The sequence below is a fragment of the Plantibacter sp. H53 genome (assembly GCF_001650455.1).
In the GTDB taxonomy this organism is placed as follows: Bacteria; Actinomycetota; Actinomycetes; order Actinomycetales; family Microbacteriaceae; genus Plantibacter; species Plantibacter flavus_A.
Map to the genome: position 1 here is coordinate 230,687 of NZ_LWCT01000001.1, position 57,671 is coordinate 288,357.

The 57,671-nt window shown below is 69.2% G+C and carries 51 protein-coding genes, 7 tRNA genes and 2 pseudogenes (2 of these 60 running past the window's edge); 45 read left to right on the forward strand and 15 right to left on the reverse strand.

Annotated elements, in window-relative coordinates; genetic code table 11:
• The 4 genes from A4X17_RS01025 to A4X17_RS01040 all read right to left on the reverse strand — a co-directional run.
• On the reverse strand, positions 1–127 hold the beginning of the coding sequence (locus A4X17_RS01025) for a hypothetical protein (RefSeq protein ID WP_064293797.1). Its footprint begins 197 nt before the window's first position; only the first 127 of its 324 coding nucleotides appear in the window; it begins with the start codon at positions 125–127; its stop codon lies beyond the left edge, outside the window.
• Positions 128–198: 71 nt separating this feature from the next.
• Positions 199–3,579, reverse strand: a complete 3,381-nt coding sequence (locus A4X17_RS01030) for an ATP-binding protein (RefSeq protein ID WP_064293798.1) — start codon at positions 3,577–3,579, stop codon at positions 199–201.
• Entirely contained in the window at positions 3,576–4,421 is an 846-nt protein-coding gene (locus A4X17_RS01035) for a DUF4194 domain-containing protein (RefSeq protein WP_064293799.1), read from the reverse strand. The genes A4X17_RS01030 and A4X17_RS01035 overlap by 4 nt, the downstream gene beginning before the upstream one ends.
• 1 nt (position 4,422) lies before the next feature.
• On the reverse strand, positions 4,423–5,970 hold the full coding sequence (locus A4X17_RS01040) for a DUF3375 domain-containing protein (protein WP_064293800.1): 1,548 nt from the start codon (positions 5,968–5,970) through the stop codon (positions 4,423–4,425).
• Positions 5,971–6,217: 247 nt separating this feature from the next.
• Here A4X17_RS01040 and A4X17_RS01045 point away from each other — a divergent pair, with 247 nt between their 5' ends.
• The gene (locus A4X17_RS01045) at positions 6,218–6,898 is read left to right on the forward strand and encodes a triacylglycerol lipase (RefSeq protein ID WP_064293881.1); all 681 of its coding nucleotides are present in this window, start codon (positions 6,218–6,220) and stop codon (positions 6,896–6,898) included.
• Entirely contained in the window at positions 6,895–7,695 is an 801-nt protein-coding gene (locus A4X17_RS01050; protein WP_064293801.1) for a glycosyltransferase family A protein, read from the forward strand. Before A4X17_RS01045 ends, A4X17_RS01050 begins: the two co-directional genes overlap by 4 nt.
• Before the next feature lie 50 nt (positions 7,696–7,745).
• Here A4X17_RS01050 and A4X17_RS01055 read toward each other — a convergent pair whose 3' ends face one another.
• The 4 genes from A4X17_RS01055 to A4X17_RS01070 are packed head-to-tail and all read right to left on the reverse strand — an operon-like array spanning position 7,746 to position 11,906.
• Positions 7,746–8,606, reverse strand: a complete 861-nt coding sequence (locus A4X17_RS01055; RefSeq protein WP_064293802.1) for a glycosyltransferase family 2 protein — start codon at positions 8,604–8,606, stop codon at positions 7,746–7,748.
• Entirely contained in the window at positions 8,603–9,589 is a 987-nt protein-coding gene (locus A4X17_RS01060) for a glycosyltransferase (protein ID WP_231884255.1), read from the reverse strand. The genes A4X17_RS01055 and A4X17_RS01060 overlap by 4 nt, the downstream gene beginning before the upstream one ends.
• A gap of 44 nt (positions 9,590–9,633) precedes the next feature.
• A complete protein-coding gene (locus A4X17_RS01065; RefSeq protein ID WP_064293804.1) occupies positions 9,634–10,776 on the reverse strand; it encodes a glycosyltransferase in 1,143 nt (380 codons plus the stop codon).
• A complete protein-coding gene (locus A4X17_RS01070) occupies positions 10,773–11,906 on the reverse strand; it encodes a hypothetical protein (RefSeq protein WP_064293805.1) in 1,134 nt (377 codons plus the stop codon). Before A4X17_RS01070 ends, A4X17_RS01065 begins: the two co-directional genes overlap by 4 nt.
• Before the next feature lie 142 nt (positions 11,907–12,048).
• On the opposite strand from A4X17_RS01070, the gene A4X17_RS01075 reads away from it, so the two are divergent.
• Both A4X17_RS01075 and A4X17_RS01080 read left to right on the forward strand, forming a co-directional pair.
• Positions 12,049–13,131, forward strand: coding sequence for a hypothetical protein (locus A4X17_RS01075; protein WP_064293882.1), 1,083 nt, complete (start codon positions 12,049–12,051; stop codon positions 13,129–13,131).
• 62 nt (positions 13,132–13,193) lie between these two features.
• Positions 13,194–15,620 carry a phosphoketolase gene (locus A4X17_RS01080; RefSeq protein WP_064293883.1) on the forward strand — a complete coding sequence of 809 codons (2,427 nt, stop codon included), beginning with the start codon at positions 13,194–13,196 and terminating at the stop codon, positions 15,618–15,620.
• On the opposite strand, the gene A4X17_RS01085 is transcribed toward A4X17_RS01080, so the two are convergent.
• A complete protein-coding gene (locus A4X17_RS01085) occupies positions 15,617–16,498 on the reverse strand; it encodes an ADP/ATP-dependent (S)-NAD(P)H-hydrate dehydratase (RefSeq protein WP_082915824.1) in 882 nt (293 codons plus the stop codon). The genes A4X17_RS01080 and A4X17_RS01085 overlap by 4 nt on opposite strands.
• Positions 16,485–17,225 carry a histidine phosphatase family protein gene (locus tag A4X17_RS01090; protein ID WP_064293807.1) on the reverse strand — a complete coding sequence of 247 codons (741 nt, stop codon included), beginning with the start codon at positions 17,223–17,225 and terminating at the stop codon, positions 16,485–16,487. The genes A4X17_RS01085 and A4X17_RS01090 overlap by 14 nt, the downstream gene beginning before the upstream one ends.
• A 165-nt stretch (positions 17,226–17,390) precedes the next feature.
• Between A4X17_RS01090 and A4X17_RS19590 the strand changes: the two genes are divergently transcribed.
• Positions 17,391–17,576 carry an MFS transporter gene (locus A4X17_RS19590; RefSeq protein ID WP_231884256.1) on the forward strand — a complete coding sequence of 62 codons (186 nt, stop codon included), beginning with the start codon at positions 17,391–17,393 and terminating at the stop codon, positions 17,574–17,576.
• A 73-nt stretch (positions 17,577–17,649) separates the two neighbouring features.
• Positions 17,650–17,907, forward strand: a complete 258-nt coding sequence (locus A4X17_RS19595) for an MFS transporter (RefSeq protein ID WP_064293808.1) — start codon at positions 17,650–17,652, stop codon at positions 17,905–17,907.
• Positions 17,908–17,953: 46 nt separating this feature from the next.
• On the opposite strand, the gene A4X17_RS01100 is transcribed toward A4X17_RS19595, so the two are convergent.
• Positions 17,954–18,026, reverse strand: a tRNA-Val gene (locus A4X17_RS01100).
• A gap of 168 nt (positions 18,027–18,194) precedes the next feature.
• Between A4X17_RS01100 and A4X17_RS01105 the strand changes: the two genes are divergently transcribed.
• The 7 genes and pseudogenes from A4X17_RS01105 (at position 18,195) to A4X17_RS01135 (ending at position 20,663) form a co-directional block, all read left to right on the forward strand.
• Positions 18,195–18,266: transfer RNA gene (locus tag A4X17_RS01105), tRNA-Gly, on the forward strand.
• Between the two features lie 60 nt (positions 18,267–18,326).
• A tRNA-Cys gene (locus A4X17_RS01110) sits at positions 18,327–18,397 on the forward strand.
• A gap of 58 nt (positions 18,398–18,455) precedes the next feature.
• Positions 18,456–18,530 (forward strand) — tRNA-Val (locus tag A4X17_RS01115).
• A 465-nt stretch (positions 18,531–18,995) separates the two neighbouring features.
• Positions 18,996–20,067 (forward strand): annotated as a pseudogene (locus A4X17_RS19805) (DUF222 domain-containing protein).
• A 304-nt stretch (positions 20,068–20,371) separates the two neighbouring features.
• Positions 20,372–20,443 (forward strand) — tRNA-Gly (locus A4X17_RS01125).
• A gap of 56 nt (positions 20,444–20,499) precedes the next feature.
• Positions 20,500–20,570 (forward strand) — tRNA-Cys (locus tag A4X17_RS01130).
• A 21-nt stretch (positions 20,571–20,591) separates the two neighbouring features.
• Positions 20,592–20,663: transfer RNA gene (locus tag A4X17_RS01135), tRNA-Val, on the forward strand.
• A gap of 96 nt (positions 20,664–20,759) precedes the next feature.
• On the opposite strand, the gene A4X17_RS01140 is transcribed toward A4X17_RS01135, so the two are convergent.
• A complete protein-coding gene (locus A4X17_RS01140; RefSeq protein WP_064293884.1) occupies positions 20,760–21,443 on the reverse strand; it encodes a lysoplasmalogenase in 684 nt (227 codons plus the stop codon).
• A gap of 193 nt (positions 21,444–21,636) precedes the next feature.
• Here A4X17_RS01140 and thrS point away from each other — a divergent pair, with 193 nt between their 5' ends.
• From thrS to A4X17_RS01200, 12 genes are all read left to right on the forward strand, one after another.
• Positions 21,637–23,559 carry a threonine--tRNA ligase gene (gene thrS / locus A4X17_RS01145; RefSeq protein WP_199862131.1) on the forward strand — a complete coding sequence of 641 codons (1,923 nt, stop codon included), beginning with the start codon at positions 21,637–21,639 and terminating at the stop codon, positions 23,557–23,559.
• Positions 23,556–24,116 (forward strand): HIT domain-containing protein, encoded by a 561-nt coding sequence (locus A4X17_RS01150; RefSeq protein ID WP_064293811.1) that lies wholly within the window; start codon positions 23,556–23,558, stop codon positions 24,114–24,116. The genes thrS and A4X17_RS01150 overlap by 4 nt, the downstream gene beginning before the upstream one ends.
• Before the next feature lie 98 nt (positions 24,117–24,214).
• The gene (gene pdxS, locus A4X17_RS01155) at positions 24,215–25,120 is read left to right on the forward strand and encodes a pyridoxal 5'-phosphate synthase lyase subunit PdxS (protein WP_064293812.1); all 906 of its coding nucleotides are present in this window, start codon (positions 24,215–24,217) and stop codon (positions 25,118–25,120) included.
• Between the two features lie 30 nt (positions 25,121–25,150).
• Positions 25,151–25,747 (forward strand): pyridoxal 5'-phosphate synthase glutaminase subunit PdxT, encoded by a 597-nt coding sequence (gene pdxT / locus A4X17_RS01160; protein ID WP_064293813.1) that lies wholly within the window; start codon positions 25,151–25,153, stop codon positions 25,745–25,747.
• A 99-nt stretch (positions 25,748–25,846) separates the two neighbouring features.
• Positions 25,847–26,608 (forward strand): YebC/PmpR family DNA-binding transcriptional regulator, encoded by a 762-nt coding sequence (locus A4X17_RS01165; RefSeq protein WP_064293814.1) that lies wholly within the window; start codon positions 25,847–25,849, stop codon positions 26,606–26,608.
• Between the two features lie 96 nt (positions 26,609–26,704).
• Positions 26,705–27,337 (forward strand): crossover junction endodeoxyribonuclease RuvC, encoded by a 633-nt coding sequence (gene ruvC / locus A4X17_RS01170; protein WP_064293815.1) that lies wholly within the window; start codon positions 26,705–26,707, stop codon positions 27,335–27,337.
• Positions 27,334–27,960 (forward strand): Holliday junction branch migration protein RuvA, encoded by a 627-nt coding sequence (gene ruvA / locus A4X17_RS01175; protein ID WP_064293816.1) that lies wholly within the window; start codon positions 27,334–27,336, stop codon positions 27,958–27,960. The genes ruvC and ruvA overlap by 4 nt, the downstream gene beginning before the upstream one ends.
• The gene (gene ruvB / locus A4X17_RS01180) at positions 27,957–28,988 is read left to right on the forward strand and encodes a Holliday junction branch migration DNA helicase RuvB (RefSeq protein WP_064293817.1); all 1,032 of its coding nucleotides are present in this window, start codon (positions 27,957–27,959) and stop codon (positions 28,986–28,988) included. Before ruvA ends, ruvB begins: the two co-directional genes overlap by 4 nt.
• Before the next feature lie 72 nt (positions 28,989–29,060).
• A complete protein-coding gene (yajC, locus tag A4X17_RS01185; protein WP_064293818.1) occupies positions 29,061–29,444 on the forward strand; it encodes a preprotein translocase subunit YajC in 384 nt (127 codons plus the stop codon).
• A 64-nt stretch (positions 29,445–29,508) separates the two neighbouring features.
• Entirely contained in the window at positions 29,509–31,260 is a 1,752-nt protein-coding gene (gene secD / locus A4X17_RS01190; protein ID WP_064293819.1) for a protein translocase subunit SecD, read from the forward strand.
• Positions 31,260–32,300: a protein translocase subunit SecF gene (gene secF / locus A4X17_RS01195; protein WP_064293820.1), complete on the forward strand. Its 1,041-nt coding sequence runs from the start codon at positions 31,260–31,262 to the stop codon at positions 32,298–32,300. Before secD ends, secF begins: the two co-directional genes overlap by 1 nt.
• Before the next feature lie 48 nt (positions 32,301–32,348).
• On the forward strand, positions 32,349–34,604 hold the full coding sequence (locus tag A4X17_RS01200) for a bifunctional (p)ppGpp synthetase/guanosine-3',5'-bis(diphosphate) 3'-pyrophosphohydrolase (protein WP_064293821.1): 2,256 nt from the start codon (positions 32,349–32,351) through the stop codon (positions 34,602–34,604).
• Here A4X17_RS01200 and A4X17_RS19090 read toward each other — a convergent pair.
• From A4X17_RS19090 to A4X17_RS01215, 3 genes are all read right to left on the reverse strand, one after another.
• Positions 34,591–35,268 carry a hypothetical protein gene (locus A4X17_RS19090; protein WP_064293822.1) on the reverse strand — a complete coding sequence of 226 codons (678 nt, stop codon included), beginning with the start codon at positions 35,266–35,268 and terminating at the stop codon, positions 34,591–34,593. The two genes, A4X17_RS01200 and A4X17_RS19090, sit on opposite strands and share 14 nt — an antisense overlap.
• A 94-nt stretch (positions 35,269–35,362) precedes the next feature.
• Positions 35,363–36,592: a DUF349 domain-containing protein gene (locus tag A4X17_RS01210; protein ID WP_369808437.1), complete on the reverse strand. Its 1,230-nt coding sequence runs from the start codon at positions 36,590–36,592 to the stop codon at positions 35,363–35,365.
• A 133-nt stretch (positions 36,593–36,725) separates the two neighbouring features.
• Complete coding sequence (locus tag A4X17_RS01215; protein WP_064293824.1) at positions 36,726–37,532, reverse strand: peptidylprolyl isomerase; 807 nt, start codon at positions 37,530–37,532, stop codon at positions 36,726–36,728.
• 184 nt (positions 37,533–37,716) lie between these two features.
• Here A4X17_RS01215 and A4X17_RS01220 point away from each other — a divergent pair, with 184 nt between their 5' ends.
• The 20 genes and pseudogenes from A4X17_RS01220 to carB form a co-directional block, all read left to right on the forward strand.
• Positions 37,717–39,168 carry a replication-associated recombination protein A gene (locus A4X17_RS01220; protein ID WP_082915828.1) on the forward strand — a complete coding sequence of 484 codons (1,452 nt, stop codon included), beginning with the start codon at positions 37,717–37,719 and terminating at the stop codon, positions 39,166–39,168.
• A 222-nt stretch (positions 39,169–39,390) separates the two neighbouring features.
• The gene (gene rpsD / locus A4X17_RS01225) at positions 39,391–40,020 is read left to right on the forward strand and encodes a 30S ribosomal protein S4 (RefSeq protein WP_064293825.1); all 630 of its coding nucleotides are present in this window, start codon (positions 39,391–39,393) and stop codon (positions 40,018–40,020) included.
• 160 nt (positions 40,021–40,180) lie between these two features.
• Positions 40,181–40,414: a hypothetical protein gene (locus A4X17_RS01230; RefSeq protein ID WP_064293826.1), complete on the forward strand. Its 234-nt coding sequence runs from the start codon at positions 40,181–40,183 to the stop codon at positions 40,412–40,414.
• 69 nt (positions 40,415–40,483) lie between these two features.
• Complete coding sequence (gene alaS, locus A4X17_RS01235) at positions 40,484–43,138, forward strand: alanine--tRNA ligase (protein ID WP_064293827.1); 2,655 nt, start codon at positions 40,484–40,486, stop codon at positions 43,136–43,138.
• A 1-nt stretch (position 43,139) separates the two neighbouring features.
• Complete coding sequence (gene ruvX, locus A4X17_RS01240) at positions 43,140–43,610, forward strand: Holliday junction resolvase RuvX (protein WP_064293828.1); 471 nt, start codon at positions 43,140–43,142, stop codon at positions 43,608–43,610.
• A gap of 13 nt (positions 43,611–43,623) precedes the next feature.
• Complete coding sequence (gene mltG / locus A4X17_RS01245; protein WP_231884258.1) at positions 43,624–45,195, forward strand: endolytic transglycosylase MltG; 1,572 nt, start codon at positions 43,624–43,626, stop codon at positions 45,193–45,195.
• 16 nt (positions 45,196–45,211) lie between these two features.
• On the forward strand, positions 45,212–46,111 hold the full coding sequence (locus A4X17_RS01250) for a shikimate dehydrogenase (protein WP_064293829.1): 900 nt from the start codon (positions 45,212–45,214) through the stop codon (positions 46,109–46,111).
• 94 nt (positions 46,112–46,205) lie between these two features.
• A complete protein-coding gene (gene aroC, locus A4X17_RS01255) occupies positions 46,206–47,420 on the forward strand; it encodes a chorismate synthase (protein ID WP_064293830.1) in 1,215 nt (404 codons plus the stop codon).
• Complete coding sequence (locus A4X17_RS01260) at positions 47,413–47,931, forward strand: shikimate kinase (protein ID WP_064293831.1); 519 nt, start codon at positions 47,413–47,415, stop codon at positions 47,929–47,931. The genes aroC and A4X17_RS01260 overlap by 8 nt, the downstream gene beginning before the upstream one ends.
• On the forward strand, positions 47,928–49,025 hold the full coding sequence (gene aroB / locus A4X17_RS01265; RefSeq protein WP_064293832.1) for a 3-dehydroquinate synthase: 1,098 nt from the start codon (positions 47,928–47,930) through the stop codon (positions 49,023–49,025). The genes A4X17_RS01260 and aroB overlap by 4 nt, the downstream gene beginning before the upstream one ends.
• Positions 49,026–49,077: 52 nt before the next feature.
• Positions 49,078–49,521: a type II 3-dehydroquinate dehydratase gene (locus tag A4X17_RS01270; RefSeq protein ID WP_064293833.1), complete on the forward strand. Its 444-nt coding sequence runs from the start codon at positions 49,078–49,080 to the stop codon at positions 49,519–49,521.
• Between the two features lie 116 nt (positions 49,522–49,637).
• A complete protein-coding gene (gene efp, locus A4X17_RS01275; RefSeq protein ID WP_056005785.1) occupies positions 49,638–50,201 on the forward strand; it encodes an elongation factor P in 564 nt (187 codons plus the stop codon).
• A complete protein-coding gene (gene nusB, locus A4X17_RS01280) occupies positions 50,198–50,614 on the forward strand; it encodes a transcription antitermination factor NusB (RefSeq protein WP_064293834.1) in 417 nt (138 codons plus the stop codon). Before efp ends, nusB begins: the two co-directional genes overlap by 4 nt.
• 2 nt (positions 50,615–50,616) lie before the next feature.
• Positions 50,617–51,027, forward strand: coding sequence for a VOC family protein (locus A4X17_RS01285; RefSeq protein ID WP_064293835.1), 411 nt, complete (start codon positions 50,617–50,619; stop codon positions 51,025–51,027).
• 68 nt (positions 51,028–51,095) lie between these two features.
• Positions 51,096–51,641 (forward strand): annotated as a pseudogene (gene pyrR, locus A4X17_RS01290) (bifunctional pyr operon transcriptional regulator/uracil phosphoribosyltransferase PyrR); the annotation flags it as partial.
• Positions 51,638–52,597, forward strand: a complete 960-nt coding sequence (locus A4X17_RS01295) for an aspartate carbamoyltransferase catalytic subunit (protein WP_064293837.1) — start codon at positions 51,638–51,640, stop codon at positions 52,595–52,597. The pseudogene pyrR and the gene A4X17_RS01295, both read left to right, overlap by 4 nt.
• Positions 52,590–53,957 (forward strand): dihydroorotase, encoded by a 1,368-nt coding sequence (locus A4X17_RS01300; RefSeq protein ID WP_064293838.1) that lies wholly within the window; start codon positions 52,590–52,592, stop codon positions 53,955–53,957. The genes A4X17_RS01295 and A4X17_RS01300 overlap by 8 nt, the downstream gene beginning before the upstream one ends.
• Positions 53,957–54,544 (forward strand): hypothetical protein, encoded by a 588-nt coding sequence (locus tag A4X17_RS01305; RefSeq protein ID WP_064293839.1) that lies wholly within the window; start codon positions 53,957–53,959, stop codon positions 54,542–54,544. The genes A4X17_RS01300 and A4X17_RS01305 overlap by 1 nt, the downstream gene beginning before the upstream one ends.
• 2 nt (positions 54,545–54,546) lie before the next feature.
• Positions 54,547–55,713, forward strand: a complete 1,167-nt coding sequence (gene carA, locus A4X17_RS01310; protein ID WP_064293840.1) for a glutamine-hydrolyzing carbamoyl-phosphate synthase small subunit — start codon at positions 54,547–54,549, stop codon at positions 55,711–55,713.
• Positions 55,713–57,671 carry the 5' portion of a carbamoyl-phosphate synthase large subunit gene (carB, locus tag A4X17_RS01315; RefSeq protein ID WP_064293841.1) on the forward strand. 1,332 nt of this gene lie beyond the right edge of the window, so only the first 1,959 of its 3,291 coding nucleotides appear in the window; its start codon is at positions 55,713–55,715; the stop codon falls past the right edge of the window. Before carA ends, carB begins: the two co-directional genes overlap by 1 nt.

A 57,671-nucleotide genomic window follows, 5' to 3' on the forward strand; every position in this document is an offset into this window, starting at 1 on the left:
AGTAGGCCGGTGCGCCGCTCGGCGCGAAATACTTCACGAGACCGGCCGGCCGGTCGGGCACATCCCGCATCACGATCCACTCGGCCTCGCCGATGCGGATCGGCGGGGCGGCGGGCCGGTCGGACATGGTTCGAACATATGTTCGAACACACGTCGTGTCAAGTCATGCCGCGATCCATTGAGATCGGCGGAACAGCGCTATCCGACGCGTTCGAGCGGCTCGGCCGGGGCCGACCGCTCGATCTCGGCGACCCAGGCGTGTCGGGTCTCCGGATCCTTCCGGATCGACAGGAGCCGGTCCATGTAGGGCTCGAGCGCCGTCACCTTGTCGAGCGGCGCACCGATGACGAGCTGGAAGCCGAGCCGCAGCCAGGCGACCACCGCGCGGCCGGCGAACTCCGAGTCCGCCTTGATGAAGCCCTCGTCCAGCAACACCGGCGCGAACCTCGGACGCGGGCGGTCCTCGTCACCGAGCTGGTAGCGCAGGGCGGCGCCGACGATGAACGCGACGAGCTCCTGGGTCTCGCCCCCGCTCTTGTCGCCGAGCGAGGAGTAGACGCTGACGTCCTGCCCCGACGTGTCGTACCGTACGGCGGTGATCTCGACGTGACGGCGCACGTCGAGCACCTGGTCGCGGGTCGACTGGGCGCCGGCACCCGTGTCGCGCATCGACTCCATGAACCGGCGGAGCCGCTGGAACCGGGCCTCCAACTCGTCGTCGCCGAGGTTCGCGGTGACCTCGCTCGACAGAGCGCGCAGCTCGCGCCGGAAGGCGGAGGCCTCCTCGCGATGCACCCGGCGGAGGACGATCTTGAGACGATCGTGCGCCGGTCCGAACGGCAGGTCGCGCAGGATGTCGTTGACCGGGACCAGGCGGTCCTCGATCTCCTCGACGGCGCTGTCGAACGCGCTGCTGAGGGGGACCAGGTCCTCGCCGCTCCACTGGGACAGCCGGCGGCGCCACTCCTGGCGGCGCTCGGGGAGACCGGTGCCGAGGATGCCGTCGAGGATCGCCCGGTAGTCGCCGTAGGACTCGAGCGTCGTGCCGAGGTTGGGGTCGTGCCAGATCGACTGGTACTGCTCGAACACGTGCACCTGTGCGAGCGCGGCCTGCTCCGCCTGGCGGACGGCCGACGACAACTCGTCACCGAGCCGGGCGCGGAGCCGCTTCATCGCATCGCCGAACCCACCGAGTGACGGCACGCCGCCCACCGCTGCGAGGGCGGCTTCGATCCGCTCGACGTCGGCGGGGGAGACCTCCTCCACCTCGGAGCGCTCGAAGCGGTCGATGACCGTCGTCGCCGCGTCCTGCTGATCGACGAGCACCCCGTGCTCTTCGTCGAGGCGTCTGACACGGTCCTCGGCCGGGAACCGCTCCGCGTTGGCGGCGTCGAGTTCACGTTGGGCGGCCGCCACCGAGCCCTGGAGCTCCTGCAGGACGTCACTGGCGTCGAGCAGACGCTCCAGCTCGGCCGCGGCGGCGTCACGGAGCGCTGCTGCACCGGCGACGTCGATCCGGGCCCACTCGGTGTCGAGTCGGTACCGGTGGGCGGCCCGCTCGGCCTCACGACGCGACAGCCGCTGCTGGATCCCGGCCTGTCGACCGGCGATGACCTCGAGTCGCCCGCGGATCTCGGCCGTCTCCGCCTCGATCGACGCGATCCGCGCCTCATTGGTGAAGCCGAGGATCGGTGCGCCGCCCGTGTCGCCGTGAGAGCCGCGGCGGCCGTCACGCAGCTGGCCGTTCACGGTCACGCGGCGACCTCCGCCCGAGAGCTCCGACGGTGTCTCCACACACCGCGCGTCGATCCGGTCCGAGGTGACGCGCTGCTCGATCCACGTACTGAACGGGGAGGTGCGGTACGTGACGCGGCCGGAGATGAACGCGGGGTCGCCCGCGTCCGGGGAGGACGGCTCATGCAGCGGGACACCCTCGAACTGCAGGCGGACCGGGATCCGGACGGCGTCGATCGCGCGGCCGAACGCGTCGAGGTGTTCCTCGTCGACGAGGACGGTCCTCGCGAGACCGTGGAGGGTGACCTCGATCGCGGGACGCCAGGCGGCATAGGCGGGAGCGACGTCGATGAGCTCGGCCACGAACGGCAGCTGTTCGGGATCGAGTCCGGCCGCCTCGGCGAGGGCGAGCCTCGCCCGGTGGAGTCGATCGGGGACCGCGCCGTCACGGCCGCGAAGCGACTGCAGCTCACGGCGGAGCTCGGTGTTGCGCTCCTCGAGGGGGAACGCTTCGCGATGCAGCTGGGCGCGATCGGTCTCGATGGCGTCGAGCGCGGTGTCGTCGTCGGCGAGGAAGTCCTCACTGCGGCCCAGCGCACGCCGGAACGAGGCTTCATCCTCGATCGGATCGTCGAGGACCTCGGTGCGCTCGTCGAACAGCGACCTGGCTCGTGCCACCTCGGCGTGCGTCGCCTCCGCGGCCTCACGGCGTTCCTCGGCACGCCGCAGCGCGCTCCCGCCCTGCTCCGACACCTGACGCTCGAGCTCGCGGACGCGGACACCCGCGGCAGCAGCTCGTGCCCGCGCCGCTTCCAACATGGCCCCGGCCTCGAGCTTCTCCCGCCGGTTCCTGGAGACCGCTTCATCGAGCAATGCCTCGTGTGCGCGACTGCGCCAGACGGTGAACGGGGTCGTGCCGTCCTCGGTGAAGCCGAGGCGCTCGAGGTCGGCCGCCGCCCGGTGCCCGTCCTCGTAGTCGCGACGCAGCTCACCGAGCCGCTCGAGCACCCGAGCCTTACGGCTCTCGGTCTCCATCGCGAGGTACGCCTCGTCGAGCGCTTCGAAGTGCGACAGCGCCCGGTCGGCCGCGTCGTACGTGCTCGGACGCTCCAGCACCATCGACTTGTACAGGCCGTCGACCGTCGGCAGGTGCTGGCCCGCCTGGATCCTGGCCAGCAGACGCATCGCCCGTCCACCGTCGCCACCGGCACCGATGCCGAGACGAGTGTGCAGCGTGTAGGACAGCTCCGCGTAGGTGTCGCGGACGACGAATCCGGGGATGCGACCCTGGAGCTCACCGGCGTCGAACCGCTTCGGCACGAACGCTTCGAGATCCGTGAGCTCGAACGGCCCGTCGACGGTCGCCATGGTCATCGACAGGTCACCGGTGCGCAGCGCACGTCGCGGGACGAGGTAGGCGCGCACGACGGTGAAGCGACGGTCGTCGTCGTTGAGGAAGGTCACCGCCACGGCACCCCAGGTGAGCTGATCCGTGCCGCGCAGGTTGATGTCGCGCATCGCCCCGGTCTGCGGGTCCCGTGCCGAGTCGACCTTACCGCGGAGATACGTGAGCAGGTTGCGCTGGTCTGGATTCCGCGCCCGTCCGACCGCCGCGTCGTTGGAGGCTCCGTTGAACGGCACGTCCGACGGCATCATGACCGCGAGATACGCGTCCATGAGCGAGCTCTTCCCGGTTCCGGAGGCGCCGGAGATGAGCGTCGCGCGGGAGGCGAAGTCGACCGATCGGTACCCGTCGAACCCACCCCAGTTGATGACCTGCATCCGTTCGATGCGCCACTGCTCGACGAGGTCCAGCAGGGTGTCGGTGTCCGTGGAGCGGCTCATCGGTCGTCCTCTGCTGCTTGTGGCTGGGTCTGGTCGTCGGGGGAGTCCTGCGACTCGGCCACGGTGCCGTCGGGCTCGTCGTCCGCGTCCGCGTCGGCATCGGTTCGCGGCTGTTCGGAGGCCGGATCGACCGCTGCGGTCTGCGTCTCGAGCCACTCCAGGAGTTCCTGGAGGCGCTCGAGGGGGAGGAGCGTCTCCACCACCGACGCGATCCGGTGGCGGCGGGCGTCCTTGGTCCGCAGCAGGACGCGCGCGGTCAGCAGTTTGTCGATCGCGCGCTCGACGCGTCCGTCGTCGCGGGCGCGGTCGGTGGCGTGCTCGGGCCGGAAGCTCGCGACGAAGCCGAGGAGCTCGTCGTGTTCGACGATCGCGGCCCGTGCACCGTTGGCCAGTTCGGTCCGGAGACGCGTCCGCAGGTAGACGAGCAGGATCGTCTCCTCGCGGCTGTAGCTGGTGTCGTGCAGCAGGGTCGGGAAGGGACGCCGCCCGCTCTCCGAGCCCGCCTGACGCTTGAAGGCGACCTCGGCCGAGCGGTCCACTTCGAGCTCCAGGAACAGCTCGTTGAGGCGGGACCGCAGCAGCGACTCGGACTCGAGGACCGTCCGCCACTCGGCAGGCTGGAGCGCGGGGCTGACGTAGCGGTGCTTCAGCAGAGCGACCAGCGCACGACGTTGAGCGGCGTCGAGGCGTCCCTCGTCCCCTTCGAAGAGGGCGAACGAGTCGTCATCCGGGTCGGCGACCGGCGCGTCGGCGGGTGTGAAGGCGTCGAGTCCGTCCGTCGTCAGGTCGTCCGACGTCGAATCGGTCGTCGCCGTCACGGTGGGATCCGTCTCGGAGGTCATGTCATTCCGTTCCGCGCCCGGCCTGGTCGGCCGGAACAGTCGTCGTGGTCGTCGTGGCTCGCGTCAGCGCTGCGACACCGGCCTCACCCAGTGGGAAGGCCGGGAGTTCGAACGCGGTGGTCGTCCCGTCCGGACGGACCGTCTCGTAGCGACGGCGTGGTGCCTGCTCGTCGTACGTGCCCAGCTGGGTCATGAGGTGGACGAGGCCGAAGAGCTCCACAGGTCGTCGGAGTTCCGGATCGAGCGCCGAGAACGCCGCATGGGCGTCCTCGGCACCGGAGGTCACCGCATCGAGGAGTCCGGCCCGGAGCTCGTCGAGGAGCGGACCACCCTGCGACCGGAGGGTGTCGAGCGACATCGCCGCGCCGTCGATCCGTTCGACGGCGGTCGCGATCGGCGGCGGTGCGACCTCGACGTCCGGATCGTAGAACCGCTCGCGCAGGTGCTCGATGTCGATGGTCTCGGGGAGGAGCGGCAGGTCGACGGAGGCGCGTGGTCCCGCGGTCCGCATCCAGATGCCGAGGCGCTGGTTCAATGCTCGCAGGGTCGTGTCGAGCTCGCGGTCCTGCACGACGTCGTGATGCACGATGTGGTCACGGAGCGTCGCGGTGAGCCGCCGACGCTGCGCGAGGACGTCGTCGATCCCCTGTCGGATGATCCCGACGGCACCCCGGAAGCCACGGAGCTCCGCGGGCCCGAGCCTGGCCGAGAAGGGGTGGTCGAGGATCGTGGAAAGGTCGCGCTTGAGGTCCTGGAGCAGATCGTCGTTGCGGAGGAGCTCGAAAGCGCCCTCGAAGGCCCGACCCTCTGCCGTCGCCGTCATCAGCTCGTCGGTGCGCCGGAGGTAGTCGTCGAGGATCTCGCCGATCGGTCGGGTGTCGTTCCGGAAGTCCTCGACGATCCGCCGGTGCATCGCGATGACCGACTCCTCGACCCGGCGGAAGTCGCTCGGGAGCTGACGGATGAGGTCGGCGATGTTGGCGTAGCCGTCCTGCATCCGGTCGTCGCTCGCCGCCACGACGGTGCCGCCGGCCGCGACCCGTTCGCGTTCCGCCTGGAGCTCGGCGAGCTGCGCGTCGATACGACGGAGATGCTCATCACGGTCCGGGTCGGCCTGCAGCGCCCATCGGCGCACCGAGTCGAGGATCATGGTCAGGCGCGACTCGCTGATGAGGGCGCGGTCGTGTGCGAGGCCGTCGACGAGCGAGACCGCTTCGAGCGCGTGCGAGGTGAGCGAGTACTGTTCCTCGCCGTCGTCGGTGCTCGTCCGGACGAGCCACTGGTCGTGCACCCACTCCCGGCAGAGGGATCGTCCGCCACCGCGTTCGTCGCCGCCGGCCGGGATCCGCGCACCGCGAGCCGCGAGTTCGCCGAGGTACTCCTCGACCTGCAGATGGAAACGGTCCGCTGCGACGAACTGGACGTCGCGGCCGAACGTGGTGCGGAAGATCGCGACCACCGCCGGTGCGGTCGGGCGACTCAGGAGCCGGATCGCGGGACGCTCCAGCGCGTCCCGGACGCGGCCGAACTCTCCGTCGATCTCTCCCACTGCACTCCTCGATCGTCCGGGCACACGAACACCCCGAGGCCACCGCAGCTGCCAGATTATCAGCGCACCGCACCCGTGGTGAGCCACGCCGACCATCGACGGTCCCGATCCGCCGGGCCCTGTCCGGTCGCTGTCAAGGTCCAGGGTCAGGCCGGATGGTCCGGTTACGGTGAGGACATGGGAAGAGAGCGACGCCCCGGGGTCCTGCGGGGAGACGGTTGAGCCACGCGGACGGTGACCGCCGGTGATCCGTTCAGCGCTGCGGACGCTCGGGTGGTGGGCGCGCGATTACGCCTACGCACTCGTCTGGCAGGCCCGGGCCTTCGTCAGCAGAACCGACCCGCACGACTTCCTGTCCGGCGACCGGTCACCGATCGTCGTCCTCCCGGGCGTCTACGAGACCTGGCGGTTCCTCGAGCCGCTCATCCGCCGACTCCACGACGACGGGCACCCGGTGCACGTGATCGACCCGCTCGGACGCAACGACCGCTCGGTTCCGGTGGCGGCACGACTCGTCGCCGACTACCTCGAAGCGAACGGGCTCGGCGACGTCGTCCTCCTCGCGCACAGCAAGGGCGGGCTCGTCGGCAAGTACGTCATGTCGCTCGGCGGCGGCGGAGCCCGGATCTCGGGGATGCTCGCCGTCGCGGCGCCGTTCGCCGGATCGCGGTACGCGAGGCTCATGCTCCTCCCGAGCCTCCGCATCTTCACCCCTGACGACCCGACGATCCTCGCGCTCTCCCGCGAGGCGACCGTCAATCCGAGGATCGTCTCCGTCTACGGGCGCTTCGATCCGCACATCCCGGGCGGCAGCCGACTCGAGGGTGCCAAGAACGTGGAACTCGACACCGGCGGTCACTTCCGGATCCTCGCCCACCCGCGGGTGTTCGCGGAGGCACAACTGCTGGCGGATGGGCGAGACGCATGACGGTCGAGACGCACGAGACCGCAGTCCACCCGCCCATGACCGTGGACGTGGTCGTTCCGGTGAAGGACGACGCCGCGCTCCTGCGCCGCTGTCTGCGCTCCCTGCGCGCGCAGCACACCGGACCCGCATCGATCATCGTCGTCGACAACGGCAGCCGCGATCGTGCCGAGGTCGCGGCCATCGCCGAGCGGTACGGCGCAGTCCTCATCGATGAGCCGATGCCCGGCATCCCCGCGGCGAACGCAGCAGGCTTCGACCACGCGACCGCGACGGTCGTGGCGAGACTCGACGCGGACTGCGTGCCGCCGCCGGACTGGGTGACGAGGATCACCGAGGCGTTCACGACGGACCCGGAGCTGGCGGCACTCACCGGCCCCGCCGTCTTCATCGACGGTCCCCGCCTGCTCCGTGCGCCGCTCGCCGCGCTCTACCTCGGGGCGTACCGGTTCTTCGTCGGAGCAGCCCTCGCCCAGGTCCCGATCTTCGGGTCCAACTGCGCGATCCTGCGCGCGACATGGGAGGAGATCGCGGAGGCGGTGCACCGGGAGGATGCTGAGCTGCACGACGATCTGGACGTCTCGGCCCATCTGGGTCTCCACCGACGCGTGCGCTTCGACCGCTCGCTCGGAATGGGGATCTCGATGCGCCCGTTCACCGACACCGGTTCGCTCGCGCTCCGGATGCGTCGGGGCTGGAGCACCCTGCGTGTGCACTGGCCGGAGGATCTGCCCGCCGTCCGATGGCTCCAGCGCAGCACACGACTGCGCAGCGGTCCACCGGGTGCGATTCGTCGCTGACGAGTGACGCCCGGGCAGTGGCCGATGAGACGGCACTGTCCCGTCGATCGTTATGCGCCGGAGCCCGTCGCCATCGCGCTGGTGGTCGCGGTCGGCTGAACGCGGACCCAGTCCTCACCCACCCGCCGCACGGCGCCGGCCTGAGCGAACGCCTCCAGCCAACCGGTCATCGGCCAGGTTCCCCACCGGTCGGCGAACCGCGCGCCGTTCCGGAGGATGTCGTCGAAGTGCTGCCAGGGCGGGCGCTGCGTCTCGTGGTGTTGGTGGTAGGCGTGCGCGCCTCCGACCCACACGAGTGGTGTCCCCGCCGCGCTCAGGGCGAACGCGAAGTCTGTGTCCTCACCGCCGTAGCCTTCGTAGCCCTCGTCGAACCCTCCGGTCCGGGACCACGTCGACGCAGTCGTCGCGAACGACAAGGACCAGAACAGCGGGTACTCGTCCTCGGAGGCGACACGCTCCGCGCCGTCCTCCGGGTTCGGTCTCGCGGCATGTGGTGCCGTCGCCGCCGCCAACGCGTGGTGGTCGGTGACGTCCACGCCGGGCTGCAGATAGGTCACCGGTCCGCAGAGGATGGCCCCCGGATGGCGAGCTGACGCTTCGCGGTACCGGTCGAGCAGTGCGGGCCCGGGGACGCAGTCCGCGTCGAGGAACACGATGAGGTCGGCACCGCGCTCGACGGCCAGCGCGGCACCGAGGTTCCGACCTGCCGCGAGACGGAGCCCGTCGGGCCCCGGTGGGAGGTGGACCGTCAGCTCCGCGTCGAGAGCCGGTGGTGCGTCGTCGCCGATCCACACGACGAGTCCCTCCACCACGTCACCCGACGTCGGTATGAACGCCCTGACGGCCTCGAGCTGCCGTTCGAGGTGCCCGAGTCGTGGGCGCGAGCACAGGGTCACGATCGACGTCCTCATCGCCCACCCCCTGCAGGATCGCCGGCCGCGACCGCCTCGATCGCCTCAGCCGCCCGTCGGGCGGCGCCCGCCACCTGCCAACGAGACCAGTCGGGGTCGAGCTCCGCAGCCCGGTCGAGGACGGCCGGCCAGTCCGCAGCGTCGGGCCAGGACGCCCGCACGACCGCCAGCTCGTTGGCTTCAAGTGCACGGGCGGTGGACACCTGCTCGTCGAACGGGCGTTCCTGTGGGACCACGACGGCCGTGACGCCGGCCGCGGCGAGATCGGCGATCGCGTTCTGACCGGCCCACGACACCACCACCTCCGCCCGGCAGAGCGCGTCCCACGGGTCGTCGGACCAGACAGACCCGGCACCGGTGCCGAGCGAGGTCCAATCGCGACCGCTGGCGCGTACGGCTTCCTCCACGGCATCCCGTGACACCGCGGAACCCCCGGCACCGGCGAGGAGGAGCACCCCGCTGCGCCCGGCTTCCGCGGACGTCCGCTCCCGTCCCTCGAAGCGACTGATGCCGCCGGTGTACACCACCTTGTCCTGCACGGGACGCAGGTGCTCCAGCTGCAGCACACCCTGAGGCCATGGGGCGATGATCGTCGACGCCGCACGGAAGGCAAGCGCGTGCGGCTCGTCGTCGCGATGGCCCGGCTGTGCCATGACGACGGTGGGGACACCGAGCAGGCGTGCGAGGAGCACCACCTCGACGGAGACGTCCACCACCATCGCGTCCATCTGCTGCTGCGCGAGAGCGGCGGCGATGGTCGCAAGACGAGCACGGTGACCGGCATGGCCGAGTGGCGCCCAGTGCAGCAGCCCCTCTGCGGTCGGATCGCAGTCGTCCGGGGGAGACGCGTCGTCCGGCACGTCGTCATCCCGGTCGAGCACCGCCCAGGAACAGTTCGAGGGGAGTCCCCCCGGAGCCGGGAACGAGCTGAAGCAGACGATGTCGGCGTCGAGGTGGGGTGCGACGGCGAGCAGACGCGTCACGTGCCCCCGTCCGTGGTGGTGCACGTACCAACCGATGCGCGGCCTCACGAGCTGAACTCGTCCACGCGACCGGAACCGAGCACCGGCGAGTCGCCGAGGAGCGCCGCGAAGTGCTCCTCGAGCCGGCCCACCCTGGCGTCGAGCGAGAACCGGGCGAGGGCGGATGCCCGGATCGAGGCGCGGAACCCTCGGTCCAGCTCCGACTGCCGGATCAACCCGTCCACGCGGTCCGCCATGGCGGCCAGGTCTCCTGGCTCGACCACCTGCATCCCGACGCTGGCCTGGGCGATCTCGGGCACACCTCCGACCGCGAAACTGACCACCGGTGTCCCGGTCATCAGCGCCTCCGGCGCGACGAGACCGAACGGCTCGGCCCACGCCGGCGTCGAGACCGCTGCCGCGCTCCGTCCGACGAGCGTGGCGAGTCGCGCCGGGTCGAGCGGCCCGACATGTCGGACGTCACGTCCCAGCAGCGGCGACAGCACGCGCTCGGCGTACACCGGATCACCCACGCGACCGGCGATGACGAGCCGGCGACCGAGTCGGCGGGCGACGTCGACCGCGAGGTGCGGGGCCTTCTCCGCGACGACCCGTCCGAACCACACGAGGTCCTCGCCGCCTCGGCCGGCCCGCCAGGCATCCGGATCGATGCCGTTCAGGAGCACCTCGGATTCGACACCGGCCGCCGCCCAGGTGCGCTTCGTGAACTCGCTCACCGCCAGGAACCGGCTGCCGTCGGAACCGGCCCGGCTCGCGGCAGCGGCGACGGCCTCGTCGACCGGTGTGTGCAGGGTGGTGATCATGGGGACGCCCAGCTCGGGCGCCAGTTCCACCGGCAGCGCGTCCAGGCAGTGGTTGGAGACCACGTCGTATCGCCCTGGCCGAGCGGCGATCGCTTCGAGCGCACGGCGCAATGCCGGGACGGATCGGGTCATGTGGCCCGGGGGATACCGCTCGTCGTCGGGGGAGGACCAGCGCGGCCACCGTAGTTCCGGTAGTTCGAAGACGCTGCCGCGCTCGACGAAGTCGGACCCGCGGACGCCGATGAACGTCACCTCGTGGCCTCGTGCGCGGAGCGCGGTGACCTCCGACCACACGGCGGATTCGAGACCGCCGGCGTGTGGACGACGGATGGGGAAGCGCAGCGGGGCGATGACGACGACGCGCAGTCGTGGACCGGCCGTCACGAGGCGTGCTCGGAGATGACTCGGCGGTACAGCCCGGCGTGCGCTGCTGCGCCGACGGCGTCGTCGACGACGCGACGGGCGCGGCGCTCGGCGACGGTGGCGCTCCGACCGGCGGAACCGGCTCGGGTCGCGCCATCCGCTTCGAGGAGCTCGCCGACGGCACGCTCGAGTGATGCTCCGTCCCCGAGGTCGTACGCGGAGACCGTGTCGTCGGGATGCTGCTCGAGGTACGCTCCGATCCCGGACGGGACGGCGACGGACACGCCGAGATCCCAGCAGAGTTCGAGCCAGCCGGAATGCGTGCCGTGCCGGTAGGGGAGCAGGCAGACGTCCAGGCGGCTGAGCGCGATGGCGAGTCCGAGGTCGTCGAGACGCTCGTGCTCGATGAGGAGCGCCGCTTCCGATCTGCCGACAAGCCGTCGGACGGTGTCGCGGGCCTCCGGATCGCGGACCACGTGGTGCATCCGGATCTCTGCGACGACGTCCGCTCCACGGCGACGCAGGCGTTCGACCGCGTCGATGAGGGTGGTGACGACACCGACCGCGTCCACATTGGGGCGCAGGTCCTTCAGATGCACGCCGACCCGAAACCCGGCCGACGGCAGCACGAGCGGGACGTCGACGTCGTCCGAGAGGAGTGACGGATGAGCGATGACCATCGCCTCGCGACCCCAGCGTTCCCGGATCCCCTCGGCGGCGCCGGGGGTCAGCGTGACCAGCGCGTCGGCGCCGCGGACGAGCTCGTCGAGCTGCGCCCCGTACGCCCCCTGGTGCTCGAGCTGCGGGTGCTCGAGGTCGTGCACCGTGTAGACGACCGACCAGCCGACCTCGTGCGCGGCCTCGAGGCACGCGGTGACGTGTCCGGGTGGGAACGACTCCGTGCCGAAGTGGATGTGCAGGAGATCGGCATCGCCGGCGTGGTCGCGGATCCAGCTCGGATCGAGGGCCACGGGGGGCCACCAGACGCCCGATGGCGCTCCCTCGACCGGCGGATCGTCCAGGACGTCGATCTCGGGTGATGCGGAGACCCGGCCGACGTAGGGGTGCGCGGCCGGGATCGAGACGACACGGATCGGGCGAGACGTCGGGTCGTCGACTCGAGCGGTGGGGTGCGTCGCGGTCGGCTGCATGGCGGGATCCCCTGTACGGATGCGGGCGCGAGACGCGCGGACGGGTCGGCGCGATGCGCGCGCCGTCCTCCGAACATAGGTCCGATGACGAGAGTGCCCGCGACCCTTGACGCAGGCCCCCCACTGCACCACCATGACGCAGGTGATCGCAGCCCCACCCCGTCTCCTCATGATCGGCCCACAGCACCACGGCGTCGTCCAGTACGCGATCGACGTCGCCGACGCCGTAATCACCACGGACCCTCGCGCGGAACGCTTGGACGCCCCGACCCCGTCCCACGCCGTGCACCTGCTCGACGGCGTGGGCCGAGCACACGTCCACGTCACCGACCGCCTGTTCGGCCGGTCGCCCGAGGAGGCGGCGGAAGCCGTCGAGCGCCTCGCAGACGCCACCGAGTTGACGGTCACCCTCCACGACGTCCCGCAGACCTCGGACGGCAGGATGCTGGACCGCCGCATCGCCGCCTACGCACGGTTCATCGCAGCCGCCCACGCGACGGCCGTCAACAGCAGGCACGAGCAGGCGCTCGCCGAAGAGTTCCTCGGTGTCAGTGCCGCGACCGTTCCGCACGCCATTCCGCTCGGCTCCCGGATCGGGACGGCGGCGGTCACGGCCGACGATTCATCGCTGACGGGAACGGCCCGCCCACTCACCGTCCTCATCGCCGGATTCATCTACCCAGGTAAGGGTCATTCGTCGGCGGTCCAGGCGGCTGCGCGTGCGGCGGAGGATCTCCGTGCCACCGGTCACCAGGTCGCCGACGTCGTCGTCCGAGCCATCGGCGGCCCCTCGGCCGGGCATGAAGCGGACGTGCTCGCCCTCGAAGCGGAAGCGCGCGCCGTCGGTGTCTCGTTCGAAGTCACCGGGTATCTCGACGATGCGGCGTTCACCGCGCAGATCTCGCGCCCCGGCATACCCCTGGCCGCGCACGGCCATGTCTCCGCGTCACGCTCCATGCTCGACTGGGTCGAGGCAGGCCGCCGGCCGCTCGTCGTCGACTCGCGCTATGCAGCGGAGATGGAGCAACTGCGCCCGGAGACGATGGTCCGCTACGACCCGTCGACGCTGCACACCGAGTTGGCCGCGGCCTGGCTGGATCCCTCCCGGACGCGCCTGCACGCCGGTCGCAGCCTCCGCCCCGCGCTGCCGGACACCGCGAGCGCGTACCTCGACTGGTGGGGCGCGACGGCCGGTACCGGTCGGCACCGCCCGCCGACGCTCTAGCACGCTCGCAGGAGCGACGCACCACCCTGGCCTGCGGTCGCTCGACCTGGGATCTTGGGACGATGACGCACAACGCACGGGACGGGTCGACGACGGACAGCTGGCGGCCTCGCGACACGAGCGAGCCGGTGTCCGAGCGGAGCATCGAACAGGTCGACGCCTGGTGGCGCGCCGCGAACTACCTGTCCGTCGGGCAGATCTACCTGCTCGACAACCCGCTCCTCCGCCGCCCGCTCGAAGCCGCTCATGTGAAGCGCCGGCTCCTCGGCCACTGGGGGACCGCTCCGGGGTTGAATCTGACCTATGCGCATCTCAACCGCGTGATCGCGGAGCGCCACCAATCGGCGATGTTCATCGCCGGGCCCGGGCATGGCGGGCCGGCGATCCTGGCGAGCGCCTACCTGGACGGCACCTACAGCGAGATCTACCCTGACGTCGCCGAGACCGAAGCAGGGTTGACCCGGTTCTTCCGTCAGTTCAGCTTCCCCGGCGGGGTACCGAGTCACGCGGCTCCCGAGACGCCAGGCAGCATCCATGAGGGTGGCGAGCTGGGGTACGTCCTGAGCCACGCGTACGGCGCAGCCTTCGACAACCCCGATCTCCTCGTCGCGGCGGTCGTCGGCGACGGTGAAGCGGAGACCGGACCGCTCGCGACCAGCTGGCATTCCAACAAGTTCATCGACCCGGTCCAGGATGGCGTCGTCCTGCCCATCCTGCACCTGAACGGCTACAAGATCGCGAACCCGACGGTCCTGGCTCGCATCCCACGCTCCGAACTCGAGAGTCTCCTGCGTGGATACGGACACGAACCGTTCTTCGTCGAGGGCGGGTTCGACGGCGAGGATCCGATGGAGGTACACCGCAGGTTCGCCGAGGTCCTCGACGTCGTGTTCGACCGCATCGCGGCCATCAAGTCCCGGGCCGCCACCGGAGACACCGGACGGCCGGTATGGCCCATGATCGTGCTGCGCACACCGAAGGGCTGGACCTGCCCCGAGGTGATCGACGGCGTCCGGGTCGAGGGGACGTTCCACGCGCATCAGGTTCCGCTCGCCGACGCTCGGGACACCGAGGAGCACACCCGGATCCTGGAGTCCTGGATGCGGAGCTACCGGCCTGAGGAGCTCTTCGACGAACATGGCGCGGTGGTTCCGCTCGTGCGGGGACTCGCTCCGCGCGGGGAGGCCCGGATGAGCGCGACCCCGCACGCCAACGGAGGTCTGCTGCGCACGGAACTCGACCTCCCCGCGATCGACGACGCCGCCGTCGTGGTGGACGCCCCGGGTGGTCGCGACGCCGGGGCGACGGGAGTCCTGGGGTCGTGGCTCACGGAGGTGATCCGGCGTAACCCGACCACCTTCCGGATCTTCGCTCCCGACGAACTCGCCAGTAACCGACTCCAGGCGGTCTTCGAGGTGACCGAACGGCAGTGGAACGCCGAGACCGTCCCGGACGACGAGCATCTCGCCCGCGCCGGCCGGGTCATGGAGATGCTCAGCGAGCACCAGTGTCAGGGCTGGTTGGAGGGCTACCTGCTCACCGGTCGGCACGGCCTGTTCACCTGCTACGAAGCCTTCATCCACATCGTCGACTCCATGTTCAACCAGCATGCGAAGTGGCTGAACGGTTCACGTGAGTTGCCGTGGCGGCGCCCGGTGGCGAGCCTCAACTACCTCCTCACGAGTCACGTCTGGCGTCAGGACCACAACGGCTTCAGCCACCAGGACCCCGGGTTCATCGACCACGTCGTGAACAAGAAGCCCGATGTCATCCGGGTGTATCTGCCGTTCGATGCGAACACCCTGCTGGCCGTCTCGGAGCACTGCCTGCAGAGCACGGACGAGATCAACGTCATCGTCGCGGGCAAGGACCAGGAACCCGTGTGGCTCGGCGTCGACGAGGCCCGCGCGCACTGCGCCCGCGGGCTCGGCATCCTGCCCTTCGCCGGTTCAGAGCGTGCGGGGGAGCGCCCGGACCTCGTCATGGCCTGTGCCGGGGATGTCCCCACGCTCGAGACGCTGGCCGCCGTGAGTATCCTGCGCGAACGCATCCCGGAGCTGTCGGTCCGAGTCGTGAACGTGGTCGACCTCATGCGACTCATGGGTGAGGATCAGCATCCGCACGGCCTCTCCGACGCCGAGTACGACAGCGTGTTCACGACGGACCGTCCAGTCGTCTTCGCCTACCACGGGTACCCGTGGCTCATCCATCGGCTGACGTACAAGCGCCACGGGCACGATCAGCTGCATGTCCGCGGGTACCTCGAGAACGGGACCACCACGACACCGTTCGACATGGTGATGCTCAACGAGATCGACCGGTTCTCGCTCGTGTGCGACGCGATCGACCGGACGCCGGGGCTCGGCGAGCGGTTCGCGGGTCTCCGTCAGGAGATGCAGGACGCCCGGCTCCGGGCCCGAGCGCACACCAGGGAGTTCGGCGAGGACGCACCCGAGATCACCGGCTGGCGCTGGCCCGCTGTCGGTTAGGACCGCCCCGTGACGGGTCGCCCGAGCTCTCGGAGGAGCGTCGGGAACTCGTCCGCGAACTCGCGGGCGAGGGCTCCGAGAGGGCCGATCCGGTCTGCGAGCCGATCGCCGGAGGCGGCGTGCAGCACGGTACCCCAGCAGCTCGCCGCGAGCGGGGAGAGTCCGCGTGCCGCGAGCCCGGCGATCGCTCCGGCCAGGACGTCACCGCTCCCCGCCGTCCCGAGGGCCGGACTCCCGCCGGGCGCGATGAAGTCCCGCTCACCGTCGGAGACCCTGCCCTGACAGGTGACGACGGCGCCGTACCGTCGCGCCAGTTCGAGCGCCGCCGTGTCCGGGTCGGCCTCGTCCACGTCGAGGAGGATCGCGGCCTCGGCCACGTTCGGGGTGAACACGAGGCGACCTTCCAGCCCCTTCGAGAAGTCGGGAGCGTGTGACAGGGCACCGAGCGCGAAGGCGTCGAGCACCACGACGGTGTCGGCGCCCAGGAGCGGGCGCAGGCTGTGGAGGAGTGCCACGGCTTCGTCCGCGTCGTCGAGGCCAGGACCGAGCAGCAGACAGTCGACGTCCAGGACATCCTCGAGGCGGCCGACCTCGTCACCCCGGACGGCTCCGGCGCTGGTTTCGGCCAACCCGATGACGCCTGCCTCAGGGAAGGCGATCGCGAGTGGCGACGATGCTGACGCACCGACCGCGAGCGTGATCCGACCCGCGCCGACCCTGAGGACGGCCAGGCCCGCCAAGGCGACCGCCCCTGGCGTCATCCGCGCGCCACCGACGACGAGCGTCGACCCACGATCGTCCTTCGACGATCCGGGGTCGGGGAGCGGCCAGTCGGCGAGGACCTCAGGCGTGAGCATAGTGGGGTCAGCTCTGGACATCGGTCGCCCCCGAGTGCTCGGTGACCGCCACCTGCGCCTGCTGGAGGTGTGCGGTCGCATTCGCCGCGCGTGCTCTCCAGGCCCGTCCGTCGTGGACGAGGTGGGTGAAGGAGGCGTTCGGTGTCGGACGGAGTGCGGCCTCCTCCAGGACGCGACGCTCATCCCACCCCTCGCAGATGTAGCGGAAGAGCGAGATGACGGCGTCGTGACAGACCACCAGGGCCCGTGTGCGGTCGGCGTGCCGGTCCAGGTCGCCGATGAACGAGCGGAGGCGGAGGGCCACATCCGTCCACGCCTCACCTCCAGGCGGTCGGTAGTAGAACTTGCCGAGGGACCGTCGTCGAGCGGCCTCCTCCGGGAACTCCGCATCGACGCCGACCGAGGTGAAGGTGTCGAGAATCCCGAGTTCGCGATCGCGCAGCCGTTCGTCGACGACCGGCCGAAGCTCATCGGCGTCGAACGCGGCGGTCCGGAGCGCGACGACGGCCGTCTCGTGCGCTCGCCGATAGGGCGAGCTGAACACGATGTCAGGGCGGTCGGCGGGAGCGAGGGTGGCGAGTCGAGCGCCCACCGCGGCTGCCTGCTCGACACCGAGGGCCGAGAGGGGTACGTCGGCGTCACGATCGGGGACGGCGATGCGGTGGGATCCGGCACGATCGGCTTCCAACGCGGCGAGGTTCCCGGCGCTTTCACCGTGGCGGACGAGGATCAGTTCCGTGATGGCCATGCGTCCACGGTAGCCAGCACGATTCGGTGCACGGGGAGCTTGACGATCCGGCGATGATCCTCCATAGGGCGTCGCCGCCAGCCGGCCCTCGACGGTGATGACACCGCTCGATGATTGCGACAAACCGACGATGCCCGGGCCGCGACGACGTCCTGTCGTTCGACCATGTCTTCACCCTCGGCAATCCCATCGTCGCAACCGTCGGCATGGGCGCCGATCGCCATCACCGCTTTCAGGGTGCTCTGGTTCGCCCAGCTGGGGAGCAATATCGGCACGGCCTTCGGCGCCCCCGTCGTGTTCGGTGTCAACGCGCTGAGCTTCGTCGTGGCCGTGATCGCCCTCGTCTGGTGAAAGCGACCCTCGCAGACGGGTCTCGACGACCACGAGCGTTCGGGGCAGCGTTGCGAGCGGGGTCCGGTACGTCGTGTCCGCGCACCTCGTCCGCCGGATCCTGCTGCGTTCCGCGCTCTTCGCGCTGCAGCTCACCCTGCCGCAGTGGGTGCGGTCCCGCGGAGCCTCGATCTGCATCCTCATCTTCATGCGCGCGATGGCCACCGGCTCGATCGGCTGGGGCGTGGCTGCGCAGGGACTCGGCACGCCGCTCGCGTGCAGACACTGCTTCCCGAGCGATCCCCGCCGGACAGGGGCTGCCAGGGCGGAACGTCTTGATCTCGCGGAGTGAGTCGCCGCAGTGGAGGGTGGTACACCCCGGGCGATGGTGGATGATGTGGGCGATACCGGACTCGAACCGATGACCTCTTCCGTGTGAAGGAAGCGCGCTACCAACTGCGCCAATCGCCCGCAGGTCGTCCGCACCGGAGAGGTGCCGAACAGCCGCGAGTCACGATACTAGCCGATGGCGGGGGATGAACGCACATCCGCAACGCTGTCGACCCAGTACGCGTGCCGGTTTGAACATCGGTCCCGGTTTCGGCTAGAGTCGTTCGAGCACGCAGTGATGCGGGCAATGCGGATGTGGCGCAGTGGTAGCGCATCACCTTGCCAAGGTGAGGGTCGCGAGTTCGAATCTCGTCATCCGCTCGAGTGTCAGTGGTGTTGTTCCGGCAGGAGCCCTACTCGGCAGTGTGTTCGGTCACACATGGTGGCGTGGCCGAGAGGCTAGGCAGCGGCCTGCAAAGCCGTCCACACGGGTTCGAATCCCGTCGCCACCTCACCTCAGCAACACAGTTCCACCAGCAACATCCCGGCGTCGTGTCTCACACGCCACCCGGGCGATTGGCGCAGCGGTAGCGCGCTTCCCTGACACGGAAGAGGTCACTGGTTCGATCCCAGTATCGCCCACCACAGAAAGCCCCTGGACCCCCGGGGGCTTTCGTCGTTCGCGTGCACCTTGCCCGCCCCGCGCCAGGCAGCCCGGTAACGCCGTATCTCCGCCTGTCGAAACGCCCGCGAGCACCCCTCGGGTCCCTGAGCCTGTCGAAGGGCACCCGGAGACTCTCGCGAGTCCGGCGCCGTTCCTCCTGTCCCTGAGCCTGTCGAAGGCCACACGGAGCACTCCGCAAATCCGGCGCCCTTCTCCTGGTCCCTGAGCTTGTCGAAGGGCACACGAGCCACCTCACGAATCCGGCTCCCTCCTCCTGGTCCCTGAGCCTGTCGAAGGGCACACGAGGACCCTTCCGCAACCGACCCTCACTCGGCATCTGGAATGTCAGTGATGCTGACGCTTTGGCCGACGCTACGGTCCCGGCGATCTTCCCGCCGGCCGAGCGCCAGGCCTTGTCCCGCCGTTCGACGTGTGCGGCCCTCGCGATGGCGACCCGGATCCCGGAGCGGACGATCCAGCGTGCGACGAACGACGCCGAGCGCCTCGTGAACGACGCACCGGCGGTGCTGGCGTCACTTGAGGCCGGGCGCATCTCGGCGAGGCACGCGCAGGTGATCACCGACCAACACCGCGACGTCCCTGCCGCCGGGCGGGCGGTGTTCCTCGAGCAGGTGCTCGTCATCGCCGAGCGCACGACGGCCGCCGGCCTCCGCACGAGTGCCCGGGTCTTGCGCGAGCGGCTCCATCCCGAGTCCATCACCGCCCGCGCGGTCCGCTCCGAGGCCGACCGTCGCGTCGAGATCGAACCCGCCGCCGACGGTATGGCTTGGGTGCACCTCTTCACCACGGCGCCGATCGCGCAGGGCATCGCCGAGCGACTCGCAGCAGCCGCCGCCGAAAGCCGCGCCGCAGGGCGACACCCGCACCTGCGCACAATTCCAGACCAATGCCCTCGCGGCCCTCGCGCTCACCGGCGTGACCCCCGACGATGTCATGTCGAGTCCGGTCCTCCCGCACCCGATCGAGGTCCAGGAACACATCAGGCCCATGGTCCACATCACGGTCCCAGCGCTCAGCATGGCTGGCATCTCCGACGCCCCGGCCATCCTGGACGGCTACGGCCCCATCGACCCCGAGACCGCAGCACGGATCGCGGTGAACGCGCCCAGGTTCACCCGGATCTTGGTCCAGCCGGAAACCGGTGCGGTGCTCTCCGTCGGCCGGCATCAGTACCGCGTCCCGGTCGACCTCCAACGGGCAGTGCGGTTGCGGGACGGCACCTGTCGGGCACCGGGCTGCGGGAGACGGGCCCGGGCGTGCGATCTCGATCATTCCGTCGCCTGGGAGGACGGAGGCACCACAGATGTCGACAGCCTGCCTGTGTCGACATCACCACCGCATGAAGCACCTCCCCGGATGGAACCTCGACCATCAGCCGGGCGGGGTCCTCGAGTGGACGACACCCGACGGCAAGCAGTATCGGACCGAGCCAGATCCCGCACCATTCTGACCCCGCCGACGAAGGCTCCTTCGTGGGCACTTCGACAGGCTCAGTGACCGGGAGAGGTGTGCCCGACCCGTCTCGGTCGCTGAGCCTGTCGAAGGGTTGCTTGTGGGCACTTCGGCAAGCTCAGTGACCAGGAACAAGCTCAGTGACCGGGGGAGGGCCGCCGGGCCGCTCTGGTCCCCGAGCCTGTCGAAGGGTGGTTCGACCCTGGACGCCGACGCGCCGGGCGACATCGATTTTCAGCCCGCTTTTCCGCGGAACATCAAGGGTTGGGCCGACTCGCCCGCACCGAGGTGTCAACGAGCGCCGTCAACATCGGCTAGAGTTTCCAAGCACCCGGAAACGGGATGCAATGCGGATGTGGCGCAGTGGTAGCGCATCACCTTGCCAAGGTGAGGGTCGCGAGTTCGAATCTCGTCATCCGCTCGAGTGTCAGTGAGAACGTGCAAGCGTTCCGCTCGACAGTGTGTTTCATCACACGTGGTGGCGTGGCCGAGAGGCTAGGCAGCGGCCTGCAAAGCCGTCCACACGGGTTCGAATCCCGTCGCCACCTCGCTGGCAACACCACTCACCTGGGCGATTGGCGCAGCGGTAGCGCGCTTCCCTGACACGGAAGAGGTCACTGGTTCGATCCCAGTATCGCCCACAGGAACACGAAGGGCCCGAGCGAACAGCTCGGGCCCTTCGTCGTTGCACAGACCACCTCTTGCGCAGACCACCCGTCGCACGCCCGGACGTCCGTTCAGACGGCGAGGACCGCCCGCTCCCGGCGACGCAGGACCTCCGCGACGCCCCACACGATGATGCCTTGGCCCGCGGCGTACGTCGCCATGATGATCTCGTCCGCCGCCCAGATCGTCACTGCAGGCACGAAGCGGTCGAGCCCGATCAACGAGTCGGAGACCAGGAACAGCGCACCGCCCACGGCGATCGTCGGCGTCGTCATCGTGGAAGACGCCGCCATGGCCCCGATCACGACGGCATACAGGACGACCGCCGGATACAGCGCCCCCATGTCCTGCTGACTGAGGAGCGCGATGCCGGCGACGAGCCACACCAGGTACACGAGCGCCCAGACCGGCGGGCGGTTCCTGGTGCGCAGATGCCGCACGAAGAGTAAGACATAACCGGCCTGAGCGAGCATGAAGAACAGGATCCCCACGCCGAACGCGAATTCGCCCGGAACCATGAGGGCGACGTCGCCCAGCCAGCTGCACATGATCGCGACGAGCGCGCTGACCGCAGCGGCCGACAGCCGCCGGACCGACCATACGAGCGCCAGCGCGAGGACCAGCATGATGAACGGCTTGGTGAGGAGCGACAGCCATTCCTGACCGAACGCGAGGGCGATGATGTGCACGATTGCGACCACGGGCAGCGCGGCGAACAGCGCCGTCGCAGCCCCGCTCCTCTGCCCAGCCGTCATCAGCGCCACCCCCGTCACGTCGTAGGCCTTCACTCTAGCGATGCGACCGAACACGAACCATGCCCGCCGACCGACGGCAGCGTCTCCCCGTCGTGGACGACGATAGGCTTGCACGGCCAAGGTTTCACCTGAGAAAGAGAGATCATCCGTGAGTGACGGGTTCGCACTGTTCACCGACCGATCCGTGGTCGCCATGCGCGTCAACGGCGAACTGAAGGACCTCGCCGCCACGGTGACGGAGACGGACACCGTCGAGCCGGTGCACCTCGACTCGCCCGACGGCCTCAACATCCTCCGGCACTCCGCAGCCCACGTGCTCGCGCAGGCCGTGCAGCAGGTCGACCCGCACGCGAACCTCGGCATCGGCCCGCCGGTCACCGACGGCTTCTACTACGACTTCGACGTCGCCGCACCGTTCACGCCTGAGGCGCTCAAGGTGCTGCAGAAGACGATGGACCGCATCATCCGCCAGGGCCAGCGCTTCGTGCGACGAGTCGTCACCGAAGACGAGGCTCGTGCGGAACTCGCGGGGGAGCCCTACAAGCTCGAGCTGATCGGCCTCAAGGGTGGATCCGCAGCCGACGACGAGAACGTCGAGGTGGGCGGCGCGGAGCTGACCATCTACGACAACGTCGACCCGAAGACGGGGGAGACGGTCTGGAAGGACCTCTGCCGCGGTCCACACCTGCCGAACACGCGCATGATCGGCAACGGCTGGGCCTTGACGCGTCTCGCCGCGGCGTACTGGCGCGGGAGCGAGAAGAACCCGCAGCTGCAGCGAATCTACGGCACCGCTTGGGCGACCAAGGACGAGCTGCGCGCCTACCAGACGCGGATCGAGGAGGCGGCCAAGCGCGACCACCGCAAGCTCGGCGCCGAGCTCGACCTCTTCAGCTTCCCCGAGGAGATCGGCTCGGGTCTCGCGGTGTTCCACCCCAAGGGCGGCATCATCCGCAACGAGATCGAGAACTACATGCGCGAGCGCCTGCTCGCTTCCGGCTACGAGCTGGTGAACACCCCGCACATCACGAAGGGACATCTGTTCGAGGTCAGCCAGCACCTGGCCTGGTACAAGGACGGCATGTTCCCGGCGATGCACCTCGACCAGGAGGTCGACGCCGACGGCCACGTCACCCGTCAGGGCCAGGACTACTACCTGAAGCCCATGAACTGCCCGATGCACAACCTGATCTACCGGGCTCGTGGGCGCAGCTACCGCGAACTGCCGCTCCGACTCGCCGAGTTCGGCACGGTCTACCGGTACGAGAAGAGCGGCACCCTCTCCGGGCTCACGCGTGTCCGTGGCCTCACGCAGGACGACGCCCACATCTACGTGACCGACGACCAGGTCAAGGACGAGGTCGGCCGCCAGCTGCAGTTCGTCCTGGAGACCCTCCGTGGCTACGGTCTCGACGACTTCTACCTGGAGCTCTCGACGAAGGACCCCGACAAGTACGTCGGCACCGACGAGGTCTGGGACGAAGCGACCGAGACCCTCCGCCAGGTGGCGGTCGAGTCCGGTCTCGAACTCGTCCTCGACCCCGCCGGCGCAGCCTTCTACGGTCCGAAGATCTCGGTCCAGGCGCGCGACGCGATCGGCCGGACGTGGCAGCTGTCCACCGTGCAGCTCGACTTCAACCTCCCCGAGTTGTTCGAGCTGGAGTACACGGCTGCTGACGGCACGCGCAAGCGTCCGGCGATGATCCACCGCGCACTCCTCGGCTCGATCGAGCGCTTCTTCGCGATCCTGCTCGAGCACTACGCGGGTGCCTTCCCGGTGTGGCTCGCCCCCGTGCAGGTCGTCGGTATCCCCGTCTCCGAGCAGTACGAGGAGTTCCTCGGCGGAGTCGTCGCCGAGCTGCGCTCGTCCGGGGTCCGTGCGGAACTCGACGCCTCCGACGATCGGATGCAGAAGAAGATCCGGAACCACACCAAGGCGAAGACCCCGCTGCAGCTGATCGTCGGCGAGGAGGACCAGGCCAACGGCGCGGTGAGCTTCCGATTCCGCGACGGCACCCAGGAGAACGGTGTCCCGGTCGCCGACGCCGTGCGCCGAATCCGCGCCGCCATCGCCGCGAAACTGCAGGTGAACACCGCAGCGGATCTGCCGGCATGACCCCGGGCACCGAGCCGGAGTCGTTCGAATCGATCGACACCTCCCACCTGGTGGGCGTCCCGGACGCGTTCCAGCGTCTCTGGACGCCCCACCGGATGGTCTACATCAAGCAGGGCCAACCATCCGACGACGGTTGTCCGTTCTGCATCGCGCCGACGCTCGACGACGAGTCGGCGCTCATCGTGCATCGGGGCGAGCACGCCTTCGTTCTGCTGAACCTCTTCCCGTACAACTCCGGGCATCTGCTCGTCTGCCCGTACCGCCACGTCGCGATGTACGACGACGCGACGACGGAGGAGGTCGCCGAGATCGGCGCTCTGACGCAGACGGCGATGCGGGTCGTCCGGTCCGTCTCGAGGAATGACGGTTTCAACCTCGGCATGAACCAGGGTGCCGTGGCCGGTGCCGGGATCGCGGCGCACCTGCACCAGCACGTCGTCCCGCGCTGGGCGACGGACGCCAACTTCTTCCCGATCATCGCCCAGACCAAGGCGCTCCCGCAGCTGCTCGGCGACGTCCGGCAGTCGATCGCGGACGCCTGGCCCACCTCGGCCTGATCCGTCGTGGGCCGGTCCAGGTGGACCGGCCCAGCCAAGTCCAATTTCCGGCCTGTGGACGGAGCACCGTCAGGCCACCCGGCGGTACGCTCGCCATCATGACCGAGAGCAGCACGACCACTGGACAGCACGGCTCGAACCGCGTGAAGCGCGGACTCGCGGAGATGCTGAAGGGCGGCGTCATCATGGACGTCGTCACCGCCGAGCAGGCCCGTATCGCGGAGGACGCCGGAGCCGTCGCCGTGATGGCCCTCGAGCGCGTCCCGGCGGACATCCGGTCCCAGGGCGGCGTGGCTCGGATGAGCGATCCCGACCTCATCGAATCGATCATCGCCGAGGTGTCCATCCCCGTCATGGCGAAGGCTCGCATCGGCCACTTCGTCGAAGCACAGGTCCTCCAGGCGCTCGACGTCGACTACATCGACGAGTCCGAGGTCCTGAGCCCGGCCGACTACGTGAACCACATCGACAAGTGGGGCTTCGACGTCCCGTTCGTGTGCGGCGCCACCAACCTCGGAGAAGCATTGCGGCGCATCAACGAGGGTGCCGCCATGATCCGCTCGAAGGGCGAGGCCGGCACCGGCGACGTGTCCGAGGCGACGAAGCACATCCGCAAGATCCGCTCCGAGATCGCGCACCTGTCGTCGATGTCGAAGGACGAGCTGTACGTCGCGGCGAAGGACCTCCAGGCCCCATACGACCTCGTCGTCGAGATCGCCGAGACCGGCAAGCTCCCGGTCGTGTTGTTCACCGCCGGGGGTGTGGCGACGCCGGCCGACGCCGCGATGATGATGCAGCTGGGCGCCGACGGCGTGTTCGTCGGATCCGGCATCTTCAAGTCCGGCAATCCGGCTCAGCGGGCGGCGGCCGTCGTCAAGGCGACGACCTTCTTCGACGACCCTCAGGTCATCGCCGAGGTGTCCCGCGGTCTCGGTGAGGCGATGGTCGGCATCAACGTCGCCGACCTCGCCGCACCGCACCGCCTCGCCGAGCGTGGCTGGTAGCCCCGCGTCCGCCCTGAACCAGGTGACGTCGTGACCGGGGCGGCACGCGTCGGCGTCCTCGCCCTGCAAGGGGACTTCCGCGAGCATGCGGCCGTCCTCACCGGCCTCGGGGCGGACGTCAGCCTCATCAGGCGTCCCTCGGAACTGACCGGCATCGACGGACTCGTCCTGCCCGGCGGCGAGTCGAGCGTGATGGACAAGCTCGCTCGCTCCTTCGACCTCGCCGGACCGTTGCGCGAAGCGATCACCGCCGGGTTGCCCGTGTACGGCACCTGCGCCGGGCTCATCCTCCTGGCCGACCGGATCCTCGACGGGATCGCCGGCCAACAGAGTCTCGGCGGGCTCGACGTCTCGGTCCGGCGCAACGCCTTCGGGTCGCAGCTCGACTCCTTCGAGACGGACCTGTCGATCCCGGTCCTCGGCGACCCGCCCGTGCACGCCGTGTTCATCCGCGCGCCGGTGGTCGAAGCCGCCGGTCCGTCGGTGGCACCCCTCGCCTCGCTGCCCGACGGTCGGATGGTCGCCGTCGAGCAGGGGAACCTCCTCGGCACGTCCTTCCATCCCGAGGTCACGGGCGACACCCGTTTCCACGCCTACTTCCTCGACAAGGTCGAGCGATCCCGCTGAGGCGCTGGCGCCCGATCCCGTGGCCCGTCGCGGCGTGATCGCGAGTTCCGGGTCGCTGGCCTAGACTGGTCAGGTTCTTTTCACGCAGTTAGGGAGCACATGTCCGGACACTCCAAGTGGGCGACGACCAAGCACAAGAAGGCGGTCATCGACGGCCGTCGCGCGAAGTCGTTCGCCAAGCTCATCAAGAACATCGAGGTCGCGGCCAAGATGGGCGGCGCAGACCTCGCGGGCAACCCGACGCTGCAGGACGCCATCCAGAAGGCGAAGAAGACCTCGGTTCCAAACGACAACATCGACCGCGCCGTCAAGCGCGGTGCCGGCCTCACCGGTGAGGTCGTCGACTACACGACGATCATGTACGAGGGCTACGGTCCGAACGGCGTCGCCCTGCTCGTCGAGTGCCTCACCGACAACAAGAACCGTGCAGCAGCCGATGTCCGGACGCTGATGTCCCGCAACGGCGGCACCATGGCCGATCCGGGCTCCGTCGCCTACAACTTCCAGCGCAAGGGCCTTATCGTCGTCCAGGCCGAGGGGACCACGGAGGACGACGTCCTCGGCGCCGTCCTCGATGCGGGCGCAGAAGAGGTGAACACCGAGGGTGAGACCTTCGAGGTCGTCACCGAGCCGAGCGACATGGTCGCGACCCGGACCGCCCTGCAAGAGGCCGGTATCGATTACGACTCCGCCGACGTCGCCTTCGTCCCGAACCTCAAGGTCGAGATCGACGCCGACACCGCGCGCAAGATCTTCAAGCTGATCGACGCGCTCGAGGACAACGACGACGTCCAGAACATCTACAGCAACTTCGACCTCACCCCCGAGGTGCAGGCCGAGCTGGAGGCCGACGACGAGTAGTCCGGCACCCGTGCCGTGCGAAGCCCGTTCGAACGGATGTACGACACTCCGCCCTCGCGGATCGTCCGGCGCATCGCCCGCGCTTAGGGTCGGAACATGACTCTGCGCGTCCTCGGCATCGACCCCGGCCTGACCCGATGCGGGGTGGGGGTCGTCGACGTCCTGCCGGGACGGCAGGCCACGATGGTCGAGTACGGCGTCATCCGGACGGACGCGCACGCCCCACTCGAGCAGCGACTCCTCATGATCGCGCAGGGTATCGCCGAGGCGATCGAGCGCACTTCGCCGACCGCGATGGCCGTCGAGCGGGTGTTCGCACAACACAACGTCCGGACGGTCATGGGCACCGCCCAGGCGAGTGGGCTCGCACTGCACGCTGCGGCCGCGAACGGGATCCCCGTCGGCCTGCACACCCCGAGTGAGGTCAAGGCCGCGGTGACCGGATACGGCCGGGCGGACAAGCTCCAGGTGCAGACCATGGTCGCCCGGATCCTCGGTCTCGACGAACTCCCGAAGCCCGCTGACGCCGCCGATGCGCTCGCACTTGCGATCTGCCACGCCTGGCGACCCGTCGTGTCGACGGCAGCGACACCCGTCGGCGCTCCACCGCAGGGGAGTGGAGCACTCACTCCGGCCCAGCGTGCGTGGGCGGCGGCGGAACGCGGCGGCGCTCCGCGCGAGGCGGCCGTCCGGGCCCGGGCAGCGCGGAGCCCTAGGCTGGAAGCATGATCTCCTCCCTCCGCGGCACCGTCCTGAGCGCGGTCGGCAACCTCGTCGTGATCGAGGTGGGCGGCGTCGGATTCGCCGTCCAGGTCACGCCGGCCCATGCACTCTCACTCCGGGTCGGCACCGAAGCGCTCCTCTCGACGACACTGATCGTGCGGGAGGACTCGCTCTCCCTGTTCGGGTTCCGATCCGCTGAGGAGCTGTCCGTGTTCGAGCTCCTGGTGAGCGTCACCGGGGTCGGGCCGAAGTCGGCGCTCGGGGTCCTGGAGGCGCTGACGCCGGAGCAGATCGCCGCAGCCATCTCCGCGGACGACGACGCCCCGTTCCGCAAGGTCTCCGGGATCGGGCCGAAGACGGCGAAGCTCATCACCGTGTCGCTCGCCGGCAAGCTCCGCGTCACCAGGACGACGCCTGAAGCTCCGGCGACCACCGTGAACGCCGCCGCGATCGCCGATCAGGTCGTCACGGCGCTCATCGGGCTCGGTTGGCCGGAGAAGACGGCGACGCAGGCGGTCGTGGAGGCCTCCGCCTCCGCGAGTGCGGACGACCTCTCGACCGTGCCGTCGCTCATCCGCCTGGCCCTCGGCAGACTCGGCCCGGCGCACGCCGGAGGCCGTACCTCGTGACGGACGCTCCAGAAGACCTCACCAATCCAGCCGCCGAGTCCGACGCGGAACTGGCGTTCGAGGGGGCGCTCCGTCCCCGGTCGCTCTCCGAGTTCGTCGGTCAGACCAAGGCGCGAGGTCAGTTGCAACTCCTGATCACGGCCGCCGGGATGCAGAACCGCACCCCCGACCACATCCTGCTGGCCGGCCCTCCTGGACTCGGCAAGACGACCCTCGCGATGATCGTCGCGCACGAGACGGGGAAACCACTCCGACTCACGAGCGGTCCGGCCATCCAGCACGCCGGCGACCTCGCCGCAGTCCTGTCGTCGCTGACCCCGGGCGAGGTCCTCTTCATCGACGAGATCCACCGCATGGCCCGCCCCGCGGAGGAGATGTTGTACCTCGCCATGGAGGACTTCCGCATCGACATCATGGTGGGCAAGGGTGCCGGCGCGACGAGCATCCCGCTCGAGCTGGCACCGTTCACCCTGGTCGGAGCGACCACCCGCTCCGGCCTGCTGCCGAACCCGCTCCGCGACCGCTTCGGTTTCACCGCGCACCTCGAGTTCTACGACGAGCCGGAACTGCAGCAGGTGCTGCACCGCACGGCCGACATGCTGGGGCTCGACATCGACGGTCGGGCCGTCGCCGAGATCGCCGGACGCTGTCGGGGTACGCCGCGCATCGCTAACCGACTCCTCCGCCGGGTGCGGGACTACGCACTCGTGCACGGTGGCCGCGCGGACCTCGAGACCGTGCGTGCCGCCCTCGAGCTCTACGACGTCGACGCCCTGGGTCTCGACCGACTCGACCGATCGGTCATGGAAGGCATGCTCGACCGCTTCGCCGGAGGTCCGGTCGGGCTCAGCACGCTCGCGGTCTCGGTCGGCGAGGAAGCGGAGACGATCGAGTCCGTCGTCGAGCCGTTCCTCGTCAGGATCGGCCTCATCACGCGCACGCCACGAGGCCGCGTGGCAACCCCGGCCGCGTGGCGGCACTTCGGCAGAACACCTTCTCAGCATGGCTCGACCCTCGATGGCCTATAATTTCCCTTTGGCGGTGCGTTCCCAACGTCTCCCGCCCTCAATCTCCTCTGGAAGGTTCCCATCGTGGATGCAATGACCCTCGTCCTGTTCGGCCTCGCCGGCGTCATGATCGTGTTCATGATGGTGAGCAACAACAAGCGGAAGAAGCAGGCCGCGGAGACGGAGCAGAAGCTCGTCCCCGGCGCGGAGGTGCTCACCGGCTTCGGCGTCTACGGCACCCTCATCTCGATGGACCGCGACTCCCGCAAGGCCGATGTCGAGATCGCCCCCGGCGTCATCGTCACCATCGACCCCCGCTACGCGGGTGCGGTCGTCGCCCCGACGGTCGCCGAGACCGCGGAAGAGGCTCCGGTCGTCGAGTCGATCCCCGACGACGCCTCATCGCTCGACCTCTCCAAGCCCGAATTCGGCCAGCGCGTCGAGGACACCTCGAAGCCGCAGAAGAGCGACGACTAGTCCCAACCCCTTCCCGGGCGGTGGCCGTCGTGCCACCGCCGGCAGAGAAAGCTGAGTTCCGAGTTTGGCAAAGTCGACTCCGGTCAAGAAAGCGTGGCGTTCGCTCACCTGGCTTGGCGTAATCCTCATCGGTTTGTTCGCGATCAACGCGGCCGGGGTCCTCTGGGGGAACAGCTCATGGGCGCCCAAGCTGGCCCTCGACCTCGAGGGTGGCACCCAGATCATCCTCGCGCCGAAGCTGGAGTCCGGCCAGACGGTCTCCAACGAGCAGCTGAACCAGGCCGTGGCGATCATCCGCCAGCGCGTCGACGCGTCCGGCGTCTCGGAGGCGGAGATCACGACGCAGGGTCAGAACGTCGTCGTCTCGATCCCGGGAACCCCCGACGAAGCGACGCTGAACCGCATCGAGAGCTCCGCGAAGCTCGAGTTCCGTCCGGTCCTCACCTCGCAGCAGCTGACTCCCGGTCAGCCGTCCAACACCTTCATCGGAGAAGACGGCGCCTCGACCCCGTATCCGACGCCGGATCCGGGCCTCGAGAGCACGCCGACCGCGTCGCCGACCAACGCGAGCGACCTGTCGCAGGTGACGCCCGCGCTGTACGCCGCCTTCCAGGCCTACGACTGCGCCGCGAACGCGGATTCGCTCGACGCCACCGCAGCGCCCGCTGCCGACCCACTCATCACGTGCGACGTCGACGGCACCTTCAAGTACGTCCTCGGCCCGGTCGAGGTGTCCGGAGAAGACCTGTCCGACGCGAGCGCCGGCATCAAGACGACGTCGTCGGGTGCGAGCACGGGCGAGTGGGCGGTGTACCCGGTCTTCAACGAGAAGGGCACTGCGCTCTTCGCCGACGTCACCGGTCGTCTGACCTCGCTGCAGAGCCCGCAGAACCAGTTCGCGATCGTGCTCGACGGCAACGTCATCTCCGCACCGCAGTCGCTCGCCGTCATCTCCGACGGCAAGCCGGAGATCAGCGGCTCCTTCACCGAGGAGTCCGCCAAGACCCTCGCCGATCAGCTCAAGTTCGGCGCCCTGCCGATCAGCTTCGTCGTGCAGAGCCAGGACACCATCTCGGCGACCCTCGGTTCGACGCAGCTGGAGAGCGGCCTCATCGCCGGTCTCATCGGGCTCATCCTGGTCGTCATCTACACGCTGTTCCAGTACCGGCTCCTCGGCACCGTGACCATCGCCTCGCTCGTCGCGGCCGCGGTGCTCACCTATGTGGTGATCCTGCTCATGTCCTGGCGTCAGGGCTTCCGGCTCTCCCTCGCCGGCATAGCGGGCCTCATCGTCGCCATCGGCTTCACCGCGGACTCGTTCATCGTGTACTTCGAACGCATCAAGGACGAACTCCGCGACGGCCGCGGCCTGGAGTCCGCCGTCGAAGCCGGCTGGAAGCGCGCCAAGCGCACCATCTACGCGGCGAAGGGTGTCAACCTGCTGTCCGCCGTGGTGCTGTACGTCCTCGCGATCGGCAACGTCCGCGGCTTCGCCCTGACCCTCGGCGTCACCACGATCATCGACGTCATCGTCGTGCTCCTGTTCACGCACCCGATGATGCAGCTCCTCGGCCAGACGAAGCTCTTCAACAGCGGCAAGCCGTTCACCGGTCTCGACCCGTCGGCGCTCGGCGCCATCTACCGTGGTCGTGCAGAGTTCCGGAAGCCCGTCTCGGTGCCCGGCGCCAAGGCCGCGTCCAGCAGCCGCGAGGCGGCCAAGCGCCAGACGATCGCCGAGCGCAAGCAGGCGGCCCTCGTCGGAGGCGGCTCCGACACCAGAGCAGACGATCTGCCGACCGATGGGAAGGACTCCTGATGGGTGCGTTCGCACGGTTCGGAAACGAGCTCTATACCGGGAAGCGCTCCTACGACTTCGTCGGCAAGCGCAAGATCTGGTACACGATCGCCATCGTGGCGGTCGTCCTCTCGGTGTTGATCCCGGTCGTCAAGGGCGGATTCAACTTCGGCATCGAGTTCCGCGGTGGTTCGCAGTTCCAGATCGCCGACGTCAAGAGCACCGATCAGACGCTGGCCGAAGACGCGGTCGCGTCCGTCGTCAGCGGCGCGACCACCCACGTGACCGTCGTGGGCGGCAACTCGGTCCGCGTGCAGACCGACCAGCTGAAGAACGACAAGGTCACCCAGCAGGTGTCGGCAGCCTTGGCCGAGGCCTACGGCGTCGAACAGTCCGACATCACGAGTTCGTTCATCGGCCCGTCATGGGGTCAGGACGTCTCCAAGCAGGCGATCGTCGGCCTCATCGTGTTCCTCGTGCTCGCGGCGATCCTCATGGCCCTGTACTTCCGCACCTGGAAGATGTCCGCGGCCGCGCTGCTCTCCCTCATGCACGACCTCATCATCACGGCCGGTGTCTACGCCGCGACGGGCTGGGAGATCACGCCGGCCGCCATGATCGGCTTCCTCACCATCCTCGGGTTCTCGCTGTACGACACCGTCGTGGTGTTCGACAAGATCCGTGAGAACACCACGCTCGACGCCGACGGCGCGGCCCGGACGTTCGGGGAGTCGGTGAACCTCGCGGTCAACCAGACCCTGGTGCGCTCGATCAACACCGGCGTGGTGGCGGCGCTCCCGGTCGCGGCGATCCTGTTCTTCGGTGCCTTCGTCCTCGGTGCCGACACGCTGCGCGACATCTCGCTCGCCCTGCTGGTCGGTATCCTCGTCGGCACGTACTCGACGATCTTCGTCGCTGCACCGCTCTACGCGAACTTCCGGCACAACGAGCCCCGCATCGCCAAACACGACAAGCGCGTGCTGCAGGCGCGCGATCGCGCTCAGACCTCGGATGACGCCGAGGGCGAACGCACGGAAGCAGACGCGCCGCTGGCGCGTTGACCCTGACAGCGACCGACAACCGCGTGCACGAGCGCAGGGAGGCCTGAGATGGCGGACACCACGACATCCTCGACGGCCTCCCTGCGCCGTCTCGTCCCACGGATCTTCTCGAAGGCGCAGCCGGCCGGCGCCGTCGACACCCTGATGCGGACGGTACGGCAGCACCATCCGAAGGCCGACCTGGCGCTCATCGAGCGTGCGTACACGGTCGCCGAGCGGGCTCACTCCGGCCAGAAACGCCAGAGCGGCGAGCCGTACATCACGCACCCGGTCGCCGTCTCCCAGATCCTGGCCGACCTCGGCATCGGACCGAAGACGATCGTCGCGGCCCTCCTCCACGACACCGTCGAGGACACCGACTACTCGCTCGACCAACTCCACGCCGACTTCGGTGACGAGGTCGCCATGCTCGTCGACGGCGTCACGAAGCTCGACAAGGTCAAGTACGGCGACAGCGCACAGGCCGAGACGGTCCGGAAGATGATCGTCGCGATGTCGAAGGACATCCGTGTCCTCATCATCAAGCTCGCCGACCGGTTGCACAACGCCCGGACCTGGGGATTCGTCCCGGCGGAGAAGGCGGCGAAGAAGGCCACGGAGACCCTCGAGATCTACGCACCGCTCGCGCACCGCCTCGGGATCCAGGCGATCAAGTGGGAGCTCGAAGACCTGTCCTTCGCCGTGTTGTACCCGAAGCTCTACGCCGAGATCGAGTCGCTCGTCAAGCAGCGGACACCGCAGCGCGAGGAATACGTGCAGCACGTCATCGACGCGGTGAACGAGGATCTCAAGGCGCAGAAGATCCGCGGCAAGGTCGCCGGTCGCCCGAAGCAGTACTACTCGATCTACCAGAAGATGGTCGTCCGCGGCCGCGAGTTCGACGACATCTACGACCTCGTCGGCATCCGTGTCCTCGTGAACTCGCTGCGCGACTGCTACGCGGTCCTCGGGTCGATCCACGCACGGTGGACGCCCGTCCCAGGGCGTTTCAAGGACTACATCGCCACGCCGAAGTTCAACCTGTACCAGTCGCTGCACACCACCGTCGTCGGACCGGGCGGGAAGCCCGTCGAGATCCAGATCCGCACGAACGAGATGCACCAGCGGGCCGAGTTCGGCGTCGCCGCGCACTGGAAGTACAAGGAGCGGATGAACAGCGGGAAGGCCGCGTCCTCCGCTGAACCCGACAGCTCGATGGCCTGGCTCGCGCACATCTCCGACTGGCAGGCGGAGACGGCGGACCCGGGGGAGTTCCTCGACTCGTTGCGGTTCGAGATCGGTGCGAAGGAGGTCTACGTCTTCACCCCGAAGGGGCGTGTCGTGGGCCTGCCCGCAGGCGCGACGCCGGTCGACTTCGCCTACGCCGTCCACACGGAGGTCGGCCACCGGACGATGGGTGCCCGGGTCAACGGGCGGCTCGTGCCGCTGGAGAGTTCACTCAACACCGGCGACGTGGTGGAGGTCTTCACCTCGAAGAACCCCGACTCCGGTCCGAGCCAGGACTGGTTGAACTTCGTCAAGAGCCCTCGGGCGCGGAACAAGATCCGCCAGTGGTTCACGAAGGAGCGTCGCGACGAGGCGATCGAGCAGGGGCGCGACGCGATCGCACGGGCGATGCGCAAGCAGAACCTGCCGCTCCAGAAGCTCATGAACCAGGACTCGTTCGCCGAGGTCGCGGCGCAGCTGCGCTACGAGGACGTCACGGCACTCTATGCGGCCGTCGGCGAGGGCCACGTCTCGACGCAGTCCGTGCTCGAGAAGGTGGTCGCGCTCCTGCAGAAGGACGCCGACAGCGAGCACGCCGAGTACACCGTCCCGGTGCGTGGGAGCCGCCGTGAGCGGCTGCAGAACAGCGACTCCGGGGTCCTCGTGCTCGGTGCTCCCGACATCCTGGTCAAGCTCGCGAAGTGCTGCACCCCGGTGCCTGGTGACGAGATCGTCGGGTTCGTCACGCGGGGCTCCGGCGTCTCCGTCCACCGTTCGGACTGCCACAACGTCCAAGGCCTCCTGCAGGAGCCCGAGCGCATGATCGATGTGGAGTGGGCGCCGTCGTCGAAGAGCGTGTTCCTCGTCCAGATCCAGGTCGAGGCACTCGATCGAGCTGGACTGTTGTCGGATGTGACGCGGGTGCTGTCCGAGTATCACGTCAACATCCTGTCGGCGACGGTGAACACCTCGAGCGACCGCCTGGCCATCAGCCGCTTCGTGTTCGAGATGGGCGACACCACCCACCTCGACCGAGTGCTGAACGCGGTCCGGCGGATCGACACCGTCTACGACGTCTACCGGGTCAACGGCGGCTGAGCGGGAGCGACCAGGACGCCAGTTCGCTCCGAGTCGGCTCGAGGCCGGGGAGCATCACCTCGGTGGCACTCGACACGACACGGACGATCCGTGTGCCGCCGAGGACCCGCGGGACGGAGCGGACCCATGTGACGACCTCCTCAGGGGTGGTGAGCCCGAGCAGGAAGTAGTTGCGGATCGTCGTCATGGCCTCCTCCGCGTCGGCCCCGGTGCGCCGTGCCAGATCCGCGACCGTGCGCGTGGGGGTCGTGACCCGCAGTGCGCCGCACCGCTCGCTGTCGTCGGCGCGGAGTGACACCTGACGTAGACGCAACCGGGGCGAACGCGCGCTTCGCCGTTCCATCGACACGAAGCCCGTGTGGACCCTCGGTGCGATGAGCGCCGCGCCGTGCAGCCAGGCGGCACTCGTCTCAGCGATGACCGCGCCGGCCAGCCCGGGCAGCTGTTCAAGGACCGCCGCGCGCAGCCGGACGGTGTCGGGTTCGTCGACACTGCAGTAGCCGTCTTCGAAGGCGAAGATCTCGCCGTCGAGCCGCGCGGCGGCGAGCTCGGCGACGGAGAGCTCGGGTGGCTGGAGGTAGGCGGGGAGGCGGCTCGTGGAGGGCGATGGATCCGTCGCGCAACCTGGCTCGATGGGGGAGGACGTCTGGAGTGCCGTGGACATACGACGATCCTCCTGCAGCCGTCCGGCAGCAGGAGGATCGTCGACGGATCTGTGGACAACCGCGACCGTCACGCGGTTGGTGGAGCGGATCCGCCTAGCGGATCGCCCCGAGCCACGCCTTGCGTGCATCCAGCGCCTCGATGGCCGCGGTGAGCCGGTCGGCGTCACCGGAGGCTCGTGCCGCCTCGACCTCGTCCTCGAGCTTGGCGATGGCGTCGGCGAGCTGGCTCGCGAGCCCCTCGGTGCGCGCCTTCGTCTCGGGGTTGTTGCGCTTCCAGTGCTCGTCCTCGAGCTGCTTGACGTGGGTCTCGATCTTGCGGAGACGGTCTTCGACGACGCGGACCTGCTCGCGCGGGACCTTGCCGATCTCGTCCCACCGACGCTGGATGTCGGTGAGCGCCTTGCGCGCCGAGTCCCGGTTCGTGTCGGCCAGGATCGGCTCGGCATCCGCCAACACCGCGAGCTTCAGATCCAGGTTGCCCTGGAACTCCTCGTTGTCGCGCGCGTCGATCTCGGCCTTCGCACCGTAGATCGCGTCGCCCGCGGCCTTGAACTTCGCCCAGAGCGCGTCATCCTGGCGCTTCCCGGCACGCGGGGAGGCCTTCCACTCGTCGAGCAGGCTGCGGTAGGCGGGGATGCCCTCGGCGCCCTTGGCGATGAGGGCCTCGGCGCGCTCGACGAGCTTCTGCTTGATCGCGCGTGCCTCCTTGTGGACAGAGTCGAGCTCCGTGTAGAACGCACGACGGTGCTGCTCGATCGTCGCGCGTGCCGTCCGGAACCGCTTCCAGAGGTCGTTGGCGTCGTTCTTCGCGAGACGAGGTCCGTCGTGCTGCTGGCGCTGCCACTCGGCGAAGAGTTCGTCGAGCCGCGCCGAGGTCTGCTTCCACTGCACCCGTGCCGGATCCTGCTGCGCGAGCTGCTCGGCCTCCTCGACGATCGCGAGACGCGCACGTGCCGCTTCCTCGAGGGCTGCCTTGGTCTCCTGGCTCTGCGCCTCGGTCAGCTCGCTCACGGTGCCGTCGAGCGCCGCGAGGCGGGTCAGGAGCGCCTGGAGGTTGCCGACCGCGTTGGCGGACTCGACCTGCTTGGTGATCGACTTCACGGCCTTCGCGACGTCCGTCGCCGGAGCACCGCGCTTCGCGCGCTGCTCGAGGAGCGTCACCTGTCCGGCGAGGTCCGTGAACTTGCGCTCGAAGTACGCGAGCGCCTCCTCCTTGGAACCGTCGGGGTACTGTCCGACCGCTCGTTCGCCGTCGGCCTCACGGACGTAGACGGTGCCGTCGTCGTCGACACGACCCCACGGTTCGATCTCTGGACTGGTCACGCGCATCACCCTTGCTGTGTGTTGACCGCCGTTCGTGGCGATCGTGATCGATCCACAAGCCTATTACCCCGAGTCCTGCTCGGGGCGACCGCTTGCGCCGGTCGGTTCCGTCTGGTGCAGGTTACTGCACGCGCTACTGGACCGTCACCGAGGTGATGGTGGCGGGGACCGCCGGAGCACCGTCACCGCTGCCGTCGGCGACACCGCCGGACACGACACCCGAGACGAGCTGGTCGAGACCGCTCGTGATCTGGCCGAGCACGGTGTAGCCGCCGGCGGCGTCGGACGGGATGGTCGAGTCCTGGTACACGAGGAAGAACTGCGAGCCGTTGCTGTAGCCGTTCCCTCCCTGGCGCGCCATGGCGATGGTGCCGGCCGGGTAGACGTCGTCCGTCGGTGCGTTCTCGACCGGGCCGTAGCTGTACCCGGGGCCGCCGGTGCCGGTGCCGTCGGGGTCGCCGCACTGGAGGACGTAGATGCCGCTCGTCGTGAGGCGGTGGCAGGTGACGCCGTCGTAGAAGCCGGACTGGGCGAGGGAGATGAAGGAGGAGACGCCCTGCGGCGCGCAGGCTCCGTCGAGGGTGAGGTTCATGACGACGTCGTTGATCGTCATCTCACCGCTCCAGTCGCGGTCCTCGGCGATCGTGCTCGCGGGGACTTCGCCGGTGTTCGAGCCGTCGGTGGCCCCGGTGACACCGCAGGCCCCGGCCTCGGCGGAGGCGGTGGGCGTCGCGACCGGGGTGCCCGGACCGCCGGCGAAGAAGAACACCTGCGCAGCCGTGGCACCGGCGAGGACGACGACGAGCGCCGCAGCGGCGATCACGTTGTCGCGGACGCGGCGCTTGGAGCGGTGCTCGTGCACGGTGCGCCGGGCGTTGTAGGCGCGCAGCCGTGCGCGTGCTGCGCGTGCCTCTTTGTCCGGACCCTTGCTCGTTGCCACGTCGTTCCCTCCAGGTGCCGTCGGCCGAGCGGCGGCATCGCGCTGTCATCTGGCACCACGCCCGCGGCGGACTGCCCAGGAGAACCTTACGGGGAGCGCTCCGCGCGGACCAAACGGCACACGACGGCGGCGACCCCGTTCTACAGCGGGTCCGCGTGTCGCAGGCTGCGGCTAGCCTGGTGGAATGTTCAGTCGAGGACCCGGCATCGCCGGCGCACCGGTCCCGCTCGCGGTGCGCATGCGGCCCCGCAGCCTCGAGGAGGTCGCCGGCCAGCAGCACCTGCTCCGTCCCGGCTCGCCGCTCGTCCGCCTGGCGAGCGACAACGAGGGGACGCAGGCGGCCGTGTCCGTCATCCTCTGGGGCCCACCGGGCACCGGGAAGACGACGCTGGCGCAAGCCATCGCGCACAGCTCCGGTCGCCGGTTCGTGGAGCTCTCGGCCGTGACGGCGGGCGTCAAGGACGTCCGGCAGGTCATGGAGGAGGCGATGTCGAGCCGCGACCTCTACGGCAGCTCGACCGTCCTCTTCCTCGACGAGATCCACCGGTTCACGAAGGCCCAGCAGGACGCCCTGCTCCCCGGCGTGGAGAACGGCTGGGTCATCCTGGTCGCCGCGACGACCGAGAACCCGTCGTTCTCCGTCATCTCCCCGCTGCTGTCGCGTTCGCTGCTCCTCACGCTCGAACAGCTGAGCGACGACGACCTCGGCATCCTCATCGACCGCGCCGTGACCGACCCGCGTGGCCTGGCCGGTCGCTTCACCGTGACGCCTGAGGCCCGCGCCGCGATCATCCAGTTGTCATCCGGCGATGCCCGACGTGCCCTGACGGCGCTCGAGGCCGCCGCGATCGCCGCCGACTCCGATCTCGGCGCTCCGGTCGACCCCGATGAGCTCGATCTCGACGATGCGGGCCTCCTCGACGTCGGCGATGAGGACGACGAAGACGACGAAGACGGGGTGGACGACGACTCCGACACCGCGACGCGGGCGCCCCGCGGCCCCGTCATCACCGACGAGCTCGTCTCGCAGGCGGTCGACCGAGCCCTGCTCCGATACGACCGCAACGGCGACGAGCACTACGACGTCATCAGCGCGTTCATCAAGAGCATCCGCGGATCCGACGTCGACGCCGCGCTGCACTACCTCGCTCGGATGATCGAGGCGGGGGAGGACCCGCGCTTCATCGCCCGCCGCATCATCATCTCCGCGGCCGAGGACATCGGCATCGCCGACCCGCAGGCGCTGCCCATCGCCGTGGCGGCCGCCGACGCCGTCCAGTTCATCGGCATGCCCGAGGGTCGCATCCCGCTCGCCGAGGCCGTGGTGTACCTGGCCACCGCCGCCAAGTCGAACGCGGCCTACGTCGCCATCGACCAGGCCATCGCCGACGTCAGGGCCGGAGCCTTCGGACGTGTTCCGAAGCCGATGCGCGACGCCCACTACGCGGGCGCCAAGCGCCTCGGACACGGCAAGGGCTACCGCTACCCGCACGACCACCCGATCGGCGTCGTCGCCCAGCAGTACCTGCCCGACGAGCTGCGCGACGTCCGGTACTACCAGCCCACCGACCACGGCCACGAACGCGACATCTCGGCGCGGTTGGACAAACTCCGGAAGATCGTCCGGGGCGAGTGATCGTCTGGTCACGGCGGCCCGGCGACCGGGGCACATCGTGCTAGTATTGATCCGCCTAGAACCGGTGTGACTGCGCGGCTGCTCGATCACCGTGTTCGACGGGCGTGTTCTGTAGCCGAACAGCCCCGGCGGACCCCTCTGACTTTGTCCGGTGTGATTCCGGATCACCGACGCGTCTTCGCGCCGGTCATTCATCGTTTGAGACTTCATCGAAAGGAAACCGTGTCTACCAAGTCACGTACCCGCAGCAAGACCCGCCTCTCGCGGGCACTCGGCATCGCCCTCACCCCGAAGGCCGCCAAGTACCTCGAGAAGCGTCCCTACGCTCCCGGTGAGCACGGCCGCACCAAGCGCAAGGCCGACAGCGACTACGCCGTCCGTCTGCGCGAGAAGCAGCGTCTGCGCGCCCAGTACGGCATCCGCGAGGCTCAGCTCAAGATCGCCTTCCAGGAGGCACGTCGCACCCAGGGCCTGACGGGTGAGAACCTCGTCGAGATCCTCGAGACCCGTCTCGACGCGCTCGTCCTCCGTGCCGGCTTCGCCCGCACCACGGCTCAGGCCCGCCAGATGGTCGTGCACCGCCACATCATGGTCGACGGCCAGCTCGTCGACCGCCCGTCCTTCCGCGTGAAGCCGGGTCAGCTCATCCACGTCAAGCCGCGCTCCGAGGGCACCGAGCCTTTCCAGGTCGCCGCTGCCGGCGGTCACGTCGACGTCCTGCCGAAGGTGCCCGCGTACCTCTCGGTCGAGCTCGACAAGCTCCAGGCACGTCTCGAGCGTCGCCCGAAGCGCGCCGAGGTCCCCGTGACCTGTGAAGTGCAGCTCGTCGTCGAGTACTACGCAGCCCGCTAGAACTGCGGCCCGGCTCCGGGCACCACACGAAGAGGCATCGGCTCCGGCCGGTGCCTCTTCGTCGTCGTACGACGCCATCGGTCCACCGCGCTCGACTACGATGGATGCTTGGTACGCCCGGCGACGCCCGGGTGGTCGCACCGCAGATGAGGAGTTCCCCATGAAGAACGTGTTCTGGCTGATCGTCGGCATCGGCGCCGGCTTCGTCGTCGCCCACGAGATCAACAAGACACAGTCCGGCAAGCGGTTCTTCTCCGAGCTGGACTCACGCGTCAGGGAGTTCACCGACACCGTCGGCGACGCCTACAAGGAGCGCGAGGCGCAGCTGCGCGACACGGCGGAGACCGTCGTCGCGCGCGTCGAGGACGCCGCAGAAGACCTCACCAAGCCGTAGCGGCACGCCCGGACGGGCATCGCCGCAGCGCACGAACATCGACACGCACACCCCTGACGTACGGACACCATGGACACCGCTGACATCCGCTCCCGCTGGCTCACCTTCTTCGGCGATCGGGGGCACACCGTCGTCCCCTCCGCCTCCCTCGTCAGCGACGACCCCTCGCTCCTCTTCACGGTCGCCGGCATGGTGCCGTTCGTGCCGTACCTCACCGGTGTGGTCCCCGCGCCGTTCGACCGCGCCACGAGCGTCCAGAAGTGCATCCGCACCAACGACATCGAAGAGGTGGGCAAGACGCCCCGGCACGGCACCTTCTTCCAGATGAACGGCAACTTCTCCTTCGGCGACTACTTCAAGGAGGGGGCGATCACCTACGCGTGGGAGCTCCTGACCGGCAGTGAGTCGAGCGGCGGACTCGCCTTCGACGAGAAGGACCTCTGGGTCACCGTGTACAAGGACGACGACGAGGCGATCGACCTCTGGAAGCGCGTCGCAGGGCTCCCCGAGCACCGCATCCAGCGGCTCGATAAGGACACGAACTACTGGTCGACGGGTCAGCCAGGACCGGCCGGCCCGTGCTCGGAGATCTTCTTCGACCGCGGTCCCGCGTACGGCGCCGACGGCGGCCCGGCGACCGACGACGACCGGTACGTCGAGATCTGGAACCTCGTGTTCATGCAGTACCTGATCGAGAACGTCCGCGGCAAGGTCGACTTCGACATCGTCGGCGAACTCCCGAAGAAGAACATCGACACCGGCATGGGGCTCGAGCGGGTGGCCTTCCTCAAGCAGGGCGTCGAGAACATGTACGAGATCGACCAGGTGCGCCCGGTCCTCGATCGCGCCGCCGAGTTGAGCGGCCGTCGCTACGGCGCCGACCACGACGACGACGTCCGGATGCGCGTCATCGCCGACCACGTGCGTTCCTCGCTCATGCTCATGAGCGACGGCATCACGCCGTCGAACGAGGGACGCGGGTACATCCTCCGCCGCCTCATGCGACGGACCGTCCGTGCGATGCGTCTCCTCGGCGTCGACACCGCGACGTTCCCCGAGCTGTTCTCCGCGTCGCGCGACGCCATGAAGGCCGCCTACCCCGAGGTCGAGACCGACTTCGGCCGGATCTCGCAGAGCGCCTACGCCGAGGAGGAGACCTTCCTCCGGACACTGGCCAGCGGCACGACCATCCTCGACCTCGCGCTCGAGCAGACCAAGGGCTCAGGCCGGACGGCCCTCGCCGGGGATTCCGCGTTCCTCCTGCACGACACCTACGGGTTCCCCATCGACCTGACCCTCGAGATCGCGGAGGAGGCCGGCCTCTCCGTCGACCGAGACGCGTTCGATTCGCTCATGACCGCCCAGCGCCAGCGCGCGAAGGCCGACGCGAAGGCGAAGAAGAGCGTCCTCGCCGACCTCTCGGTCTACAGCGACATCCGCGCCAAGGGCGAGACCGTGTTCACCGGCTACACCGAGCTCGAGACCGAGAGTCGCATCCTCGGCATCATCGTCGGCGGCCACCCGGTGCAGCGCGCGGTCGCCGGTGACATCGCCGAGGTGATCCTGGCGGAGACCTCGCTGTACGCCGAGTCCGGCGGGCAGGAGGCCGACCAGGGCGTCATCGTCGGACCCGGATACGAGCTCGAGGTGCTCGACGTCCAGAAGCCGGTGAAGGGTCTCATCGCGCACAAGGTGCAGGTGAGCCAGGGCGAGGTGGGCGTTGACGCACCGGCGACGACCATCGTCGACGCGAGCTACCGCCGCGGCGCGCAGCAGGCGCACTCCGGCACGCACATCATCCACGCCGCTCTGCGGCAGGTGCTGGGCGACAGCGCCCACCAGTCCGGTTCGTCGAACAAGGCCGGGTACCTGCGGCTCGACTTCACCTGGAACCAGCCGCTGTCGCCGGCGACGAAGTCGGAGATCGAGGAGATCTCCAACAACGCCATCCGCGACAACCTGCAGGTGACCACCCGCGAGATGGCGCTCGACGACGCGAAGGCACTCGGCGCCATGGCACTGTTCGGCGAGAAGTACGGCGAGACCGTTCGCGTCGTCGACATCGGCGGGCCGTGGTCGCGTGAGCTGTGTGCGGGCACCCACGTCACCTCCAGCGCCGAGATCGGGTTGATCAACCTGGTCAGCGAATCGTCCGTCGGCTCGACGAACCGTCGGGTGGAGTCGCTCGTCGGACTCGAGGCCTTCCGCGACCTCGTCGCCGAGCGTGCGCTCGTGTCACAGCTCTCCGGCAGCCTCAAGACGCCGAAGGAACAGCTGCCCGACCGCATCGCGGAACTCGTCGCGAACCTCAAGGCGGCTGAGAAGAAGATCGCCGCGTTCGAAGCCCGTGGGCTGAGCGAACGTCTCCCGGCACTGGCGCAGACCGCTCACCGCGTCGGCCCGGTGTCGCTCGTCGCCGAGCACCTGGGCGAGCTCGGGTCACCGAACGACGTCAGGACGCTCGTCACGCAGCTCCGCGAGCAGCTGGGCGCGAGCCCGGCGGTCGTCGCCCTGGGCGCGGTCGTCGGCGGGAAGCCCGCGATCGTCGTCGCGACGAACCAGGGTGCCCGCGACGCCGGACTCAAGGCAGGCGTCCTCGTCCGGGTCGCGGCCGGCGTCCTCGGCGGCAACGGCGGTGGGAAGGACGACCTCGCACAGGGTGGCGGCGTCGACGCCACCGCGCTCGGCGACGCCCTCGCGACGATCGCCCGCGAGATCGCCTGACATGACGGACGGGTTCCGTCGCGGTGTCCGACTCGGGATCGACGTCGGGAAGGCCAGGGTCGGGGTCGCGAGAAGCGATCCCGACGGCCTGTTGGCCACGCCGGTGGAGACGGTCCCACGGGACCTGGGCGGCGACGCCGACATCCGGGCGATCGCGGTCATCGCCGAAGAACTCGGCGCCGTGGAGCTCGTCGTCGGTCTCCCGATCGCCCTGTCGGGGAAGGACACGGCGTCCACACAGGACGCCCGGGAGTTCGCCGCCCGGCTCAGGTCGATCACCGGTGTCCCGGCCCGTCTCGTCGACGAGCGGCTGACGACGGTGACCGCCCACGGCGCCTTGCGCTCCGCTGGGAAACGACAGAAGCAGACGCGCTCGATTGTCGATCAGGTGGCGGCCGTCATACTCTTGCAGTACGCCCTCGACGCCGAACGCGGTTCGGGGCGACCCCCCGGAAGCCCCGTCGACCCGTGAACAGGACGTGCCTGTGTCGAATCTGACACCTCAGAACAACCCAGCAGACGATCCGCTCGCCGACCTCTTCACGTCCGAACGGAACGCCGCGGGGGACCAGCCGGTGCCACTGTCCCGACGCGAGGCACGCCAGCGGCGGGAGGCCGCCGAAGCCGCCTCGACGCCGCCCGAGCCCGTCGATGAAGACGCCGCGAGCGACACGGCCGAACCGGCCCCGGCCGGTTCCAGATCGGTCGACGCCACGTCCGTCGACGCCCCCTCGACCGCCGCGTCGTCCGGTGACTCCAGCGTCGGCGAACCGGCCGCGAGCGCCACACCCTTGAGCGGACCGACCTCACGTGCGCCCGAGTCCGACGACTCCGAATCTTCGGCATCCCGGGCCAGGACCATGACCATCCCCGCGTTCGAGGACCTGCTCGCTGAGGACGACACGGCGAACGACAGCGGGCCGCAGCCGATCCATCGGGGGCGCCGTCGTGCGCTGGCCGGCGGGGAACCGCCGAAGCGCCGTCGTGGTCGTCGCGGGCTCATCGCGCTCATCGTGTCGATCGTGGTCGTCGGGGGTCTCGTCGCGTGCGCCGCGGTCGTGTGGACGAGTTACGAGCCGCAGATCCGCAAGGTCCTCGGCTGGGAGGAACCGAACGACTACGAGGGTGCCGGCAGCGGCGAGGCCGTCGTCATGGTCAACGAGGGCGACATCGGCGAGGACATCGCGACGAGCCTGCACGACGCGGGGGTCACGAAGTCGTTCGACGCCTTCTACGACCTCCTCCTCGCACAGCCCACCCAGCCGGAGTTCTTCCCTGGCGCCTACAAGCTGAAGCTCAAGATGAGCGCCAAGTCCGCCCTTGCGGCCCTGACCGATGAGGCGAACCGCATGGAGGACACCTTCGTCATCCCCGAGGGCACCGCCGAGCAGGACGCCCTGCCGTCGATCGCGGAGGGCACCGGCATCCCGCTGGAGGAACTCCAGGCTGCGGCCGCCGACGTCGCGTCCTTCGGTCTCCCCGCCGAGGCGACCTCGCTCGAGGGGTTCCTCTTCCCGGCGACCTACAGCCTCCCCGACGGCGGCGATGCGCACGCCGTCCTCCAGACCCTCGTGAACCGGTCGTTCCAGGCGCTCGACGACGCCGGGGTGAAGCCCGAGGACCGCTGGAAGACCATCGTCCTGGCGTCGCTCATCCAGAAGGAGGCGGGCCTCCGCGACGACTACTACAAGGTGTCGCGGGTCTTCCTCAACCGACTGGACCCGGCCCAGTGGGAGAGCGGTCTGCTGCAGTCCGACGCGACGGTCGCGTACGGGACGGGCAACACCCACCGGGTGTCGACAACGGACGCCGAGCGCGCCGACGCTTCGAACCCGTACAACACCTACGTCCACCCGGGCATGGTCGTGCGACCGATCTCGAACCCGGGCGACCTCGCGATCGACGCAGCCCTGCATCCGGCCGACGGACCCTGGCTCTACTTCGTCACCTGGAACCTCGATTCCGGTGAGACGATCTTCTCCACCACCCAGGAGGAGCACGAGGCCGCGGTCGACAAGTGGCTGTCCTGGATGGACGAGCACCCCGAGTACCAGTAGCGGGAGCGTGGCGCACATGCGTGGAACAGGGCCGGGTCACGGCCAGGACGGGCAGCCGCGGCTCGCCGTGCTCGGCGCGCCCATCGCCCACTCCAAGTCGCCGGCACTGCATGAGGCCGCCTACCGGGTGCTGGGGCTCGACTGGGACTACGGTCGCCACGAACTCGAGGCGGCTGAGCTCTCGGCCTTCCTCGACGACCTCGGCTCGGACTGGCGGGGGCTCTCGCTGACCATGCCACTGAAGCATCGCGCGCTCGAGCTGGCCGACGTGGCCGACCGCGCCGCAACCGAGACCGGGGCGGTCAACACGCTGCGTCTCCGACGAGCCGAGGACGGGTCCCGTCGGATCGAGGGGTTCAACACCGACGTCGGCGGCATCGTCCGCGCGATCGGGGCGGCCGGTGTCGACACGATCGCGTCCGCGGTCGTCCTGGGCGGGGGAGCGACGGCTTCCTCGGCGATCATGGCGGCGGCGGACCTCGGTGCCGAGCACGTCCACGTGGCGCTCCGACGACCGGCCCAGGCGCGACCACTCGAGGACCTCGCCGGCCGGCTGGGGCTGCGGTTCGCCTCAGGGCCGTTCGACGGTGAGACGCCTGGCGCACCGCTCGTGATCAGCACCCTTCCGGGCGGCGCCCTCACCGAACCGGGTCCGGTCCTGTCCCATGCTCCAGGCGCGCTCCTCCTCGACGTCGCGTACGACCCGTGGCCGAGCGTGCTCGCGGAGGCCTGGTCGCAGGCCGGCGGGTCGGTCCTCAGCGGGCTGTCGATGCTCGTGCACCAGGCGTTGCTCCAGGTCCGGATCTTCGTCCTCGGCGATCCGCTCCTGCCGCTCGACGATGAGACGACGGTGCTCGGGGCGATGCTCGACACGGTCCACCTCGATCACACCGGCGCGCCGGTCGCCTGGCACTGACCGCTCCGGACGCATCCGTCGCCCACCTGCACACCCGCCGGGCCGTCGACCGAAGGCGCACGGTCGCGTCCCGGCTCTATGGAAGGATAGGACCATGCTTCGTTGGCTCACTGCCGGAGAGTCTCACGGCCCGGAACTCATCGCCGTCCTCGAGGGACTCCCGTCCGGCGTCCCCATCTCCATGGACGGCGTCCGCGCCGACCTCGCCCGACGGAAGCTCGGCTACGGCCGAGGATCCCGCATGAAGTTCGAGGAGGACGAGCTCAACCTGTCCGGCGGCGTCCGCCACGGCTTCTCCATGGGCAGCCCGATCGCGATCCGCATCGGCAACACCGAGTGGCCGAAGTGGGCCGAGGTCATGAGCCCCGAGCCGACCGAGATCTCCGACAAGTCGCGTGGCCGCAGCGCCGCGCTCACCCGTCCGCGTCCCGGCCACGCCGACCTGACGGGCATGCAGAAGTACGGCTTCGACGAGGCGCGTCCCGTGCTCGAGCGCGCCAGCGCACGCGAGACCGCTGCGCGCGTCGCCCTCGGCGCCGTCGCGCGCTCCTTCCTCGGCGAGCTGGGCATCACCCTCGTCAGCCACACGCTGTCGATCGGCCCGGTGCGCGTTCCCGAAGACAGCCCGCTGCCGGTCCCGGCCGACGTCGACGCGCTCGACGCCGATCCGCTGCGCTGCTTCGACAAGGCGACCTCGGAGCGCATGGTCGCCGAGGTCGACGCGGCCAAGAAGGACGGTGACACCCTCGGCGGCATCGTCGAGGTCCTGGCCTACGGACTCCCACCGGGACTCGGCTCCTACGTCCACTGGGACCGCCGACTCGACGCACGTCTCGCGGCAGCTCTCATGGGCATCCAGGCCATCAAGGGTGTGGAGGTCGGCGACGGCTTCCTCACGACGACGCGTCGCGGTTCCGCGGCCCACGACGAGCTCGTCCAGGAGAGCGACGGCATCGCCCGGCAGAGCGATCGCGCCGGCGGCACCGAGGGTGGCATGACCACCGGTACCGTCCTCCGCGTGCGCGCCGGCATGAAGCCGATCGCGACCGTCCCGCACTCGCTCCGCACGGTCGACGTCGCGACGAGCGAGGCCGCCACCGCGCACCACCAGCGCTCGGACGTCTGCGCGGTCCCGGCCTCCGGTGTCGTGGCCGAGGCGATGGTGGCCCTGGTCCTCGCCGAAGCGGTGCTCGAGAAGTTCGGTGGCGACTCCGTCCCCGAGACGAAGCGCAACCTCGACGGATACCTGGCAGCGATCCCGTCGAACCTGCGCACGCGAGGCGACCACGCCTCCAGCGCCGATGCCTGAGCAGGCCGCCGATCTCCGACTCCCCGTCGTCCTCATCGGACCGATGGGGTCGGGGAAGAGCCGCGTCGGCAAGCAGCTGGCGAAGCGCCTGGGCCTGCCGTTCGTCGACACCGACAACGTCGTCTCCGGCGAGCACGGAGCGATTGCGCGCATCTTCGAGCGACACGGCGAGGCGCACTTCCGCGCCCTGGAGCGGGCGGCGGTCGCCGCCGCACTCGAGCAGCCGGCGATCGTGTCGCTCGGCGGGGGAGCGGTGCTCGACGAGGACACGCAGCGTCAGCTCGCCGATGCACGCGTCGTGCTGTTGACGGTGACCGAAGAGGCCGTGCTGGCACGAGCCAACCTCGACAAGCGTCCACTCCTCCGTGACGACCCCGGCGCGTGGTCGCGCATCGCCGCCGCCCGGCGTCCCGTGTACGAACGACTCGCGGATGTCACCTTCGACACCTCGCACCGACCCATCTCAGGCATCGTCGACGAGCTCGTCGCCTGGGTGAAGGAGCCTGCATGAGCACCGAACCGACCATCCCGACCGAGCGGACCGTCATCGAGGTGACGGGATCCTCCCCGTACCCCATCACGATCGGGAGAGGGCTGGAGGACGTGCTCGTCGACGCCCTCGGGACCGGCGTGCAGCGGGTCCTCATCGTCCACCCGGCGACGCTGGGCGAGAAGGCTGCCAAACTGCGCGAGACCCTGAGCGACCGGTACCAGGTGCTGCTCGCCGAGGTGCCGGACGCCGAAGCCGGGAAACGGGTCGAGGTGGCCGCGTTCTGCTGGGGAGTCCTCGGGCAGGCAGACTTCACGCGCTCCGACGCGGTCATCGGGTTCGGCGGTGGCGCCGTCACCGACCTCGCAGGCTTCGTCGCCGCCACCTGGCTGCGCGGCGTCCGACTCGTGCAGGTCCCCACGACGGTCCTCGGCATGGTCGACGCGGCCGTGGGCGGCAAGACGGGCATCAACACGGCGGAAGGCAAGAACCTCGTCGGCGCCTTCTACGCCCCGGCAGCCGTCGTCTGCGATCTCGACACGCTCGACACCCTCCCGAAGAACGAGATCCTCGCCGGGTTCGCCGAGGTGGCCAAGGCCGGGTTCATCCGCTACCCGGAGATCCTCGATCTCATCGAGGCCGACGTCGACGCCGCGACCGACCCCGAGACACCCGCCTTCCGCCGCTGCATCGAGCTCGCGATCCGGATGAAGGCCGACGTCGTCAGCGAGGACTTCACCGAGCAGGGCCTCCGCGAGATCCTCAACTACGGGCACACGCTCGGGCACGCCATCGAGCACGCCGAGCGGTATCAGTGGCGACACGGTGCCGCGGTGGCGATCGGCATGATGTACGTCGCCGAGCTGTCCCGCCTCGCCGGCCGGCTGTCGGACGAGGTCGTCGACCGCCACCGTCGTGTCCTGGAGCTCCTCAGCCTGCCGATCGCCTATCCGGTGGGCCGCTGGAACACGCTGCTCGCGACGATGCAGCGCGACAAGAAGACGCGCGGTTCGATGTTGCGGTTCATCGTGCTCGACGACCTTGCCAAGCCGACCGTCCTCCAAGGGCCCGAGACCTCGCTGCTCTTCGCCGCCTACCAGGAGATCGGCTCCTGACCGACGCCGGTGCGCTCCGCGAGCGCTCGTCCCGAACGGATACCCTCGACTCATGACCACCGTACTCGTCCTCAACGGACCGAACCTCGGGCGCCTCGGCAGCCGTGAACCCGACGTTTACGGCTCGGCCGACCTCGTTGCGCTGCGCACCGTGCTCGAGGCCGACGCGGGCGACGGGACGCGGATCGACCTGCGCCAGACGGACGACGAAGGCGAGCTGATCGGCTGGCTCCACGAGGCCGTCGACTCCGGCAGGTCCGTGATCCTCAACCCCGCGGCGTTCACCCACTACAGTTACGGGCTCCGTGACGCGGCGGCGATGGTCACCAAGGCTGGCCTCCTGCTCGTCGAGGTGCACCTCTCGAATCCGCACGCCCGGGAGGCGTTCCGTCACACGAGCGTCATCTCCGGTGTCGCGACCGGTGTGATCGCCGGTTTCGGCTTCGACTCGTACCGCCTCGCCCTCGACCTCGTGGTGCGCCGCAGTGCCGAGTGAGGTGCGCGGCGCCATGATCCACCGCGGGCGCGTTGGTCACGGGTCCTCGCAGCGGTTACACTCGTTCGTTGGGTCGTATCCGGCCGCACACTTTCCACGAACGGACATTCTCGCGCATGGCTTCTACCGCTGACATCAAGAACGGCATCGTCCTGAACATCGACGGGCAGCTCTGGACGGTGATCGAGTTCCAGCACGTCAAGCCGGGCAAGGGTGGCGCGTTCGTCCGCACCAAGATGAAGAACATCATGACCGGCAAGGTCGTCGACAAGACGTACAACGCCGGCACGAAGATCGACGTCGAGAACGTCGACCGCCGCGACTTCACCTACCTGTACGCGGACGGCGACTCCTTCGTCTTCATGGACAAGAGCGACTACGACCAGATCACCATCCCCGCCGTCGTCGTCGGCGACACCAAGAACTTCCTCCTCGAGAACCAGGACGTCACGGTCGCACTCAACAACGGCAACCCGCTCTACGTCGAGCTCCCCGCGTCGGTCATCCTCGAGGTCACCTACACGGAACCCGGGCTCCAGGGCGACCGCTCGACCGGCGGCACGAAGCCGGCGACCGTCGAGACCGGCTACGAGATCCAGGTCCCGCTCTTCCTCGAGACCGGCACCAAGGTCAAGGTCGACACCCGTACGGGTGACTACCTCGGTCGCGTCAACGAGTGAGCGCTCGTACCAAGGCGCGCAAGCGCGCCCTCGATCTGCTGTACCAGGCCGATGTCCGTCAGCAGACCCTCGCTGAAGTCCTGTCCGCGGAAGCGTCTCGCGCCGTCAGCGAGCCCGACCGCCAGGCCTCGTGGTTGTATGCGAGGGAGATCGTCGACGGCGTCGGTGACCACGCCGAGGAGATCGACGAGCAGATCGAGACGTACGCTCAGGGCTGGACGCTCGCGCGGATGCCAACGGTCGACCGGGCCATCCTCCGGATCGCGATCTGGGAGATCCTGTTCAACGACGAGGTGCCGCACGGCGTCGCCATCGACGAAGCGGTCGAGGCAGCCAAGACGCTGTCGACCGACGACTCGGCCGGCTTCATCAACGGCCTGCTCGGCAAGATCTCGCAGATCAACCCGCGGTGACGATGAGCGACGAGAACGGTGCAGCCCTGCCGCTGAAGCGCGTGCACCACATCGCGATCATCGCCAGCGACTACGAGCGCTCCAAGCACTTCTACACCTCGGTGCTCGGCTGCGAGCTGCTCACCGAGGTGTACCGGGCCGAGCGCGACTCCTGGATGGGCGACCTCGCCCTGAACGGTCAGTACCTCATCGAGTTGTTCTCCTTCCCTGACCCGCCGGCGCGCGCATCCGGGCCCGAAGCGCTCGGGCTGCGGCACCTCGCCTTCGCCGTCGACGACGTCGACGCCGGCCACGCGCGGCTGGTCGAGCTGGGTGTCCGCGTCGAAGACGTCCGGATCGACCCGCACACCTCGCGCAAGATGCTGTTCTTCTTCGATCCCGACGGCCTCCCGTTGGAGCTCTACGAGGCCTGATCCGACTGCTAGGCTCGGGTGTTGACCAAGACAACCTTTAAGACCGTCCAGAGAGGCGGAGAAGGGAGTCGGCGATGAGCGCACGTACCGTGCTGCACGAAGCTGACATCGCGCGGGCGTTGACTCGGATCTCCCACGAGATCCTCGAGTCCAACCGCGGAGCAGACGACCTCGTGATCCTCGGCATCCCGACGCGCGGGGTCATCCTCGCGAAGCGGATCGCCGCCACGATCTCCTCGATCTCCGGCGCGACCATCGTCTCGGGTGCACTCGACGTCACGATGTACCGCGACGACCTGGCGAAACACCCGACCCGTGCACCGCAGCCCACGACACTGCCGCCGCAGGGGATCGACGGGCGCACGGTCGTCCTCGTCGACGACGTCCTGTACTCGGGACGCACCATCCGCGCCGCACTCGACGCGTTGACCGACCTGGGCCGCCCACGCGTCGTGCGGCTCGCCGCGCTCGTCGACCGCGGGCACCGCGAGCTCCCGATCCGGCCCGACTTCGTGGGGAAGAACCTGCCCTCCTCGCAGGCGGAGCGCATCTTCGTCCGGCTCACCGAGTTCGACGGCGACGACTCCGTGACGATCGAGGGGAGCGGCGAATGAGGCACCTGCTGTCGACGAAGACCCTCACCCGCGACGAGGCGATCGAGATCCTCGACGTCGCGGAGGACATGGCCGAGACGCAGTTCCGTGAGGTCCGCAAGCTCCCGACCCTCCGTGGGAAGACGGTCGTCAACCTCTTCTTCGAGGACTCGACCCGCACGCGCATCTCGTTCGAGGCTGCCGCAAAACGGCTGTCCGCAGACGTCATCACCTTCAGCGCGAAGGGGTCGAGCGTCTCGAAGGGCGAGAGCCTCAAGGACACCGCACAGACCCTCGCCGCGATGCACGCCGACGCCGTCGTGATCCGACACTCCGCCTCCGGTGCGCCGCAGACCCTCGCCGACAGCGGGTGGATCGACGCAGGCATCCTGAACGCGGGGGACGGGACGCACGAGCACCCGACGCAGGCCCTCCTGGACGCGTTCACGATGCGCAAGCGCCTCCACGGCGAGCGTTCCCGCGGTCGCGCGCTCGACGGGGTGGCGGTGACGATCGTCGGCGACATCCTGCATTCCCGGGTCGCCCGCTCGAACGTCTGGCTGCTCGACACGCTCGGCGCCGAGGTGACCCTCGTCGCCCCGCCGACACTGCTTCCGGTGGACCTCGGCCCGTGGCCGGCCACCGTCCGCTACGACCTGGACGACGCGATCGCCCAGCGTCCCGACGTGCTGATGATGCTCCGGATCCAGTCCGAACGCATGCGCGCCGCCTTTTTCCCGAACAGCCGGGAGTATTCCAGGCGCTGGGGGCTCGACGACGAGCGACTCGCCCGCCTCGATCCGGCTAGCATTGTCATGCACCCCGGGCCGATGAACCGCGGTCTGGAGATCTCGTCCGGGGCAGCCGACTCACCCCGGTCGACCGTCCTCGAACAGGTCGCCAACGGGGTGTCGGTCCGGATGGCCGCGTTGTACCTGCTGCTGTCCGGCGATCGAGAGGAATCCACCCGTGTCTGAGCCCACTTCGAATCACGACGCCACGCTGATCACCGGAGCGACGCTCGCCGACGGGACACGCACCGACCTCCTCCTGCGCGACGGACGGATCGCGGAACGCGGCTCCGGGCTGAGCGCCGTCGGCGCGACCGTCGTCGATGCAGACGGCCTCCTCGCTCTCCCCGGGCTCGTCGACCTCCACACGCATCTCCGGGAACCCGGGTTCGAGCAGAGCGAGACGGTGCTCACCGGTACGCGTGCCGCAGCCGCCGGCGGCTTCACCGCGGTGTTCGCGATGGCCAACACCTCGCCGGTGGCCGACACGGCCGGGGTCGTCGAGCAGGAACAGTCGCTCGGTGAACGCGCCGGGTACGCGACGGTGCAGCCGATCGGTGCCGTGACGGTCGGCCTCGCCGGAGAGCGGCTCGCCGAACTCGGCGCCATGGCCTCCTCACGTGCCGAGGTCCGGGTCTTCTCGGACGACGGTCTCTGCGTGTCCGACCCGCTGCTCATGCGCCGCGCGCTGGAGTACGTGAAGGCCTTCGACGGCGTGATCGCCCAGCACGCGCAGGAACCCCGGCTCACCGTCGGTGCGCAGATGAACGAGGGCGCCCTCTCCGGCGAACTCGGGCTCACCGGGTGGCCGGCGGTCGCCGAGGAGTCGATCATCGCCCGCGACGTCCTCCTCGCCGAGCATGTGGGTTCCCGCCTCCACATCTGCCATGTCTCGACGGCAGGGTCCGTCGACGTCATCCGCTGGGCGAAGGCCCGAGGCATCCCCGTCACGGCCGAGGTCACGCCGCACCACCTGCTGCTCACGGAGGAGCTGGTGGCGAGTTACGACGCCCGGTACAAGGTGAACCCGCCGCTGCGACGGGCGGAGGACGTCCAGGCGCTGCGCGAGGCCCTCGCGGACGGCACGATCGACATCGTCGCGACGGACCACGCACCGCACCCGGTCGAGGCCAAGGACTGCGAGTGGGACGCCGCCGCGAACGGCATGGTGGGCCTCGAGTCCGCCCTCTCCGTCGTGCACGCGTCGATGGTCGCGACCGGGCTCCTGGACTGGAACGACGTCGCCCGGGTGCTCTCGGCGACGCCGGCGAGGATCGGACGGATCACCGGGCAGGGAGCTTCGATCGAGGCCGGAGCTCCGGCGGAGGTCGTGCTCTACGACACCGCCGCCACCCGTCCGTTCGGCACGGCCGACCTTGCCGGCAAGGGCGTGAATTCGCCCTACCTCGGCCTGGAGCTGCCGGGCCGCGTCGTCGCCACCTTCCACCGTGGCTACGCGACCGTCCTGGACGGCGCCGTGCTCCCGACGGAGCAGGTCGCGGCCGCAGCACGCCGCGCCGCGCGATCCGCGGAGGTCGAGCGCTGATGGACGGGCGGATCCTCGCGGCCGTCCTCGTCGCCCTCGTCCTCCTCGGCATCCTCGCCCTCATGGGCCTCGCCTGGCGACGCCGCGTCGCGCGCGACGCCCAGGTCGGTCCCCTCGCAGAGCTCCCCGACCCGCGGCCGGTCCCGTCACTGACGGTCGAGGTCCTCTACGTCGCGACGTCGAAGCACGACCAGCCGCTCGAACGGCTGGCGTTGCAGGGACTGCGCTACCGATCCCGGGTCACGCTCGAACTGGGCGCCGCCGGAGTCGTCGTCGACGTCCCGGGGGAGCGGCCGACGTTCATCCCGGCGACGAGCATCGTCGGCGTCGACCAGACCAACCTCACGATCGACCGGGTCGTCGAGCCGGGCGGGCTCATCCGCCTGAGCTGGCGTCCCGTCCCGACGGTGATCGCGGACAGCACCTTCCGCGTCCTCGAGCAGGCGGACCGCGCCCGCATCATCGACATCGTCACGAGCCTCATCCCCGCCGCGGACGCCGGACTCCGGCCGACCGGCACCTCAGACACCGTCGCCGACGTCACCTCGGCCGACGACTCCACCCCACCGCCTCACGAGAGGGCTTGACCATGACCTCCTTCACCCCACCCAGTCCAGCGGTACTCGTCCTCGAGGACGGCAACCGCTACGTCGGCCACGCCTACGGCGCGACCGGCCGCACGCTCGGCGAGGTCGTCTTCGCCACCGGCATGACCGGCTACCAGGAGACGCTGACCGACCCGTCCTACGCCGGACAGATCGTCCTGATGACCGCGCCCCACATCGGCAACACCGGCGTCAACCGCGAGGACATGGAGTCCGCCCGTGTCTGGGTCGCCGGATACGTGGTGCGCGACGCGTCGCGCGTCGTCTCCAACTTCCGAGCGGACCGCTCGCTCGACGACGAACTCGTCCAGGACGGCGTCGTGGGCATCAGCGGCATCGACACCCGCGCGGTGACGAGGCACATCCGTTCCGCCGGTTCCATGCGCGGCGGCGTGTTCTCCGGTGAGGACTTCGAGTTGTCCGGCGCCGAACAGCTCAGTCTCGTCCGCGCCGGCGCGCAGATGGCCGGTCTGAACCTGTCGAGCCAGGTCTCCACGACCGAGCAATACACCGTGCCGGCGGTGGGGGAGCGCGTCGGTTCCGTCGCGGTCCTCGACCTCGGCGTCAAGACGTCGACGCTCAACCACCTCGCCGCTCGCGGCTTCGACGTCGTGGTGCTGCCGCAGTCGGTGACCTCGGCCGAAGTCCTCGCGCTCGAACCGTCCGCCCTGTTCTTCTCCAACGGACCCGGCGACCCGGCTGCGAGCGACGCGCACGTCGCCCTCCTGCAGGACGTGCTCCGCGCGGGCGTCCCGTACTTCGGCATCTGCTTCGGCAACCAGCTGCTCGGCCGCGCGCTCGGATTCGACACCTACAAGCTGCCGTTCGGCCACCGCGGGATCAACCAGCCGGTCCTCGACAAGGCGACCGGTCGGGTGGAGATCACCTCGCAGAACCACGGCTTCGCGGTGGACCTGCCGATCGAGGGCCGCCACGAGACGCCCGCCGGGTTCGGCCTCGCGGAGGTCAGCCACTACAGCCTGAACGACGAGGTCGTCGAGGGCATCAACTGCATCGACATCCCCGCGTTCTCGGTCCAGTACCACCCCGAGTCCGCCTCGGGTCCGCACGACGCGGTCTACCTGTTCGACCGGTTCCGCGACCTCGTGACCGGCCACGCCACCACTTCCAGCACCAAGGAGAACAACTAGTGCCCAAGCGCGACGACATCAACAGCGTCCTCGTCATCGGCTCCGGGCCGATCGTCATCGGGCAGGCCGCCGAGTTCGACTACTCGGGCACCCAGGCATGCCGCGTGCTGCGCGAGGAGGGCGTCCGCGTCATCCTCGTCAACTCGAACCCGGCGACCATCATGACCGACCCCGACTTCGCCGACGCGACCTACGTGGAGCCGATCACCTGGCAGGTCATCGAGACGATCATCGCGAAGGAGAAGCCCGACGCGATCCTGCCGACCCTCGGCGGCCAGACGGCGTTGAACGCCGCGATCCAGCTGCACGAGCACGGCATCCTCGAGAAGTACGACGTCGAGCTCATCGGCGCGAACTTCGAGGCGATCAACAAGGGCGAGGACCGCCAGATCTTCAAGCAGCTCGTGCTCGATGCGGGCGCGGACGTGGCCCGCTCGTACATCGCCCACACGGTCGAGGAGGCCGTCGGCTACGCCGAGGACCTCGGCTACCCGCTGGTCGTCCGCCCCTCGTTCACTATGGGCGGTCTCGGCTCAGGTTTCGCGTACACCGAGGCGGAACTGCGCCGGATCGTCGGTGACGGCCTCCACCAGAGCCCGACCACCGAGGTGCTCCTCGAGGAGTCGATCCTCGGCTGGAAGGAGTACGAGCTCGAGCTCATGCGCGACACGGCCGACAACACCGTCGTCGTCTGCTCGATCGAGAACGTCGACCCGGTCGGCGTGCACACCGGGGACTCCATCACGGTGGCCCCCGCCCTGACGCTGACGGACCGCGAGTACCAGAAGCTCCGCGACATCGGCATCGACATCATCCGCGCGGTCGGCGTCGACACCGGCGGCTGCAACATCCAGTTCGCGGTCGACCCGGCCGACGGCCGCATCATCGTCATCGAGATGAACCCGCGCGTCTCGCGCTCGAGTGCCCTCGCCTCGAAGGCGACCGGCTTCCCGATCGCGAAGATCGCGGCGAAGCTGGCCATCGGGTACCGACTCGACGAGATCCCGAACGACATCACGAAGGTCACGCCCGCGAGCTTCGAGCCCACGCTCGACTACGTCGTCGTGAAGGTCCCGCGCTTCGCGTTCGAGAAGTTCCCCGCCGCCGACCCGACGCTCACGACCACCATGAAGTCGGTGGGTGAGGCGATGGCGATCGGACGCAACTACGCCACCGCCCTGCAGAAGGCGCTGCGGTCGCTCGAGAAGCGCGGTTCCAGCTTCCACTGGAGCGATGAGTCCCGCAGCGTCGAAGAGCTGCTCGAGGTCATGAAGACCCCGACCGACGGCCGCATCGTCGTCGTGCAGCAGGCGCTCCGCAAGGGTGCCACCGCCGAGCAGGTCTTCGAGGCCACCAAGATCGACCCGTGGTTCATCGACCAGATCGTCCTCATCAACGACGTCGCCGACTGGATCGCCGCGGCGGACCGCCTCGACACCGAGGTGCTCCGGACCGCGAAGAACCACGGCTTCTCGGACGCGCAGATCGGTCAGCTGCGCGGGTTCGGCGAGCAGGAGGTGCGTGAGGTCCGCCACATCCTGGGTGTCCGCCCGGTCTACAAGACGGTCGACACGTGCGCCGGCGAGTTCCCGGCCCTCACCCCGTACCACTACTCGAGCTACGACACGGAGACCGAGGTGGTCGCGAGCGACCGCCGCAAGGTGGTCATCCTCGGGTCCGGCCCGAACCGCATCGGCCAGGGCATCGAGTTCGACTATTCCTGCGTGCACGCGTCCTTCGCGCTGCAGGCCGCCGGTTTCGAGACGATCATGATCAACTGCAACCCGGAGACCGTCTCGACGGACTACGACACGAGCGACCGGCTCTACTTCGAGCCGCTCACGCTCGAGGACGTCCTCGAGGTCATCCACGCCGAGAGCGAGTCGGGCGAACTCGTCGGTGTCGTCGTCCAGCTCGGCGGCCAGACGGCGCTCGGGCTCGCGAAGGGTCTGGAGGCC

Bases quoted from the DNA above. Each gene is read 5' to 3' on its own strand.
- thrS (WP_199862131.1), top strand. From the start codon at position 21,637: ATGCGCGTCAACGGCGAACTGAAGGACCTCGCCGCCACGGTGACGGAG.
- A4X17_RS01165 (WP_064293814.1), top strand. From the start codon at position 25,847: ATGTCCGGACACTCCAAGTGGGCGACGACCAAGCACAAGAAGGCGGTC.
- ruvC (WP_064293815.1), top strand. From the start codon at position 26,705: ATGACTCTGCGCGTCCTCGGCATCGACCCCGGCCTGACCCGATGCGGG.
- A4X17_RS01285 (WP_064293835.1), top strand. From the start codon at position 50,617: ATGAGCGACGAGAACGGTGCAGCCCTGCCGCTGAAGCGCGTGCACCAC.
- alaS (WP_064293827.1), top strand. From the start codon at position 40,484: ATGGACACCGCTGACATCCGCTCCCGCTGGCTCACCTTCTTCGGCGAT.
- A4X17_RS01270 (WP_064293833.1), top strand. From the start codon at position 49,078: ATGACCACCGTACTCGTCCTCAACGGACCGAACCTCGGGCGCCTCGGC.
- aroC (WP_064293830.1), top strand. From the start codon at position 46,206: ATGCTTCGTTGGCTCACTGCCGGAGAGTCTCACGGCCCGGAACTCATC.
- A4X17_RS01220 (WP_082915828.1), top strand. From the start codon at position 37,717: ATGTTCAGTCGAGGACCCGGCATCGCCGGCGCACCGGTCCCGCTCGCG.
- A4X17_RS01085 (WP_082915824.1), bottom strand. From the start codon at position 16,498: ATGTCCAGAGCTGACCCCACTATGCTCACGCCTGAGGTCCTCGCCGAC.
- A4X17_RS19590 (WP_231884256.1), top strand. From the start codon at position 17,391: ATGTCTTCACCCTCGGCAATCCCATCGTCGCAACCGTCGGCATGGGCG.
- A4X17_RS01230 (WP_064293826.1), top strand. From the start codon at position 40,181: ATGAAGAACGTGTTCTGGCTGATCGTCGGCATCGGCGCCGGCTTCGTC.
- carA (WP_064293840.1), top strand. From the start codon at position 54,547: ATGACCTCCTTCACCCCACCCAGTCCAGCGGTACTCGTCCTCGAGGAC.
- efp (WP_056005785.1), top strand. From the start codon at position 49,638: ATGGCTTCTACCGCTGACATCAAGAACGGCATCGTCCTGAACATCGAC.
- A4X17_RS01055 (WP_064293802.1), bottom strand. From the start codon at position 8,606: ATGAGGACGTCGATCGTGACCCTGTGCTCGCGCCCACGACTCGGGCAC.
- A4X17_RS01150 (WP_064293811.1), top strand. From the start codon at position 23,556: ATGACCCCGGGCACCGAGCCGGAGTCGTTCGAATCGATCGACACCTCC.
- A4X17_RS01080 (WP_064293883.1), top strand. From the start codon at position 13,194: ATGACGCACAACGCACGGGACGGGTCGACGACGGACAGCTGGCGGCCT.
- A4X17_RS01070 (WP_064293805.1), bottom strand. From the start codon at position 11,906: ATGCAGCCGACCGCGACGCACCCCACCGCTCGAGTCGACGACCCGACG.
- aroB (WP_064293832.1), top strand. From the start codon at position 47,928: ATGAGCACCGAACCGACCATCCCGACCGAGCGGACCGTCATCGAGGTG.
- A4X17_RS01200 (WP_064293821.1), top strand. From the start codon at position 32,349: ATGGCGGACACCACGACATCCTCGACGGCCTCCCTGCGCCGTCTCGTC.
- A4X17_RS01260 (WP_064293831.1), top strand. From the start codon at position 47,413: ATGCCTGAGCAGGCCGCCGATCTCCGACTCCCCGTCGTCCTCATCGGA.
- ruvX (WP_064293828.1), top strand. From the start codon at position 43,140: ATGACGGACGGGTTCCGTCGCGGTGTCCGACTCGGGATCGACGTCGGG.
- A4X17_RS01250 (WP_064293829.1), top strand. From the start codon at position 45,212: ATGCGTGGAACAGGGCCGGGTCACGGCCAGGACGGGCAGCCGCGGCTC.
- A4X17_RS19090 (WP_064293822.1), bottom strand. From the start codon at position 35,268: ATGTCCACGGCACTCCAGACGTCCTCCCCCATCGAGCCAGGTTGCGCG.
- A4X17_RS01305 (WP_064293839.1), top strand. From the start codon at position 53,957: ATGGACGGGCGGATCCTCGCGGCCGTCCTCGTCGCCCTCGTCCTCCTC.
- A4X17_RS01090 (WP_064293807.1), bottom strand. From the start codon at position 17,225: ATGGCCATCACGGAACTGATCCTCGTCCGCCACGGTGAAAGCGCCGGG.
- A4X17_RS01035 (WP_064293799.1), bottom strand. From the start codon at position 4,421: ATGACCTCCGAGACGGATCCCACCGTGACGGCGACGACCGATTCGACG.
- pdxS (WP_064293812.1), top strand. From the start codon at position 24,215: ATGACCGAGAGCAGCACGACCACTGGACAGCACGGCTCGAACCGCGTG.
- secF (WP_064293820.1), top strand. From the start codon at position 31,260: ATGGGTGCGTTCGCACGGTTCGGAAACGAGCTCTATACCGGGAAGCGC.
- A4X17_RS01030 (WP_064293798.1), bottom strand. From the start codon at position 3,579: ATGAGCCGCTCCACGGACACCGACACCCTGCTGGACCTCGTCGAGCAG.
- yajC (WP_064293818.1), top strand. From the start codon at position 29,061: ATGACCCTCGTCCTGTTCGGCCTCGCCGGCGTCATGATCGTGTTCATG.
- A4X17_RS01140 (WP_064293884.1), bottom strand. From the start codon at position 21,443: ATGACGGCTGGGCAGAGGAGCGGGGCTGCGACGGCGCTGTTCGCCGCG.
- A4X17_RS01050 (WP_064293801.1), top strand. From the start codon at position 6,895: ATGACGGTCGAGACGCACGAGACCGCAGTCCACCCGCCCATGACCGTG.
- ruvA (WP_064293816.1), top strand. From the start codon at position 27,334: ATGATCTCCTCCCTCCGCGGCACCGTCCTGAGCGCGGTCGGCAACCTC.
- A4X17_RS01295 (WP_064293837.1), top strand. From the start codon at position 51,638: ATGAGGCACCTGCTGTCGACGAAGACCCTCACCCGCGACGAGGCGATC.